The 57504-nt window shown below is 70.5% G+C and carries 50 protein-coding genes, 1 tRNA gene and 1 other RNA gene (2 of these 52 only partly in view); 33 read left to right on the top strand and 19 right to left on the bottom strand.

Annotated elements, in window-relative coordinates:
• Positions 1-531: the end of a bifunctional 3'-5' exonuclease/DNA polymerase gene (locus EDF50_RS02960; protein ID WP_123517971.1), read on the top strand. Its footprint begins 1143 nt before the window's first position; the window shows 531 of its 1674 coding nt (coding positions 1144-1674); its start codon lies off the left edge, out of view; it ends in the stop codon at positions 529-531.
• A 196-nt stretch (positions 532-727) separates the two neighbouring features.
• The gene (locus EDF50_RS02955; protein ID WP_199738553.1) at positions 728-1231 is read left to right on the top strand and encodes a DUF3145 domain-containing protein; all 504 of its coding nucleotides are present in this window, start codon (positions 728-730) and stop codon (positions 1229-1231) included.
• 106 nt (positions 1232-1337) lie between these two features.
• Here EDF50_RS02955 and EDF50_RS02950 read toward each other — a convergent pair whose 3' ends face one another.
• From EDF50_RS02950 to aceE, 6 genes are all read right to left on the bottom strand, one after another.
• Positions 1338-2576, bottom strand: coding sequence for a beta-ketoacyl synthase (locus EDF50_RS02950; protein WP_123517968.1), 1239 nt, complete (start codon positions 2574-2576; stop codon positions 1338-1340).
• Between the two features lie 157 nt (positions 2577-2733).
• Positions 2734-2982, bottom strand: coding sequence for an acyl carrier protein (locus EDF50_RS02945; RefSeq protein ID WP_043592609.1), 249 nt, complete (start codon positions 2980-2982; stop codon positions 2734-2736).
• Between the two features lie 82 nt (positions 2983-3064).
• Positions 3065-4075 carry a beta-ketoacyl-ACP synthase III gene (locus EDF50_RS02940; RefSeq protein WP_123517966.1) on the bottom strand — a complete coding sequence of 337 codons (1011 nt, stop codon included), beginning with the start codon at positions 4073-4075 and terminating at the stop codon, positions 3065-3067.
• Positions 4072-4992, bottom strand: coding sequence for an ACP S-malonyltransferase (locus EDF50_RS02935; protein ID WP_123517964.1), 921 nt, complete (start codon positions 4990-4992; stop codon positions 4072-4074). Before EDF50_RS02935 ends, EDF50_RS02940 begins: the two co-directional genes overlap by 4 nt.
• A 106-nt stretch (positions 4993-5098) precedes the next feature.
• Positions 5099-6310: a CdaR family transcriptional regulator gene (locus EDF50_RS02930; protein WP_123518415.1), complete on the bottom strand. Its 1212-nt coding sequence runs from the start codon at positions 6308-6310 to the stop codon at positions 5099-5101.
• Positions 6311-6332: 22 nt separating this feature from the next.
• Positions 6333-9077, bottom strand: a complete 2745-nt coding sequence (aceE, locus tag EDF50_RS02925; protein WP_123517963.1) for a pyruvate dehydrogenase (acetyl-transferring), homodimeric type — start codon at positions 9075-9077, stop codon at positions 6333-6335.
• Positions 9078-9341: 264 nt separating this feature from the next.
• On the opposite strand from aceE, the gene EDF50_RS02920 reads away from it, so the two are divergent.
• Both EDF50_RS02920 and EDF50_RS02915 read left to right on the top strand, forming a co-directional pair.
• On the top strand, positions 9342-9815 hold the full coding sequence (locus tag EDF50_RS02920; RefSeq protein ID WP_123517961.1) for a peroxiredoxin: 474 nt from the start codon (positions 9342-9344) through the stop codon (positions 9813-9815).
• A gap of 83 nt (positions 9816-9898) precedes the next feature.
• A tRNA-Val gene (locus tag EDF50_RS02915) sits at positions 9899-9971 on the top strand.
• Between the two features lie 31 nt (positions 9972-10002).
• Here the strand turns inward: EDF50_RS02915 and EDF50_RS02910 are convergent.
• Positions 10003-11232, bottom strand: coding sequence for an ROK family protein (locus EDF50_RS02910; RefSeq protein ID WP_123517960.1), 1230 nt, complete (start codon positions 11230-11232; stop codon positions 10003-10005).
• 114 nt (positions 11233-11346) lie between these two features.
• On the opposite strand from EDF50_RS02910, the gene EDF50_RS02905 reads away from it, so the two are divergent.
• From EDF50_RS02905 to EDF50_RS02875, 7 genes are all read left to right on the top strand, one after another.
• Positions 11347-12261 carry a LacI family DNA-binding transcriptional regulator gene (locus EDF50_RS02905; RefSeq protein WP_148076742.1) on the top strand — a complete coding sequence of 305 codons (915 nt, stop codon included), beginning with the start codon at positions 11347-11349 and terminating at the stop codon, positions 12259-12261.
• A gap of 200 nt (positions 12262-12461) precedes the next feature.
• Positions 12462-13757 (top strand): ABC transporter substrate-binding protein, encoded by a 1296-nt coding sequence (locus EDF50_RS02900; protein WP_123517958.1) that lies wholly within the window; start codon positions 12462-12464, stop codon positions 13755-13757.
• Positions 13754-14722 carry a carbohydrate ABC transporter permease gene (locus tag EDF50_RS02895; RefSeq protein WP_123517957.1) on the top strand — a complete coding sequence of 323 codons (969 nt, stop codon included), beginning with the start codon at positions 13754-13756 and terminating at the stop codon, positions 14720-14722. Before EDF50_RS02900 ends, EDF50_RS02895 begins: the two co-directional genes overlap by 4 nt.
• Positions 14719-15576: a carbohydrate ABC transporter permease gene (locus tag EDF50_RS02890; RefSeq protein ID WP_233570277.1), complete on the top strand. Its 858-nt coding sequence runs from the start codon at positions 14719-14721 to the stop codon at positions 15574-15576. The genes EDF50_RS02895 and EDF50_RS02890 overlap by 4 nt, the downstream gene beginning before the upstream one ends.
• Complete coding sequence (locus EDF50_RS02885; protein ID WP_233570276.1) at positions 15573-18071, top strand: glycoside hydrolase family 2 protein; 2499 nt, start codon at positions 15573-15575, stop codon at positions 18069-18071. The genes EDF50_RS02890 and EDF50_RS02885 overlap by 4 nt, the downstream gene beginning before the upstream one ends.
• Positions 18072-18073: 2 nt before the next feature.
• A complete protein-coding gene (locus EDF50_RS02880) occupies positions 18074-18316 on the top strand; it encodes a hypothetical protein (protein ID WP_123517955.1) in 243 nt (80 codons plus the stop codon).
• A 59-nt stretch (positions 18317-18375) separates the two neighbouring features.
• Complete coding sequence (locus tag EDF50_RS02875) at positions 18376-21270, top strand: carbohydrate binding domain-containing protein (protein WP_123517953.1); 2895 nt, start codon at positions 18376-18378, stop codon at positions 21268-21270.
• A gap of 180 nt (positions 21271-21450) precedes the next feature.
• On the opposite strand, the gene EDF50_RS02870 is transcribed toward EDF50_RS02875, so the two are convergent.
• The gene (locus EDF50_RS02870; protein ID WP_123517952.1) at positions 21451-22485 is read right to left on the bottom strand and encodes a hypothetical protein; all 1035 of its coding nucleotides are present in this window, start codon (positions 22483-22485) and stop codon (positions 21451-21453) included.
• Positions 22485-22847, bottom strand: coding sequence for a PadR family transcriptional regulator (locus EDF50_RS02865; protein ID WP_123517950.1), 363 nt, complete (start codon positions 22845-22847; stop codon positions 22485-22487). The genes EDF50_RS02870 and EDF50_RS02865 overlap by 1 nt, the downstream gene beginning before the upstream one ends.
• 184 nt (positions 22848-23031) lie before the next feature.
• Here EDF50_RS02865 and EDF50_RS02860 point away from each other — a divergent pair, with 184 nt between their 5' ends.
• Positions 23032-23331 carry a hypothetical protein gene (locus EDF50_RS02860; protein WP_123517948.1) on the top strand — a complete coding sequence of 100 codons (300 nt, stop codon included), beginning with the start codon at positions 23032-23034 and terminating at the stop codon, positions 23329-23331.
• 413 nt (positions 23332-23744) lie between these two features.
• A complete protein-coding gene (locus EDF50_RS02855) occupies positions 23745-24158 on the top strand; it encodes an ATP-dependent DNA ligase (RefSeq protein WP_199738550.1) in 414 nt (137 codons plus the stop codon).
• A 136-nt stretch (positions 24159-24294) separates the two neighbouring features.
• Here the strand turns inward: EDF50_RS02855 and EDF50_RS02850 are convergent, their stop codons facing one another.
• Positions 24295-24576 carry a GlsB/YeaQ/YmgE family stress response membrane protein gene (locus EDF50_RS02850; RefSeq protein ID WP_123518413.1) on the bottom strand — a complete coding sequence of 94 codons (282 nt, stop codon included), beginning with the start codon at positions 24574-24576 and terminating at the stop codon, positions 24295-24297.
• Between the two features lie 119 nt (positions 24577-24695).
• On the opposite strand from EDF50_RS02850, the gene EDF50_RS02845 reads away from it, so the two are divergent.
• Positions 24696-25364 (top strand): response regulator transcription factor, encoded by a 669-nt coding sequence (locus tag EDF50_RS02845; RefSeq protein WP_123518412.1) that lies wholly within the window; start codon positions 24696-24698, stop codon positions 25362-25364.
• A gap of 17 nt (positions 25365-25381) precedes the next feature.
• Here the strand turns inward: EDF50_RS02845 and EDF50_RS17015 are convergent, their stop codons facing one another.
• Positions 25382-25507: a hypothetical protein gene (locus tag EDF50_RS17015; protein WP_255410026.1), complete on the bottom strand. Its 126-nt coding sequence runs from the start codon at positions 25505-25507 to the stop codon at positions 25382-25384.
• Positions 25508-25682: 175 nt separating this feature from the next.
• Between EDF50_RS17015 and EDF50_RS02840 the strand changes: the two genes are divergently transcribed.
• The 5 genes from EDF50_RS02840 (at position 25683) to EDF50_RS02820 (ending at position 29790) form a co-directional block, all read left to right on the top strand.
• Positions 25683-26639: an alpha/beta hydrolase fold domain-containing protein gene (locus EDF50_RS02840; RefSeq protein WP_233570275.1), complete on the top strand. Its 957-nt coding sequence runs from the start codon at positions 25683-25685 to the stop codon at positions 26637-26639.
• Between the two features lie 75 nt (positions 26640-26714).
• The gene (locus tag EDF50_RS02835; RefSeq protein ID WP_123517944.1) at positions 26715-27572 is read left to right on the top strand and encodes an NAD(P)H-binding protein; all 858 of its coding nucleotides are present in this window, start codon (positions 26715-26717) and stop codon (positions 27570-27572) included.
• Positions 27573-27673: 101 nt separating this feature from the next.
• Positions 27674-28396 carry a histidine phosphatase family protein gene (locus EDF50_RS02830; RefSeq protein WP_123517943.1) on the top strand — a complete coding sequence of 241 codons (723 nt, stop codon included), beginning with the start codon at positions 27674-27676 and terminating at the stop codon, positions 28394-28396.
• Between the two features lie 33 nt (positions 28397-28429).
• Positions 28430-28981, top strand: coding sequence for a DUF3090 domain-containing protein (locus EDF50_RS02825; RefSeq protein WP_123517941.1), 552 nt, complete (start codon positions 28430-28432; stop codon positions 28979-28981).
• A complete protein-coding gene (locus EDF50_RS02820; RefSeq protein ID WP_123517939.1) occupies positions 28981-29790 on the top strand; it encodes an SCO1664 family protein in 810 nt (269 codons plus the stop codon). The genes EDF50_RS02825 and EDF50_RS02820 overlap by 1 nt, the downstream gene beginning before the upstream one ends.
• Here EDF50_RS02820 and EDF50_RS02815 read toward each other — a convergent pair.
• Both EDF50_RS02815 and EDF50_RS02810 read right to left on the bottom strand, forming a co-directional pair.
• Positions 29759-31756: a VWA domain-containing protein gene (locus EDF50_RS02815; protein WP_123517937.1), complete on the bottom strand. Its 1998-nt coding sequence runs from the start codon at positions 31754-31756 to the stop codon at positions 29759-29761. The genes EDF50_RS02820 and EDF50_RS02815 overlap by 32 nt on opposite strands.
• Positions 31757-31764: 8 nt before the next feature.
• Positions 31765-33150, bottom strand: a complete 1386-nt coding sequence (locus EDF50_RS02810; RefSeq protein ID WP_123517935.1) for a magnesium chelatase — start codon at positions 33148-33150, stop codon at positions 31765-31767.
• A 135-nt stretch (positions 33151-33285) separates the two neighbouring features.
• On the opposite strand from EDF50_RS02810, the gene EDF50_RS02805 reads away from it, so the two are divergent.
• Complete coding sequence (locus tag EDF50_RS02805; protein WP_123517934.1) at positions 33286-34572, top strand: Nramp family divalent metal transporter; 1287 nt, start codon at positions 33286-33288, stop codon at positions 34570-34572.
• Positions 34573-34648: 76 nt separating this feature from the next.
• Here the strand turns inward: EDF50_RS02805 and cls are convergent, their stop codons facing one another.
• Positions 34649-36118 carry a cardiolipin synthase gene (gene cls / locus EDF50_RS02800; RefSeq protein WP_123517932.1) on the bottom strand — a complete coding sequence of 490 codons (1470 nt, stop codon included), beginning with the start codon at positions 36116-36118 and terminating at the stop codon, positions 34649-34651.
• Positions 36119-36246: 128 nt separating this feature from the next.
• On the opposite strand from cls, the gene EDF50_RS02795 reads away from it, so the two are divergent.
• From EDF50_RS02795 to rnpB, 6 genes are all read left to right on the top strand, one after another.
• On the top strand, positions 36247-37386 hold the full coding sequence (locus EDF50_RS02795) for an FAD-dependent oxidoreductase (RefSeq protein WP_123517931.1): 1140 nt from the start codon (positions 36247-36249) through the stop codon (positions 37384-37386).
• 106 nt (positions 37387-37492) lie between these two features.
• Positions 37493-37834 carry an alpha/beta fold hydrolase gene (locus tag EDF50_RS02790; protein WP_123517929.1) on the top strand — a complete coding sequence of 114 codons (342 nt, stop codon included), beginning with the start codon at positions 37493-37495 and terminating at the stop codon, positions 37832-37834.
• A 115-nt stretch (positions 37835-37949) separates the two neighbouring features.
• Positions 37950-39374, top strand: a complete 1425-nt coding sequence (locus EDF50_RS16545; protein WP_158612610.1) for a hypothetical protein — start codon at positions 37950-37952, stop codon at positions 39372-39374.
• A gap of 9 nt (positions 39375-39383) precedes the next feature.
• Entirely contained in the window at positions 39384-40199 is an 816-nt protein-coding gene (locus tag EDF50_RS02780) for a Nif3-like dinuclear metal center hexameric protein (RefSeq protein ID WP_123517927.1), read from the top strand.
• Between the two features lie 112 nt (positions 40200-40311).
• Positions 40312-41055, top strand: coding sequence for a zinc ribbon domain-containing protein (locus tag EDF50_RS02775; protein WP_233570274.1), 744 nt, complete (start codon positions 40312-40314; stop codon positions 41053-41055).
• Positions 41056-41126: 71 nt separating this feature from the next.
• Positions 41127-41507, top strand: an RNA gene (gene rnpB / locus EDF50_RS02770) — RNase P RNA component class A.
• A 77-nt stretch (positions 41508-41584) separates the two neighbouring features.
• On the opposite strand, the gene ppgK is transcribed toward rnpB, so the two are convergent.
• Positions 41585-42346, bottom strand: coding sequence for a polyphosphate--glucose phosphotransferase (gene ppgK / locus EDF50_RS02765; RefSeq protein ID WP_123517925.1), 762 nt, complete (start codon positions 42344-42346; stop codon positions 41585-41587).
• Between the two features lie 13 nt (positions 42347-42359).
• The gene (gene map / locus EDF50_RS02760; protein WP_123518410.1) at positions 42360-43223 is read right to left on the bottom strand and encodes a type I methionyl aminopeptidase; all 864 of its coding nucleotides are present in this window, start codon (positions 43221-43223) and stop codon (positions 42360-42362) included.
• 156 nt (positions 43224-43379) lie between these two features.
• Between map and EDF50_RS02755 the strand changes: the two genes are divergently transcribed.
• Complete coding sequence (locus EDF50_RS02755) at positions 43380-44864, top strand: peptidoglycan DD-metalloendopeptidase family protein (protein ID WP_148076741.1); 1485 nt, start codon at positions 43380-43382, stop codon at positions 44862-44864.
• A gap of 87 nt (positions 44865-44951) precedes the next feature.
• Complete coding sequence (locus EDF50_RS02750) at positions 44952-45125, top strand: SPOR domain-containing protein (RefSeq protein WP_123517922.1); 174 nt, start codon at positions 44952-44954, stop codon at positions 45123-45125.
• Between the two features lie 47 nt (positions 45126-45172).
• Here EDF50_RS02750 and EDF50_RS02745 read toward each other — a convergent pair whose 3' ends face one another.
• The gene (locus tag EDF50_RS02745) at positions 45173-46942 is read right to left on the bottom strand and encodes an NAD+ synthase (protein WP_123518409.1); all 1770 of its coding nucleotides are present in this window, start codon (positions 46940-46942) and stop codon (positions 45173-45175) included.
• Between the two features lie 37 nt (positions 46943-46979).
• Here EDF50_RS02745 and EDF50_RS02740 point away from each other — a divergent pair, with 37 nt between their 5' ends.
• Together EDF50_RS02740 and EDF50_RS02735 are read left to right on the top strand one after the other, a co-directional pair.
• A complete protein-coding gene (locus tag EDF50_RS02740; RefSeq protein WP_123517920.1) occupies positions 46980-48317 on the top strand; it encodes a glutamine synthetase family protein in 1338 nt (445 codons plus the stop codon).
• A gap of 21 nt (positions 48318-48338) precedes the next feature.
• Entirely contained in the window at positions 48339-51284 is a 2946-nt protein-coding gene (locus tag EDF50_RS02735) for a bifunctional [glutamine synthetase] adenylyltransferase/[glutamine synthetase]-adenylyl-L-tyrosine phosphorylase (RefSeq protein WP_123517919.1), read from the top strand.
• Between the two features lie 224 nt (positions 51285-51508).
• On the opposite strand, the gene EDF50_RS17010 is transcribed toward EDF50_RS02735, so the two are convergent.
• A complete protein-coding gene (locus EDF50_RS17010; protein ID WP_255410025.1) occupies positions 51509-51634 on the bottom strand; it encodes a hypothetical protein in 126 nt (41 codons plus the stop codon).
• Between the two features lie 155 nt (positions 51635-51789).
• Here EDF50_RS17010 and EDF50_RS02730 point away from each other — a divergent pair, with 155 nt between their 5' ends.
• The 3 genes from EDF50_RS02730 to EDF50_RS02720 are packed head-to-tail and all read left to right on the top strand — an operon-like array spanning position 51790 to position 56450.
• Complete coding sequence (locus EDF50_RS02730; RefSeq protein ID WP_123518408.1) at positions 51790-53376, top strand: glycosyltransferase; 1587 nt, start codon at positions 51790-51792, stop codon at positions 53374-53376.
• A complete protein-coding gene (locus EDF50_RS02725) occupies positions 53369-54964 on the top strand; it encodes a glycoside hydrolase family 26 protein (RefSeq protein ID WP_233570273.1) in 1596 nt (531 codons plus the stop codon). Before EDF50_RS02730 ends, EDF50_RS02725 begins: the two co-directional genes overlap by 8 nt.
• A 55-nt stretch (positions 54965-55019) precedes the next feature.
• On the top strand, positions 55020-56450 hold the full coding sequence (locus EDF50_RS02720; protein WP_123517915.1) for a UDP-glucose/GDP-mannose dehydrogenase family protein: 1431 nt from the start codon (positions 55020-55022) through the stop codon (positions 56448-56450).
• A 194-nt stretch (positions 56451-56644) separates the two neighbouring features.
• On the opposite strand, the gene glnA is transcribed toward EDF50_RS02720, so the two are convergent.
• Positions 56645-57504: the 3' portion of a type I glutamate--ammonia ligase gene (gene glnA / locus EDF50_RS02715; protein WP_123517913.1), read on the bottom strand. The gene runs 565 nt beyond the window's last position; only the last 860 of its 1425 coding nucleotides appear in the window; its start codon lies off the right edge, out of view — the gene reads right to left on this strand; its stop codon occupies positions 56645-56647.

The following is a 57504-nucleotide window of genomic DNA, read 5'->3' as shown; positions in this document are numbered from 1 at the left end:
AGCGGACGGCTCGTCCCGCGGCTCGCCCGGCGTTTTCCCGACGCCATGGCGCTCGTCGAGACGGCGGCCCGCACGGGCGAGGTCGGCGGAGTCGTCGACACGTTGCTCGGGCGCAGCTCGCCCCGACCGTCCGATGATCCCGGCGCGGACGACGCCGGCGTGGGCGACGCCGGGGCGGGTGCCCTGCCGCCCGAGATGGGCGTCCGACCTGCCGATCGCGATGCCCGCGCCTGGGGTCGCTTCACGCGCAACTTCGTGGTGCAGGGCACGGCCGCCGAGTGGGCACTCTGCTGGATGGGCGCCTTGCGACGCCGTCTCCAGGCCCGGTGGGGGACCGACGCCCGGGCACCCCACTTCGTCTTCTTCTTGCACGACGAGGTGGTCGTGCATGCGCCCGCCGACGTCGCCGACGAGGTCGCCGTGCTGGTCGCCGCGAGCGCGGTCGAAGCCGGCCGCCTGCTCTTCGGCGACTCGCCAGTGGCCTTCCCGGTGACCGTCGCCGTCGTCGACGACTACTCGCAGGCCAAGTGACCGGGCGGGCCGAGGCGTACCGGCCGCGATTGGCAGGTGTTACACAGTTGTGATTTCTCAGGCGGGTCGGTCATAATTCACAGAACGGGCCTCGGCCCGCGTCTCACCGGGCTCCGGCTCGAACAATCGAAGAACGCACACGAATCACGTCTGACAGGTCGATGGGGAAGTCGCACCTGAACCAGATGGAGGAATCGTGGCTGCTGCAACCGCTCGGGGAGTGCTCTACGTGCACTCGTCCCCTCGTGCACTGTGCCCACACGTCGAGTGGGCCGTCGGTCGTGCCCTCGGGCACGGCGTGAACTTCGCCTGGGTCGATCAGCCCGTGCTGCCCGGTGCCCAGCGCACCGAGTTCTCGTGGCAGGGTGACGAGGGCTCCGGTGCCCGCATCGCCTCGGCCCTGCGGGGCTGGGAGCACTTGCGGTACGAGGTGACCGAAGACCCTGGTGAGACCCACGACGGCGGTCGCTGGATGCACTCGCCCGATCTCGGTGTCTTCTTCGCCCAGACCGACACGGCCGGCAACACCGTCATCCCCGAGGACCGCATCCGCTACGCCATGGAGATCGCCGGCTCGAACACCCTCGAGCTCCACCGCGAGCTGCGCCTGGCCCTCGGCCAGGCCTGGGACGACGAGCTCGAGCCGTTCCGGTACAGCGGCGAGGGCAACCCCGTCGTCTGGCTGCACAAGGTCGGTTGACCCCCTGCAGCCCGGGCGACGCGCATCTCGGGCGCACCCGCTGACGACGCAGGAGGCGCGGGTGGCGTGATCACGCCACCCGCGCCTCCTGCGCTGCTCGCTCCGGTCAGACCGAGCGGAAGCCGATGACGGCGTTGTGGCCGCCGAAGCCGAACGAGTTGCTGATCGCGACGATCTCGCCCGCGGGCAGCGGACGGGGTTCGCCGACGACGACGTCCATGTCGATCTCGTCGTCCATCTGCGTGACGTTGATGGTCTGCGGAGCGACACGTTCGTGCAGCGCCTTGACCGTGAACAGCGCCTCGATGCCGCCGGCACCGCCGAGCAGGTGGCCCGTGGCCGCCTTGGTCGCCGAGACGATCAGCTTCGAGGTGTGGTCGCCGAAGACGCGCTTGATGGCGTGGTACTCGGCGATGTCGCCGACCGGGGTGCTCGTCGCGTGCGCGTTGACGTGGACGACCTGGTCACGCTCGACGCCGGCGTTCTCGAGCGTCGCGATGACGGCCCGGGCGGCCCCGGTGCCCTCGGGGTCGGGGGCGGTGATGTGGTACGAGTCGCTCGTGACCGCACCGCCGATCAGTTCGGCGTAGATGCGGGCCCCACGGGCCAGGGCGTGCTCCTCGGTCTCGAGGACGAGGGCGGCACCACCCTCGGCGAGGACGAAGCCGTCCCGCGTGACGTCGTAGGGACGCGAGGCGGTGGCCGGGTCGTCGTTGCGCTTCGAGAGGGCCTGCATGGCGGCGAAGGAGGCCATGGGCATCGGGTGGATCGCCGCCTCGGATCCGCCGGCGACGGCGATGTCGGCGAGGCCCGACTGGAGGTGCTCATAGGCCATGGCGATCGACTCGGTGCTGGAGGCGCAGGCCGAGACGACCGTGCGGGCGCCGGCACGAGCCCCGAGGCTCATCGAGATGGCCGCGGCGGGGCCGTTCGGCATGAGCATGGGCACGGTCATCGGCAGCACGCGGCGCGGGCCCTTCTCCCGCAGGGTGTCCCAACCGTCGAGCAGGGTCCACACACCACCGATGCCGGTGGCCCAGTCGACGATGAAGCGCTCGGGGACGACCTCGGGCGAGCCGGCGTCGGCCCAGGCCTCGCGGGCTGCGGTGAGCGCGAACTGGCTCGACGGGTCGAGGCGCTTGACCTCGCGGCGGTCGAGCACGTCGGCCGAGGGGGTGCGTGCCTGGCCGGCGAAGGTGACGGGCAGCTCGTACTTGGCGACCCAGTCCTGCTCGAGCGTGGTGATGCCCGACTGGCCGTCGAGCAGGTTCTGCCAGCTCTCGGTGGCGGTGCCACCGAGCGGGCTCGTGGCGCCGAGTCCGGTGACGACGATCTTCTTGGTCATTGACGTTCCTTCTGGGAGGGCCGGTCGGGGTGCTGTGCCGATGTGCGACGACGCCGTGACCCGGGCTGCAGCGGAAGCTGGTGGCGTGGGATCGACGGCGTCGAGGGCACAGCGGCGGGGCCCGGTCGCCGAGAGGGGCGACCGGGCAGCCGACGTCTTAGTTCTGCGCCTTGTGGATGTACGTGACGGCGTCGCCGACGGTCTTGAGGTTCTTGACCTCTTCGTCGGGGATCTTGACGTCGAACTTCTCTTCGGCGTTGACGACGATGGTCATCATGGAGATCGAGTCGATGTCGAGGTCGTCGGTGAACGACTTGTCCATCTCGACGGTGTCGGTGGCGATCCCGGTCTCGTCGTTGACGAGCTCGGCGAGGCCGGCGAGGACTTCTTCGGTGGACAGTGCCATGGTGTTGTCTCCTTGAGGGGGGTGTCGTTGTGACCGGGGTAAAGCCTATACAGCCGCCCCCGGTCGGGCGGGCAGCGGCGCGCTAGGGCAGCACGACCACCTGGGCGCCGAACACGAGTCCGGCACCGAAACCGATCTGCAGCGCGAGGCCGCCACTCAGCTCCGGGTGTTCGTCGAGCAGTCGGTGGGTCGCGAGCGGGATGCTCGCGGCCGAGGTGTTGCCGGTGGTCGCGATGTCGCGACCGATCACGACGGACTCGGGCAGGCCGAGCTGCTTGGCGAACTCGTCGATGATGCGCATGTTGGCCTGGTGCGGCACGAAGGCGGAGAGCTGGTCGGCGGTGACGCCCGCGCGCTCCAGGGCCTCTTTGGCGACCTTCGCCATCTCCCAGACCGCCCAGCGGAAGACCGTCTGACCTTCTTGGCGCAGGGTCGGCCAGGGGACCTCGCCCGCACCCTCGCGGTACTCGGTCATGGTGTTGGTCATGCCGATGGCGTCCCACTTCGAGCCGTCCGAGCCCCAGACGGTCGGGCCGATGCCGGCGCTGTCGGACGGGCCGACGACGGCGGCGCCGGCCCCGTCGGCGAGCAGGAACGAGATCGTGCGGTCGGTCGGGTCGATGACGTCGCTGAGCTTCTCGGCGCCGACGACCAGGACGTACTCGGCGAGGCCCGACTTGACGAACGAGTCGGCCTGCGCGATGCCGTAGGTGAACCCGGCGCAGGCGGCCGAGATGTCGTACGCGGCGGCAGGGTTCGCCCCGACGCGCTCGGCGAGGAGCGACGCGACCGAGGGGGTCACGACGCCTGCGCCGATGGTCGACACGAGGACGGCGCCGATCTGGTCGGGGCGGATGCCCGACTTCGCGATGGCCTCGGTGGCGGCGGTCTCGGCGAGGTCGACGACCTTGACGTCCTTGCCGGCACGGCGACGGGTGATCACACCCGTGCGCTGCTGGATCCACTCGTCGCTCGAGTTGATGGGCTCGACGATGTCGGCGTTGGGCACGACGTTCTCGCCGCGGGCGGCGCCGAGCGCGTAGATGCGGGTGAACCGGGCACCGGTGGTCTGGTTGAGCTGGGGGGTGGTCATGCTGCTCCCTCGATGAGGTCGACGGCGGCCTGCAGGTCGTCGGGTGTCTTGACGGCGACCGAGGGGACGCCCCTCAGTGCGCGCTTGGCGAGGCCGGTGAGGGCTCCGGCCGGGGCGAGTTCGACGATGCCCGTCACGCCGGCGTCGGCGAAGGACCGCATGGTCGCATCCCATCGGACGGGCGAGGACACCTGGCCGACCAGCAGGTCGACGAACCGGGCACCCGAGTCGACGGTGGTGCCGTCGTGGTTGGTCCAGAGGGTGAGTGACGGGTCCGAGGCCGGGACACCGTCGGCAGCAGCGCGCAGGCGCTCGACGGCCGGCTGCATGAACCGGGTGTGGAAGGCGCCGGCGACCTGCAGGGGTACGACGCGGCTCTTGGCCGGCGGGTCGGCCGCGAGCTCGGCGAGGGCGGCGGTCTCACCCGCGACCACGATCTGGCCACCACCGTTGTAGTTTGCGGGGGAGAGACCGAGCGCGTCGAGGCGGGCGAGCAGTTCGGTCTCGTCGCCGCCGAGGACGGCGCTCATCCCGGTCTCGACGAGGGCCGCCGCGTCGGCCATGGCTCGGCCACGCTCGGCGACGAGAGTCAGGGCGTCGACGTCGGTCAGGACGCCGCTGACGGCCGCGGCGGTGAACTCACCGACGGAGTGGCCCGCGACGCCGGCGACGGCTGACGGGTCGACGCGGGCGAAGAGGGCGCGCGCCGTGAGGATGCCGGCGGCGACGATGAGGGGCTGGGCCACGGCGGTGTCTCGGATCGTGTCCGCGTCCGACGTGGTGCCGTGGGCGACGAGGTCGGTGCGGGCCGCGTCCCCGAGCGACGCCAACAGGGCGCGCTGCTCCGGGTCGGCGAGCCAGGGTTCGAGGAAACCAGGAGTTTGGGAGCCCTGACCGGGCGCTACGACAACGATCACTGGTCCATCATGCCAACGAGTCGGGGGTCTGCGGTGTAGCAACTCGACCAAAGATGTGCGCCGACGTTGTCGAACCACACAGCGGGAGCGGGGGGCAGGTCGACTGTCACTTGCGTCGGGTGGTCGACCCGTCGGGGTCGGCGATCGATCCGAGCACGAGCGCTGACTGCAGGATGAGCGCCTCGCGGGCTCCGGTCGCGTCCCAGCCGATCACGTCGGTGACACGCTTGAGGCGGTAGCGCACGGTGTTCGGGTGCACGAAGAGCTCCCGAGCCGTGGCCTCGAGCGAGCGACCGTTGTCGAGGTAGCACCAGAGGGTGGTCAAGAGCTCGGTGGAGTGGGTCTTGAGCGGTTTGTAGATGCGGTTGACGAGTGTCGACCGGGCCACGGGATCTCCGGCGAGAGCCCGTTCCGGCAGGAGGTCGTCGGCCAGCACGGGGCGTGGGGCGTTGCGCCAGGCCCGGGCGACGGCGAAGCCGGCGAGGGCCGCCTTGGCGCTCTTCGAGGCGTCGACGAGGCTCGGCACCTCGTGGCCGAGCACGAGGTGCCCCTCGCCGAATCCGGGTTCGAGGGCGCGGGCGATGTCGGTGAAACTGGGATGCGTCGAGGAGGCGCTGCTCTCGTCGAGCGGGTCGGCCCGGCCGATGACGAGCACCAGACGACTGCCCTGGACGCCGATCAGCACGTCTGCCTCGCGGTGCCGCGCCGTGCGGCGGAGCATGTCGACGTCGAGCATGCGAGGAGCCGTGCCGACGAGGACGGCGACCTCGCCGTGACCGTGCCAGCCGAGGGCGGCGATGCGGCTGGGCAGCTCGTCGTCGTATTCGCCGCTCAGGATCGAGTCGACGACCAGTGCCTCGAGCCGGGCGTCCCAGAGACCGCGGGCTTCGGCGGCTCGGGCGTACACGTCGGCCGAGGCGAACGCGATCTCGCGCGAGTAGAGCAGGATCGCCTCACGCAGCGAGTCGTCGCCGTCCTTGACGCGTTCTTCGACGACCTCGACGGTGATGCGGATGAGCTGCAGCGTCTGGGTCAGGCTCACCGAGCGGAGCAGTTCACGGGGAGCCGAACCGAACACGTCGGCCGCGATCCACGGAGTGGAACGGGGGTCGGCGAACCAGCTGATGAACGAGGTGATGCCGGCCTGGGCGACGAGCCCGACCGCCGAGCGGCGCCCCGGGGGCATGTCTCCGTACCACGGCAGCGTCTCTTCGAGGCGCTTGATGGTCGCGGTGGACAACTCACCCGAGACCGTCCGCAGCCACGCGAGCGTGCGCTCTTTGGTGGCTGCGGACGGCTGCAGGGGTGACGTGGGCACCCGCTCGGCGCTCACGGGGTCGTCAGACCTCCCCGCCGGCGGTGCCGCTGGTGCCGGCGGTGACGTCGTGCAGTCGGTACCGGTCGATGGCCTGCTGGACGACGCTCGGGTCGACCTCGCCACGGCGGGCCAGGGCCTGCAGGGTACGGACGACGACCGAGGGGCCGTCGATCTTGAAGAACCGGCGAGCGGCGGCACGGGTGTCGCTGAAGCCGAAGCCGTCGGCACCGAGTGTCAGGTAGTCACCGGGCACGTATTCGCGGATCTGATCGGGCACGGCCGCCATGAAGTCGCTGGTGGCGATGAACGGACCCTCGGCACCCTGGAGCTTCTCGGTGACGTACGGCGTCTTCGGCTCGTCGTTCGGATTCAGGAAGTTGTGCTCTTCGGCGGCGAGGCCGTCGCGTCGCAGTTCGTTCCAGCTGGTGACGCTCCAGACGTCGGCCGCGACGTTCCAGTCGTCGGCGAGCAACTGCTGGGCCTCGAGGGCCCACGGCACACCGACGCCCGAGGCGAGCAACTGGGCGCGGGGGCCGAGGTTCTCGGCTTCTTTAAGCTTGTAGATGCCGCGGACGACACCGTCGACGTCGAGCCCCTCGGGCTCGACGGGCTGGGCCATCGGCTCGTTGTAGACGGTGATGTAATACATGACGTTCGGGTCTGGGTGCGACGCGTTGCCGTGTTCGTCCGTGCCGTACATGCGGTCCATGCCCGACTTGACGATGTGCCCGAGCTCGTAACCGTACGCGGGGTCGTACGAGACGACCGCGGGGTTCGTGGAGGCGAGCAGCAACGAGTGGCCGTCGGCGTGCTGCAGGCCTTCACCGGTGAGCGTCGTGCGACCGGCGGTGGCCCCGATGATGAATCCGCGAGCCATCTGGTCTCCCGCGGCCCACATCGCGTCACCGGTGCGCTGGAACCCGAACATCGAGTAGAAGACGTAGACCGGGATGAGCGGCTCGCCCTGAGTCGAATACGAGGTGCCGACGGCGGTGAAGGCCGCGAACGCACCGGCCTCGTTGATGCCGACGTGGATGATCTGACCCTGCGGGCTCTCTTTGTAGGCGAGCAGCAGTTCGCGGTCGACCGACGTGTAGTGCTGGCCGTTGGGGTTGTAGATCTTGGACGTCGGGAAGTAGGCGTCCATGCCGAAGGTCCGGGCCTCGTCGGGGATGATCGGCACGATGCGGTGCCCGAAGTCGGGCGAGCGCAGCAGGTCTTTCAGTAGGCGCGCGAAGGCCATCGTCGTGGCGACCTCCTGTTTGCCCGATCCCTTCTTGACGACGTCGTAGGTCTTCGCCTCGGGCACGGCGATCTGCGTGTACTTGGTGCGACGTTCGGGGACGTAGCCGCCGAGCGCGCGACGACGCTCTTGCATGTACTGGATCGCGTCGTCGTCCTGGCCGGGGTGGTAATACGGCGGCAGGTACGGGTTCTCGTCGAGCTGGGCGTCGCTGATCGGGATGCGGAGCTCGTCACGGAACTGCTTGAGATTGTCGAGCGTGAGCTTCTTCATCTGGTGGGTCGCGTTGCGGCCCTCGAACGACGGGCCGAGGCCATAGCCCTTGACCGTCTTCGCCAGGATGACCGTGGGCTGGCCTTTGTGCTCGGTCGCGGCCTTGAACGCGGCGTAGACCTTGCGGTAGTCGTGGCCACCGCGTTTGAGGTTCCAGATGTCGTCGTCCGAGTAGTCCGCGACGAGTTCGAGGGCGCGGGGGTCGCGGCCGAAGAAGTTGTCGCGGACGTAGCCGCCGCTCTCGGCCTTGTAGGTCTGGAAGTCGCCGTCGGGCGTGGTGTTCATCAGGTTGAGCAGCGCACCGCTCGAGTCGTTGGCGAGCAGGCTGTCCCACTCGCGACCCCAGACGACCTTGATGACGTTCCAGCCGGCGCCGCGGAAGAACGACTCGAGTTCTTGGATGATCTTGCCGTTGCCGCGGACGGGGCCGTCGAGGCGCTGGAGGTTGCAGTTGACGATGAAGTTGAGGTTGTCGAGGCCTTCGTTGGCCGCCACCTGCAGCTGACCGCGGCTCTCGACCTCGTCCATCTCGCCGTCGCCGAGGAACGCCCAGACCTGCTGGTCGCTGGCGTCCTTGATGCCCCGGTTGGTAAGGTACTTCGCGACCTGTGCCTGGTAGATGGCGTTGATCGGCCCGAGACCCATCGACACGGTCGGGAACTGCCAGAACTCGGGCATGAGGCGAGGGTGCGGGTACGAGCTGAGCCCGCCCGACGCGTGGGACTTCTCTTGACGGAAGCCGTCGAGTTGGTCGGTGCCGAGACGCCCCTCGAGATAGGCGCGGGCGTACATGCCGGGGGAGGCGTGGCCCTGGAAGAACACCTGGTCACCACCGCCGGAGTGGTCCTGACCGCGGAAGAAGTGGTTGTTGCCGACCTCGTAGAGTGCGGCCGACGACGCGTAGGTCGAGATGTGCCCGCCCACCGAGATGCCGGGACGCTGGGCGCGGTGCACCGTGATCGCGGCGTTCCAGCGGACCCACTTGCGGTAGCGACGTTCGAGTTCTTCGTCGCCCGGGAACTCGGGCTCGTCCTCGGGGGCGATGGTGTTGACGTAATCCGTCTTGGGGACCATCGGCACGCCCAGGTGCAGCTCACTCGACCGGGTGAGCAGGCTCTTCATGATCTCGCGGGCACGTTCGTGACCCTGCGCCTTCACGAGAGCGTCGAGCGACTCGCGCCACTCCGCGGTCTCTTCGGGATCGCGATCGGCCTTGTCGACCGTGTACGGGTCCTGATCGTTAACCGTCACCCTTGACCTCAATCATCTGTGTGGAGCGGCCTCCTCTTGGAAGGCCACCGCGTGGAGTGGACAAACAGATGTCAGGCCCGTCGTGCCCGGGTTCCGAGACGTACTCCGCCTGACCCGACCACTCTAGTTGCCCCGGCCGACGCAGGCTCGGCACGCGCTGGGAACGCTCGGCGACGCCGCCGCTTGAAATCCGACGCGTGAGGCGTAGGATCGGCGATCGTGTCAGTCGCCGACCGCCCGGGTCGACGCGAAAGGAACGCACCCATGGCTCTGGAGAACGCCATCCAGGCTCCCGACTTCGACCTGCCGAACCAGTTCGGCGAGCGAGTGCGGTTGAGCGACTTCCGGGGCGTCAAGCCCGTGGCCCTGGTGTTCTTCCCCCTGGCGTTCAGCAGCACCTGCACGAAAGAGCTCTGCACGCTGCGCGACAACCTCGCGATGTTCCAGGACCACCGCGTCGAGCTGCTGGTCGTCTCGGTCGACTCGAAGGCGACGTTGCGCGCGTTCGCCGAGGAGAAGGGCTACGACTTCACCCTGCTGGCCGACTTCTGGCCCCACGGCGAGGTCTCGAAGGAGTACGGAGTCTTCCTCGAGAACAAAGGCTTCGCGACGCGCACCACGTTCCTGATCGACGTCGACGGCGTCATTCGCGAGCACTTCGGCACCGAGCCCGGTCAGGAGCGTTCGCTCGCCGACTACCGGGCCGCCCTCGACCTGCTCGTCCCCGTCACGGTCTGACGACCGGGGCAACCCTCGGGAGGCGCGGGTCGGCTCGCGCACCCGCTAGCCTGGAGTCGCTCGCCCGGCTCGCACCGGCGCGAGGGCCTTTAGCTCAGTTGGTAGAGCGCCACGTTTACACCGTGGATGTCATCGGTTCGAGCCCGGTAGGGCCCACGACGTGCCCGACGGCCGGTCGCGCGCCGGGTCAGGTCGGCTGGACGAGCCGCGGGCCGTGTCCCGGAGAGACCGAACTCTGCAAGACCAGGGCTGCTGCTCCGATCGCGGCGGAGTCTCTCGGGTTCGTGGCCAACTCGACGCGGACGTCATGGGATTGCCGGGCGAAGGCGCTCTCCATGAGACGTTCTCGGACGGCTCGGGCGTACACGGAACCCGCGACCGCGATGCTCGGACCGGCGAGCACGAGCCGGTCGACGTCGAGCACGTTGACGAACGACACGACGGCGGCGGCGAGATAGCGCGCGGACGTGGCGATCAAGCTCTCGGCGACAGGGTGCCCGCCCACGGCAGCGCGAGCCAGACGGTCGAAGTCCTGGGCCACGGTGTGCTCCTCGAAGGCGAGTCCGAGGCCGGTCAGGCGCCCTGACTTCTCGCGTGCCCGGAGCAGGACGGCGGCAGGCGCCGCATAGCGTTCCACGCATCCTCGGTTGCCACAGAAACAGGGCTCGCCGTCGAGGTCGACGGACATGTGCCCGAGCTCGCCGGCGTTCGAGCTCGCACCGCGGTAGAGGGCCCCGTCGATGATGATGCCCGCACCCAGGCCCGTGCCCATGTAGATGCCGGCGAAGGTCTCGGTCCGGGGGACACGACGCGTCCAGAACTCGCCCACGGCTGCGGCTGCGGCGTCGTTGTCGATGAGGACGGGCACGTCGAGGCGTTCCGACAGCCGGTCACGGAGCGAGAAACCCTCCCACCTCCGGAGCGTCGGGGAGCGGAGGATGGCACCGTGGTCGGCCGAGAGCGGGCCGGGTGCGACCACGGCGACACCCGCGATCGACGCTCGCGAGATACCGGCTGCGTCGACGAAGGCGTCGAACTGTGCCACGAGGCGATCGGTCACGTCGTCCGGCGAGTCGAGCGACGCGCCGTCGACGAGCTGCCGGGCGACGATCCCCCCTCCCGCACCCGTCGCCACGAAGGTCATCGACTCGAAACCGAGCTGGACACCCACCGCGTAGAGGGCGCCCGGATTGATCTCGACGAGGGTGCGCGGCTTGCCGCCGCCGGAGGCGACGCGTCCGCCCTCGCGGACGATGCCCTCGGCGAGCAGCTTGCGGACGATGTTCGAGATGCTCGGCTGGGTGAGGCCGGTCGTCGCGGTCAGCTCCACCCTGCTGATCGGGCCGGACGAGCGGATGACGTCGACGACGAGTGCGCGACTGCCCGGCCCGGACGCGGAGGATTCGGGTCTGGCCACGTCGTCCTCCCCACCTCGGGCGTGCCCTGGTCTCGTTCCGGCCCGCGTCGATGACACGATAGCGGTCACGAGACAGCGCACGGCACCGTGATCCGGGCCGAGGAGGACGAGGCGATGCGAGACGCGACCCTGACCGAGAGCGACCGTTCGTCGCGCCTCCCGCGGCCCATCGGCCTGACGCTGGTGCGTCCCAGCGAGATCTACGGGGCCGAGCCGTACTTCCACGAGCTCACCGCGGGCCTCGACCGTGTCGTGCGACCGCGGGGGCACGCGGTCCTGCTGCGGGTCCTTCCCGATCGGGACGCCGAACTCGAGTTGTGCCGACGGTGGTCGGCCGAGGGCGTCGTGGACGCCGTGGTCCTCGTCGACCTCAGCGTGGACGACCCCCGGGTGTCCCTGGTCTCCGAGCTGGGATTGCCCGCGATCTCGGTGTCGTCGCCGACGATCTCGAACGGGCTCCCCGCCGTCTGGACGAACGACGACGTCGCCGTCCAGGAGGCGGTGGAGGCGTTGGCGTCGCTGGGTCACGTCCGCCTCGCCCACGTCAGCGGACCGCTGCGCCTCGCCCACTCAGTCGCTCGCCGGGACACCTTCGTGTCGGTCTGCGACGATCGCGGGCTGACCGCGGCGACGGTGACGGGCGACTACTCGTTCGAGTCGGGCGAGCGAGCCCTCGCGGCACTGCTCGACGGGCCGGTCGACTCTGACGACCAGGCCGTCGAGGGCGCCCCGGCTGGTCCGACCGCGGTGGTCTTCGACAACGATCTGATGGCGCTGGGCGGGCTCGCCGAGGCTCGACGCCTCGGTCTGAACGTGCCCGGTGACCTCTCGATCGTCGCGTGGGACGACTCGGCCCAGTGCCAGCTCTCCGAGCCGGCGCTCTCCGCCCTCAGCCACGACGTCCAGCGCATCGGCGAGATGGTGGGCGAGACGGTGTTGGCCGTGCTCGACGGTGAGAGGCCGCCCACCCTCGAGGCACCGCCCATCGTCTTCGTGCCCCGAGCGACGACCGGCCCGCCCGTCCACTGACGTCTCGAGGACGAGCGTCTTGTCGTTCCCTTCGTCGATCTTTGTCAGTCGGCAGTGCATAAATTAATAATCAAAGTCTTGACACGACTTGGTGTGGCGGGCGAAGCTGAGGCACCTGACCAGCTCGCACCCGCCGAGACCGGTCGGACGGAACGGCCGAGGCACCTCGCCGGCACCCACGAACGAAGGAGTTCGCACGCATGAAGAAGACAGCACTCATGGGCATGGCGATGGTCTCGCTGACCGCGATCGGTCTCAGCGGCTGCTCGTCGGCGTCCAACGACGACGGCGATCCCTCGGGTGAGATCACCGTGCTCACCAACCGCACCGACCTCGTCGACACGACCTTCGCCGACTACGCGAAGACGTTCGAGGACAAGTACCCGGGCACGAGCGTGACCTTCGAGGCGCTGACCGACTACGAGGGCGACGTCAAGATCCGCCTGAACTCGAAGGACTACGGCGACGCGCTGCTCATCCCCAGCTCGAACGTCACGAAGGACCAGTACGCGAGCTTCTTCGAGCCCCTCGGCACGGTCGACGAGATGAGCGAGAAGTACCGCTTCGTCGACGCGGGCGCCTACGACGGACAGGTCTACGGCATCTCGACCTTCGGCTCGGCCATGGGCATGGTCGTCAACAAGAAGGTCTGGGCCGACGCGGGCGTCACCGAGGCCCCGACCACGCAGGAGGAGTACCTCACCGACCTGCAGGCGATCCGCGACAAGACCGACGCCGACCCCTACTACACGAACTACGCCGACGGCTGGCCGCTGGCGACCATCGAGGGCAACCTCGGTGCCACCCAGGGCCCTGACGTCCGCATGGAGATGGCCGAGGACGACGCGCCCTGGACCGAGGGCACCGACCAGTACAAGATCGACGACCTGCTCTTCCAGACCGTCGAGGCCGGCCTCAGCGAAGCCGACCCGACCACGACCAACTGGGAGGAGTCCAAGAACCTCCTCGCTCAGGGCAAGATCGGCTCGATGGTCCTCGGCTCCTGGGCCGTCAGCCAGATGCAGGACGCCGCCGAGGCCGCTGGCGCCTCCCGCGACGACATCGGCTTCTGGCCGATGCCCTGGCAGGTGGACGGCCGGTTCACCTCGGTGACGGCCAGCGACAAGGTCCTCGGCGTCAGCAAGAACAGCGACAACAAGGCGACCGCGAAGGCCTGGGTCGAGTGGTTCACGAACGAGTCCGGCTACGCCGAGAGCCAGGGAGCCATCAGCCCCGTCATGAGCGACCCCGAGCCCGACACCCTCTCGGACTTCACTGCCCTCGACGTCCAGTACCTCGAGCTGGCCCCGGACCCTGTCGGCAAGGAGGCGCTGCTCACGGACATCGCCAACGAGGCGGAGATCGACATCTTCGGCAACGCCTACCGCCAGAAGTTGATCGACACCGCCCGTGGCGCCGCCGACGGCGACGAGGACTCGTTCTTCTCCGACCTCAACGACCGCTGGGCCGCAGCGCAGGAGAAGGTCTCCGAATGACCCAGCTCGCCTCGCCTCCCGAGGTCGCGGCGACCGTCACCGACGACGGCCGGCGCCGGGGCACCCGCCCCGGCGCCGGCCCGGCCGGGCGCGTGGGCCGTCGCGGCCTGCGCGTCACCCCGTGGCTCTTCCTCGTCGTGCCGCTGGCGTTCCTCATCGTCCTGACCTACGTGCCGGTCGCGAACCTGCTCTGGTACAGCGTCACCGACTGGGACGGCCTGTCGCCGGTCAAGGAGTTCGTCGGCCCCGAGAACTTCGTCGAGATCTTCACCCGGCCCGAGATCTTCCAGGTCTTCTTCGTCAGCCTCTTCTACCTGGCCGGCGCCATCGCCCAGCTCGTCCTGGCCCTGTACTTCGCGACCCTCCTCAGCTTCAAGACCCGCTTCTCGAACCTGTTCAAGGGCATCATCTTCTTCCCGTACCTCATCAACGGGGTCGCGATCGGCCTCGTCTTCCTCTACTTCTTCCGCCCCGGCGGCACCCTCGACGCCCTCGCCGCCCTCGTCGGCGTCGAGAACACCCCGCAGTGGCTCGGCGACCCCGGCGTCGTCAACACCTCGCTCGCCGCGACGAGCGTCTGGCGCTACATGGGCCTGAACTTCGTGCTCTTCCTGGGCGCGATCCAGTCGGTCCCGTCCGAGCAGTACGAGGCGGCCGACCTCGACGGCGCGACGTCGTGGCACAAGTTCCTCTACATCATCGTGCCCAGCATCCGGCGAATCCTCGGCCTGTCGTTCATCCTCGCGATCGCCGGTGCCCTCTCGGCGTTCGAGATGCCGTACATCATGACCGGAGGCGCCAACGGGTCGGAGACGTTCGTCATCCAGACCGTCGACACCGCGTTCCGCTTCTCCAAGGTGGGCCTCGCCTCCGCCATGGCCGTGGTCCTGCTCGTCATCGTGCTCGTCATCACGGCGGTGCAGCGGCTGCTGTTCCCCGACGAGAAGAAGGAGGACGCCTCGTGACCACCACCGCGTCGCTGAACCGTTCGCGCACGCTCGCCCGCACCGGGACGACCGTGAAGTACGTCAGCCTCGTGCTCGCGTGCCTCGCGGCCCTCGTCCCGCTCGTCACCATCGTCATGCTCGCGTTCAAGACGGACGAGGAGTACCGGACCACGACCCCGCTCACCCCGCCCGGCAACTGGCTCAACCTCGACAACTTCGTCACCGCCTTCACCCAGGGCGGCATGCTGACGGGCTTCGTCAACACGGGGATCATCCTCGTCGTGTCCGTCGTCGGGACCATCCTGATCGGCACGATGGCCGCCTACGCCATCGACCGGTTCCGCTTCCGCGGCCGGAAGCTCGTGCTCGGGGGGTTCCTGCTCGCGACCCTCGTGCCGTCGGTCACGACGCAGGTCGCGACCTTCCAGGTGATCAGCGCCCTCGACCTCTTCAACACCCGGGGCGCGGCGATCCTCCTCTTCATGGGGACCGACATCGTCGCGATCTACATCTTCCTGCAGTTCATGCAGTCGATCCCCGTCTCGCTCGACGAGGCCGCGATGCTCGACGGCGCGAGCCGCTTCACCGTCTACTGGCGGATCGTCCTGCCGCTGCTCAAGCCGGCGATCGCGACGGTGGTGATCATCAAGGGCATCGCGGTCTACAACGAGTTCTACATCCCGTTCCTCTACATGCCCTCGCAGGACCTCGGCGTCATCTCGACCTCGCTATTCCGCTTCATGGGCCCCTTCGGCGCGCAATGGGAGGTCATCGCGGCCGGGACGCTGCTCGTGATCGTCCCCACCCTCATCGCCTTCCTCTTCCTCCAGCGATACATCTACAACGGCCTCACGGCAGGAGCCACCAAGTGACCACCATCCTCCCCACCACCGCCACCGAGACCCGCCGCCCGCTGCACGACGGCTGGTCCGTCCGCTCGACCCGCGGTCCGGTGCCCGCCGAGATCGTCGCCGCGAGCGTCCCCGCGACGGTGCCCGGCCTCGTCCACACCGACCTCCTCGCCGCCGGCCTCATCCCCGACCCCTACCTCGATCGGAACGAGCAGAAGGTCACCTGGATCGGCGAGAGCGACTGGGAGTACCGCACCACGTTCGCGTGGAGCCCCGACGGCCACGACCGCCACGACCTCGTCTTCGAGGGCCTCGACACCGTCGCCACGGTCACCCTCAACGGCACCGAGCTGGCACGCACCGTCAACCAGCACCGCACCTACCGCCTCCCGGCCGACGGGGCGCTCGTCGACGGCGACAACGACCTCGTCGTCCACTTCGCCTCGCCCGTCGCCTACGCCGACCAGGCCAGCCTCGACATCGGCTACCGGCCGCACACCTACTTCCACCCCTTCAACGCCATCCGCAAGGCGGCCTGCAACTTCGGCTGGGACTGGGGCCTCGACGCCGCCTCCTCGGGCATCGTCAAGCCCGTCACCCTGCACTCCTGGTCGGGCGCCCGCGTCGAGAGCGTCCGCCCCGTCGTGACGACCGACGGAGGCGCGGGTCACGTCCGCGCCCACGTCACGCTCGAGAGGGCGGCCGGCTCCGACGCCGCGGTGATCGTCTCCGGCTCCGTGACGAGCCCAGACGGAGTCGAGGCAGCCACGGCCGGCGTCGACGTCGCCCCGGGGGCGACCGAGGCCGTCGTCGACCTCGACGTCGCCGACGTGGCACTCTGGTGGCCCCGCGGCCACGGCGACGCCGTCCTCTACGACCTCGCCGTCGACCTCGTCGTCGACGACCGGCCCGCCGCCGCCTGGTCGACTCGCATCGGCTTCCGCACGGTCGTCGTCGAGCTCGAGCCCGACTCCGAGGGCACCAGCTTCCGGGTCGTCGTCAACGGGCAGCCCGTCTGGACCAGGGGCGCGAACTGGATCCCCGACGACGCTTTCGTCACCCGCGTCACCCGCGACCGTGTCGCCGCCCGCCTCGACCAGGCCGAGTTCGCGAACATGAACCTGCTGCGCGTCTGGGGCGGCGGCTACTACGAGTCCGACGACTTCTACGAGCTGTGCGACGAACGCGGCATCATGACCTGGCAGGACTTCCTCTTCGCCTGCGCCTCTTACGCCGAGGAGGAACCGCTCCGCAGCGAGGTCGAGGCCGAGGTCCGCGACAACGTGACGCGCCTGATGTCCCACCCGAGCCTCGTGCTCTGGAACGGCAACAACGAGAACATCTGGGGCTTCGAGGAGTGGGGCTGGGAGAAGCGCCTCCAGGGTCGCACCTGGGGCCTCGGCTACTACCTCGACCTGCTGCCGCGCCTCGTCGCCGAGCTCGACCCCGAGCGGTCCTACACGCCGGGCAGCCCCTGGTCGGGCGACCCCGAACGCCCGGCGAACGAGATCGAGCACGGCTCGGTGCACCTCTGGGAGCTGTGGAACCGCGTCGACTACCCGCACTACCGCGACACCGTCCCCCGCTTCGTCGCCGAGTTCGGCTGGCAGGGCCCCGCGACATGGTCCACCATCCAGCAGTCGATCTCCGACTCGCCCCTGACGCCCGAGTCGCCCGGCATGATCTGGCACCAGAAGGCGACCGACGGCAACGACAAGCTGACCGACGGCCTCGTCGCGCACCTCCCGCTGCCCGACGACACCGAGGACTGGCACTGGGCCATGTCGCTGAACCAGGCGAACGCCGTCGCCTTCGCCATCGAGCACTGGCGGTCGTGGAGCCCCACCACCATGGGCTCCATCGTCTGGCAGCTGAACGACTGCTGGCCCGTCACCTCGTGGGCCGCCGTCGACGGCTACGGCCGCGCCAAGCCGCTGCTCTACGCCCTCAAGCACGTCTACGCCGACCGCCTCGTCACGATCCAGCCGCGCGGAGACGACCTCGTCGCCGCCGTCTCGAACGACTCGCCCGAGGCGTGGGAGGCGCAGGTCGCCCTCCAAAGGCTCTCGTACGAGGGCGAGGTGCTCGCCTCCGCGACGGTCGACCTGGTGCTCGACGCCCGCACCACCACCACGGTCGCGATCCCCGCCGAGATCACCGCCTTCGGCGACCCGGCCCGCGAGCTGATCGTCGCCACGGTCGGCGCCGAGCGAGGACTGTGGTTCCCGGTCGAACAGCGCGACTCGGCCCTGACCGCCGCCGAGCTGACGACGACCGTCACCGCGGTCGACGGCGGCTACGACGTCGTGGTGACCAGCGCCTCCTTGGCTCGCGACGTGACGCTGCTCGTCGACAAGGTCGACGTGCACGCCGTCGTCGACGACATGATGGTCACCCTGCTGCCCGGGGAGTCCGTGACGTTCCGCGTGACCACCGAGGCCGACCTCAGCCCCGACCAGCTGACCTCGGCGAGCGTGCTGCGCACGTCGAACCAGCTCGTCGTCGACTGGGCCTGACGATGTCGAGGCTCGCCCTGGCCGCCCTCCCGGCCGGCGGCGAGCTGCCGGGTGCCGGCATCGGGTCGGCCGGCCCCGTCGATCTCGTCGCGGGCACGGTGAGCCCGAAGAACCTGCCCGCCCTCGCCGGCTTCGATCTGCGCCGAGCCGCCGCTCCCTTGCTAGGAGCCGCCGCATTCGTCCACCGCCCCGACATGGTCGACCCGAACACGGTCGGCACACGGCGGCTGGTCGGCACCACCTGACACCGGGCGGCCCGACCGGGCGCCCTGATCACCGCACGGCCGAAGGAGCCTGAGCACCGATGACGACACCGACCGCTACCAACGACCACGACCACGACCACGACCATCTGTCCCGCACGACCCCGAGACCGGTACGGACGAGGTCGATCCGAGTGTGCGCCGTGGTCGCCACGGGCGTCCTGCTCGGCTCGCTCGCACCCCTGACACCACACCAGGCGGAGACCGCGTCCGCCGCGCCCCGCGCCGACTGGACGACCCAGAACACCGAGTTCGTCACCCGGGACGCGTCGCGCCTCCGACTCGGGGGCGAGACCTTCCGGGCCAGCGGGGCCAACATCTACTGGCTCGGCCTCGACGAGAACGTCGGAGGGGTCGACTACCCGACTTTCTTCCGGATCAAGGACACCCTCGACTCGGCCCACCGCGCCGGCATCACCGTCGTCCGCTCGCACATGGGCACCTCCACGGCACAGGACGACGCGAACACGCTGGCGCTGATGCCGAGCCTGGGCGAGTACGACGACGACGCCTTCGCCACGATCGACTTCGCCGTCGCGTACGCCGGATCGCTCGGCATCCGGCTGATCCTGCCGCTCACCGACGAGTGGGAGTACTACCACGGCGGCCACCGCGACTTCACGACGCCCCTGGGCCTCGAGTCCGCGGACTTCTACACCGACCCGAGGGCCATCGACGCCTACCAGGACTACGTCGACCACGTCGTCGGGCGCACCAACGCGCTGACCGGCGTCCCCTACGCCGAGGACCCGACCATCATGGCCTGGGAACTCGGCAACGAACTCGAGGGCATGACCCTCCCGTGGATCGACGAACAGGTCGCCCACATCAAGCGGCAGGCCCCGTCGCAGCTCGTCGCCGCCGGCCGACGGTTCGACATCGACCCCGACACCCTCGCGGCGACCGCGCTCGACATCGTCGACGTCCACTACTACCCGCCGACGGCCGCCCGCGTCTCAGCCGATGCCGCGACCGTCACCGCCGCCGGGAAGGTCTACATCGCCGGCGAGTACGCCTCGACGGCGGCGACGCCCACGCTGTTGAGCCCGCTCGCCCAGGACCAGGCCGTCTCCGGGATGTTCGCCTGGTCGCTGTTCGGTCACGACGACCGAGCCGGCCTCGTGCCCCACGACGACGGCTTCACCTTCCACCTGCCCGGAGGGACGCCGTCCGAAGAGTCCCGGGCCGAGGCGATCCGCCAGTACGCCCGCGACATCGGCGTCGTGTTGCCCGCACTGCCTCTCGAGGCTCCGCTCGTGACGAGCGTGCAGCGAGCCCAGGGCATCTCGACCATCACCTGGCGCGGGACGGCAGGCGCCACCGGCTACGTCGTCGAGCGACAGGTCGCCGACCAGCCGTGGACGACCGTCACCGAGGAGGCGCTGGGCGCGTCGGCCGGGACCGTCACCGACATCGAGTCCCCGGCCGGCGCCTCCTACCGGGTGCGGGCGCTCGACGGCACGGGGACGACCGGACCCGCGTCCGACGTCGTCCACCCGGACGGTGGCGACGTGCTCGTGGACCCCGTGCAGGACTGGCGCCTCTCGTCCGCACACGACGGCGTGACGGTCGCGGCCGACCCCGACGGAGGCTCCGTGATCGCGACGGACGGTGCATCCGGCACGGTGGCCTGGCAACGTGCCGGGCTCACCCGTGCCGAGTTCCAGGTCGACGAGCCGGCCGCCGCCCGCGTCGAGACCAGCGTGGACGGCAGTAGCTGGGTGCCCGCCGCCACGGTCGTCACCGACGATGGATCGGCCGTGGCCGACGGCCTCGTCGGCGACCACGTCCGCATCGTGCTGAGCGGGGACGCGCACCTCACGCGGGCCACCCTGCGGTCCGCGGCCGTCGACCCCACCACGGCGCCCGGGGCGTTCTCGCTCCAGGCGCCCCTCGACCAGACGACGGGCACCACCTCGACACCGGACTTCGCGTGGACGGCCGCGGCGGACGCCGCTTACTACCGCTTCGCGCTCACGGACCCCGAGGGCACGGTCGCGGCCTCGGCCGACGGTCTGACCGGCACGTCGTACCGGCCCGACGTCACGCTCGTGCCCGGCACGACCTACCGGTGGTCGGTCGAGGCCGTGAACGGTGTCGGCACCACGACGTCGGTGCCCACGACGGCGTCCTTCGCCACGCGGCCGCTCCCGACGGAGGCGCTCGTGGTGGAGGACTTCGAGGAGTACGCCGACGACGCCGCCGTCGCCAGCACCTACGTGCGCAACACGGGTGGGGGAGCCGTCACGCCGACCCTCGGCGAGAACCCGTCCACGGGCTCGCAGGCGGGGCAGTTCGCCTACGACCTCGCCGGCCCCGGCTACGCGGGCGTCGTCCGCACCCTCGCCGAGGCGCAGGACTGGTGGGGCTACACCGGCCTCTCGCTCTCGCTGCGTGCCCCGGCCGGAGTCGACGTCACCGTGCAGATCGTGGCCGGAGGGTCGTACTTCGAGACCACCCTCGCGGTCGAGGGGGAGGGCTGGCAGCAGATCGACGTGCCCTTCAGCGCGTTCGCGCCGCCCGCCTGGGCGGGCGACGCCGCCCTCGACCCGTCGAGCGTGACGCAGCTCGCCTTCTACCTCGGCGGCGACGGCGCAGGCGAGCTGCTCGTGGACGACGTCGTCACGACGGTCGACCCTGCCGCGGTCCTGCCTGTCGATCCGGGCGCGCCCGGAACGCCCGGCGGCGGTGACGGACCGGCCGCAGGTCCGGGGTCCGGTGCAGGAGGCGCGGTGCCCGTCAGCGGGACCGGCACCGTCCCGGCCTCTGCCACCACCGCCTCCACGGGTCTCGCCTTCACCGGCTCGGCCTCGACCACGGCGCTCGCCCTGGCCGCCCTGGCATCGGTTCTCGCCGGTGCCGTCGCACTCCGAGCCGCACGACGACGTCGGCTCGCATCGACGACCACCTCGGTGGTCGAGCGGGGAGAAGCATGACCACACGGTCGAAGCGCCCCTCAGTGGGCAGCGGGTTGTCGACCAGGCCGAGTCGGAGTGGAAGGACGGGGCGCCTGTAGGCCTGGAGCCCCTTGTCCTCGAGACTCGGCGGTCTGTCGCCTCCGCGTCTCGGACCACGGGTCGTCGTCGACGGATCTGCTGGGCGGCAGGTCGACGTCGTCAGGCCGTACCCGGCGCGCCATGAGCTCGCTCTTCCGGCGTGGTGCGACGGGGCGACGCGAGTGCCGCGATCGACAAGGCGACCCAGACGACGACCGAGAACGTCGCCATGCCGAGGGTCGACGGGTCTCCACCGAGGGAGACCGCCCAGTTCGTCAGGACGCTCGCCATCCAGGGAGCGACCGACAGGACGATCGTTCCCCCGAGGCGGTGGCCTGCCAGTCGAGCACCGACGGCAGCGGAGAGTGCGATGACGATCAGGATGCCGGTCACGCCCGGAGAGAGCAGTCCACCGGCCCACAGATACCGGTTGAAGAAGTCGTACCAGCTCGGGAGTCCCTCGGCCGACGGCACCGACACCCGGTCCACCCGGTGCATGACCAGCAGCGCCCCCGCGAGGGTGACGAACCAGGCCGCCGAGGCGGCGGCGGTCGTTCTGTTCCGGCGCTGCGTCCCTGCGGCGGCGATGATGCCGAGACCGGCGAGGAGAACGAACGTGACGCGATCGGGACTCGGGTGGACCACGACGTAGTCGGGCGAGCTGCCCGTCTGCGACGCAATCAGCACGACGGCGAGGAGCGACGCTCCCAGCGTGCTGACGCGGGCGGCCGTGCTCCGGTTCATCAGGACGAGGACGGCCGACGAGACCCAGAGTGCTGTCACGAGGACGCCGGCGCTGGCGAAGGGGCCGAAGGGGTCGAGCGAGGAGGCCTGTGCCCGCGGGTTCCATGGCATCCAGTCCTGCACGATGAAGTAGACCAGCGACCACGCGACGCCGGTGGCCAGGGCGAAGCTCGCGGCCTGCTCTCGTGCCTCGGCCGGGAAGACGGCGGTGACGCGGGCGGCGAGCCCGTTCGCGGCGAGGTCGAGCATCTCTGCCCGGCGAGGGCGCTCTCGCCCCTCCGCTTCGGCCACGTCGAGCAAAGTCCCCACGATGGCCTCCTCGTTCGATCGTCGCCAGCGTCCCGGGTACCACCGGAGGACGCGCCGGTAGCGTTCTTCCAAGTGACGGAGGTCCAAGCCGGCGTCGCTCATCAGGCGCTCCTCAGCTGGGCCTGGCCCGCGATCCCTCGTGGTCGCCATTCGGCGATGCGGGCTCGAGCCGCTGCGGCGTTCGCCTCCAGTCGAGTCGCGGCCGATCGAAGGGCCTCGATGCCTTCAGCGGTGACGTCGAAGTAGCGACGGTTCCTGCCGTCGACCACCTCGTCGCCCGCCACGGCGACCAGGCCCTGTTCCGCGAGCCGATCGAGAGCGGCGTAAAGGGTGCCGACCTTGAGTCGCACCCGGCCGCCGGAGAGCTCCGCGGCGTCGGCGATGAGTGCGTACCCGTGTTTGCGTCCGCCGGCGAGCGATGTGAGCACGAGCATGGTGGGCTCGCGCATCTCCGTCTGATTCATGCCGCCAGTATATTCAAGCAATCAGAACATGCAAGCGGGAATCGTCCTGGATGCCTAGCGTGGAGTCATGAACCCGAGGCCGCGCCTTGTGGCAGCCCTGGCCCTCCTCCTCGTGGCAGGAACGACGGGGTGCGCTTCCGGCGGGTCGCCGCCCGGGGACGGCCCCTGTGTGCCTCGCCTCGAAGTGAGCCCGGCGAAGGCCGCCCCTGGTGAGACCGTCACCATCTCCTCGGACGACTCGTGCGCGACAGCTCCGCCGTCCGGCGGGTGGAGGGTCGGGGCGGGACACGTCGGAGACGGCGACCCGATCGCGACCGTCAGCACGACGGAGACCTTCGACGGATACTTCCGTGCCACGCTGGCCTTGGCGGTCGACTTCCCGACCGGCGAGAGCTACGTGGCTGTCATCGACTGGGATGTCGGCGACTGCGACGACACCGCGAGCTGCGCCGGCCCGAGCGATACGTTCCAGGTCGCAGAGTAGCCCGGGAGGGCAGCCTCCCCAGGTGTCGGGTGGGGTGTGACCACGCCGGCGGCGCCTTAGCGACTGCCGGGGCTTATGTCCATACCTGGTGTGGATCGATCCGCGGGCGGACCCTAGAAGGGTCTCGAGGCGGGTTCAGGTCCTCGAGGCATGCGGTCCGCCCCATTCGGGTGTGGTGAGACCTGCCGGTGGCAGGGTCCTCTTCGGGTGAGGACCCTGCCGCCCCTCTGCGCCCGCAGGTCTACTCTCGGTGTCTGAGGAGAGCCGAGCGGTCGCGTCGTGGATGCGAGTCGGTCACGGGACGTGGCGACGCAGGCAGGCTGGCGCGGTGCGACGCGAGATTCGCACATCCACCCCGCGGCCCAGACCCTGCTGCCAGCACCGTTTCGACCCGATCCCGCACGGAGTGCTCCATGGGATACATCGTCTACGACGGCGACATCCTCGAATTCAAGGTCGAGGACCGCCTACTCGCACACCTCCAGATCGTCATCGTCAACAAGTTCCGACAGAACGAGTCCTTCATGTTCTCGTGGAAGGAACCCATCGAGACCGGCGACGGCCGGTCGACGGTCTGGCTCTCGCCGCACATCGGCCTGCGTTTCAAGTTCGCCGGCAGTCGCTCCGTCGAGATCAACCCGACCTGGCTCGCGGCACTGTACGCCAGTGCCGCCTCCGGCAGGGGGCTCTACCCCGAAGCCGAACCCGACCGTGACCCGACGACAGAGCTCCCCGGCACGAGTGGCGGACACGTCGACTGGGCCACCGACCGTCCGGAATCACCGACGAGCCGAGCAGCGAGACCTCCCGGCGCCGCCCAGCCCTGAGACGGCAGGTGTCGACGACGAAGAACTCGTCCACGGGCAGCATCGCCCGGCACGATCGAGGGGCCGATCAGGGGGCCGTCGTCACCGGTGTGACCCGGGGCGGCCGTGGCACAGCCACCCCGGCGGCGACCGAGGGTCAGCGGCGAGCGGTGCCGCGGCGGCCCGAGACGGTCACCCAGATCACCAGGACGACGATCGCGCCGATGATCGACCCGATGATGCCGGCGGGCTGGAAGAAGCCGTCCGTCGGGTCGTGCTGGAACAACAGGAAGCCGAGGAACCCGCCGACGAAGGAGCCGATGATGCCGAGCAGGATCGTCATGGCGATCGAGAGGCTCTGGCGGCCCGGGACGACCGCTCGCGCGATGAACCCTGCGATGAGGCCGACGACGAGCAAGCTGATGATGAGACCGATCATGGTGTTCTCCTTCCGGGAGAGGTGGGCGACGGGCACCGTCGGTGCCGCGGCGTCGCATGACTCAGCAGACGACCCCTGGAGGTGTGGCGGCACACCCCTCGGGGTGGGATGGTGTCGTCATGCCCCTCGCCCCACCCCGATCGATCACCGTCGCGCTCGTCGATGACTACGACGTCGTGCTCGCCGGTCTCGCCCACATGTTCGATCGGTACCGCGACCGCATCGTCGTCGCCGAGATCGACGCCACGACGGCGTTGTCCGATCGGGTCGACGTCGTCCTCTACGACTCCTTCGCCCAGCCCGAGTCCGATCACCACGAGCTCGCCGAACTCGTCGCCAACCCGGCGGCCGGCAAGGTGGTCGTCTACACCTGGAACTTCCACCCCGAGCTCGTCGAGTCGGCGCTCGCCCAGGGCGTGCACGGGTACCTGTCCAAGACCCTCGCGGCACGCGAGCTCGTCGAAGCGCTCGAGGCGGTCCATCGCGGAGAACAGGTCGTCAGCGAGGTGCGGGGGCGAACGCCGAGCGCGCCGGGACTCGACTGGCCGGGCCGCCGTGAGGGCATCACCGACCGGGAGTCGGAGATCCTGGCCCTCATCACCCAGGGCAAGAGCAACGCCGAGGTCGCGGCGCTGACCTACCTGAGCCCGAACACGGTCAAGTCGTACATCCGGTCGGTCTACCGGCGGATCGGCGCCACGAGCAGGACCCAGGCCGTGCTGTGGGGGGTCCAGAACGGCTTCCGCCCGGACCACCACCGGATCGACCACTGGCTCGGCGGCCCCTGAGGCGTGACCACCGCCTCCTACCGCTCGCTGCGGGTCGCGAGCACGGCCCGGGCGGCCATGCCGATGACGGCGCTGTACGTGGGGTAGGCGAAGCGCACGTCGGCCAGGGTGGCGACGTCGTAGTCCTTCTCCGAGATGCCCATGTGCTGTCTGCCCTTCGTGCGCTCTGTCGCTCGGGTGCACTCAACCAGGCGCACATGCACGGGGGCCCGGCCGCCGCCCGTGGCGACGAGACGTCCCGTGCCGTCGTCGGGGCCGTCCACGGGGGTCGGGGTCGCTTCGGGGCTCACCACGCCGGGCGCGAGTAGCGTCGCGGCCGTGAAGCCGAGCCCGTCCCGTGAACCCGCCCGCGCCTCCTCGGGGGTCCGCGTGCCCCTGGCCGCGAGGCTCGTCCTGCCCGGCGCGCTCGTCCCCGTCTTCTTGCGGGCGACGCACGCGAACCGCACCTTCGTCACCGCCGCGGGCGCCCAGCGGCGCATCCGACAGCGCGCGCTGCGACCCGCTCCGTTCGGCCCGCCGGCGACCCTGCGCGACGACGTCCGCGTCGACGTCGCGCAGCGCGGCGGCTGGCCGGTCTACTCGATCACCCGGCGTGACGGCGCCTCGCACGGCACCGTCGTCTCCGCGCACGGCGGTGGCTGGGTGGGCGAGATCGTCTCGCAGCACTGGCATCTCGCCGCGCAGCTCGCCGCCGAGGTGGGCGCGACCGTCGTCCTGCCGATCTACCCGCTGGTACCCTTCGGCACCGCCGAGGAGGCGCGGGTCGGCATCGTCGACCTGGTCGCCTCGGCCGACGGCCCCGTCGCCCTGGCCGGGGACTCGGCCGGCGGTCAGATCGTGCTCTCGGCGGCCCTGTCGCTGCGCGACGCGGGTGTCGTCCTGGCGAACACGGTGCTGATCGCCCCGGCGCTCGACCTCACCTGGAGCAACCCGCGCATCCCCGAGGTGCAACCCAGCGACCCGTGGCTCGGGACGCCAGGCGGTCGCGTGCTCGCCGAGCACTGGCGTGGCTCGCTCGACCTCCGGCACCCCACGGTCAGCCCGCTCTTCGGTGACCTGACGGGGCTGGGAGCGGTGACGGTGTTCACGGGCACGCGGGACGTCCTCAACCCCGACGCGCACCTCCTGCGCGAGAAGGCAGCCCGGGCCGGCGTCGTCCTCGAGTGGCACGAGGGCCAGGGCGACGTGCACGCGTACCCGCTGCTGCCGACGCGCTCGGGCCGGGAGGCGCGGGCCGCGATCGTGCGGACCCTCCGGCGGTCGTTCGGTCGCTGAGGCGGGGAGGCCGCCGAACGGGAAGACGGGGCTCGCCCTCGTCGTTGTCTCCGGCACGCAACCGAAAGGAACACCATGTCCACGATCGTCACCGCCGCCTCCGGTCAGCTCGGCCACCTCGTCGTCGAGGCCCTGCTCGCCCGAGGAGCCGCCCCCGAGAGCGTCGTCGCCACGTCGCGCGACGTGGCGAAGCTGACCGACCTCGACGAGCGCGGCGTGCGCACGGCCGAGCTCGACTACACGCGGCCCGACACCGCCGCGGCCGTCATCGGTGCCGGAGACGTGGTGGTGCTCATCTCGAGCGACGCCGTGGGGCAGCGCGTGGCGCAGCACGCCGCCGTCGTCGACGCCGCGAAGGCCGCCGGGGCCGCCCGCGTCGTCTACACCAGCGCCCCGAAGGCCACGACCTCGGCCCTCGTGCTTGCGCCCGAGCACAAGGCGACCGAAGAGCACCTGGCCGCGTCGGGCGTGCCCGCGACCGTCCTGCGCAACGGCTGGTACACCGAGAACTACGCCGGAGAGGTCGCCACGGCTCGCGAGTCGGGCGTCGTCTCCGCGAGCGTGGGCGACGGTCGCGTCGCGAGCGCTAGCCGGCGCGACTACGCCGAGGCCGCGGCGGTGGCCGCCCTCGACGACTCGACCGCGGGACGGACCTTCGAGCTGTCGGGCGACCACGCCTGGAACTGGGACGAGCTGGCCGGGGCCGTCGCGGGCATCACCGGCACGCCCGTCCGCTACGAGTCGCTCACGCCCGACCAGCACGCCGAGCGCCTGCGCGGCGCCGGCCTCGACGAGGGCACGGTCGGCTTCGTCGTCGCCCTCGACGGCAACATCCGCGACGGACTCCTCGCCGAGACGAGCGGTGAGCTCCGGGCGCTGATCGGCCGGCCGACCACGCCGCTGGCCGAGGGCCTCGCGGCGGCGTCCGCCTAGTCGCCCACGACGCGGGGACGGCGAGGAGGCGCGGCGCGGGGGCCCACGGGTCCGCGCCTCCTCGGCGGGGTCGTCGCGGTCCCGGTGTCTAGGCTCGGGTCATGGCCACACTCCTCCTCGTCCGGCACGGACGCACCACCGCCAACGCGAGCGGCGTGCTCGCCGGACGGACGGCCGGCGTCCGGCTCGACGACGTCGGTCGCGAGCAGGCCCGGCGCACGGCCGAGCGCCTCGCCGTCGTGCCGCTCGTCGGCGTCGTGTCGAGCCCGCTCGAACGGTGCCGCCAGACGGCGCGGGCGATCCTCGACCGCCAGACGGGCGCGCCGGCGACGCCGATCGACCGTGGCATCACCGAATGCGACTACGGCGACTGGCAGGGTCGACCGCTCAAGGAACTCTCGGGGGAACCCCTCTGGTCGGTCGTGCAGAACCAGCCCTCGGCCGCGGTCTTCCCCGGCGGCGAGTCGCTGCAGACCATGCAGTCGAGAGCGGTCGCCGCGGTCCGTCGACACGACGCGGCGTTCGAGGCCGAGCACGGCCCGGGCGCCGTCTGGGTCGCCGTCAGCCACGGCGACCTCATCAAGTCGATCCTGGCGGACGCCTACGGCATGCACCTCGACCTCTTCCAGCGCATCACCGTCGGGCCCGCCTCGGTGTCGATCGTGCGCTACGGACCGAACCGACCCGACGTCGTCGCGACGAACACCGACTCGGGTGACCTCTCGTGGCTGCGGCAGGCCGCTCCGGCAGCCGACGCGGCCGTCGGGGGAGGCGCGGGTCCGACCGGTGCCGACGGTGACGCCCGGCAGTCTGTCGCGACCTGAGCGCCCGCGTCTGGCCGCTCGTAGACTCGACGCATGCCCTCCATCGTCCATGCCTTCGACTGGCCGGATCGCGTCGTCGTCGGCACCGTCGGCCGCCCCGGCGCCCGCGCGTTCTACCTCCAGGCCCGTGACGGGGCCCGCGTCACCAGCGTCGGTCTCGAGAAGATGCAGTCGGCCGCCCTCGCCGAGAAGATCGACGAGATCCTCGACCGGGTGATGGCCGCCGACGGCAACCCGGTCAGCGTGCCGACCGGCATCCCCGTCGAGCTCGTCGACAACGAGCCCCTCGACCAACCCGTCGAGCCCGAGTTCCGAGCCGGAGCGCTCAGCCTCGGGTGGGATCCTTCGACCGCCCAGGTCGTGATCGAGGCGTTCCCGCTGATCGAGGTCGACGACGACGCCGAGGTCGACGGTGCCGAGCTCGAGCCCGACGAGGTCCTCGTCGTCCGTATCCCCGTCGGCACGGCGCGGGCCTTCGCGGCACGTACCCTCGAGATCGTCGGCGCCGGTCGGCCGCTCTGCCCCTTCTGCGGGCAGCCGATCGACCCAGAGGGTCACGTCTGCGTCCTCTCCGGCGATCTCTGATGTCCTCGGCGCCGGCTGATGACGCGCCGGCCGACGTGCCCGGGTCCGTCCCCGTTCCGCGGGACGACGTCGAACTCGAGCTCACGGGCCGCATCCGGACGGCGTCGAACGCGTCCTTCCTGGCCCGCCTCGGCGACCTGTCGGTCATCTACAAGCCCGTCGCCGGCGAGCGCCCGCTCTGGGACTTCCCCGACGGACGGCTCGCCGACCGTGAGGTGGCTGCCTACCTCGTCTCGGAAGTCCTGGGCTGGGACGTCGTCCCGCGCACCTGGCTGCGGGACGGCCCCCTGGGTGAGGGGATGGTCCAACTCTGGCAGGACGTCGACCCCGAGCTGGACGCGGTCGACCTCGTCCCCGTCGACGAACTTCCCGACGACGGGTGGCGTCTCGTCCTCGAGGGGGACGGCGACGACGGGCCCGTGGCCTTGATCCACGAGGACACCGAGGCCCTCCGACGCATGGCCGTCTTCGACGTCGTGGTCAACAACGCCGACCGCAAGGGCGCCCATGTGCTGGCGCTGCCCGACGGGCGACGGCATGGCGTCGACCATGGACTCACCTTCCACGCCGAGCACAAGCTGCGCACGGTGCTCTGGGGCTGGATCGGCGAAGAGTTGACCGCGGACGAGGTCGGCGGGATCGGTCGCGTACGGTCCGCGCTCTCGGGTCCGTTGGGCTCCGCGCTGGCCCCACTCCTCACACCCGACGAGCTCGAGGCGTTGGACGCCCGCTGCGCCGGCCTGCTCGCCTCGCCCGTCTTCCCCGAGCCGCGAGGGCCTATGCCGGCGGTTCCGTGGCCCGTGTTCTGACGTACGACCCGACCACCGCCGCACCGAGTTCGTCCAGGTCGGGAGCGACGACGGAACCGTCGACGCGTCGCGCCATGCCGTCGACGAACCGTGCCAGACCGGGGTCGTCGCCGAGTCGGAAGAACGTCGTGTGCGCGCCGAGGCGGCGGGCGACGTCGAGCTGCTCCACCGCCCGCAGGATCGTCACGGGGTGCGGCGGGTAGTCGAAGAAGACCTCGCCGCCGGGCTCGAGATGCGAGGTCGGCTCGCCGTCCGTGACGATCAGCAGGACGGGCTGCGCGGTCGGGTGCTTGCGGAAGTGCCGGTTCGCCAGCAGCAGAGCGTGGTGCAGGTTCGTGCCCTTGTCCCATTTCGCGTCCAGGGCGACGAGCTGCTCGATCGGCATGACCTCGGCGTGGCGACCGAAGCCGATGAGCTGCAGGTCGTCGCCTCGGAAGCGCGACGTGATCAGGGTGTGCAGGGCGAGGGCCGTGCGCTTCATCGGAACCCAGCGGTCCTCCATCGCCATCGAGAACGACGTGTCGACGAGCAGGGCGACGCAGGCCTGCGTCCGGGTGTCGGTCTCGTGCACCTCGACGTCGCCGATCTCGATGCGCACCCCGGCGTCCGTCCGGGCCCCCTCGGCCGCGGTCCGGGTGACGGCGTTGGTGATCGTCCGCGTCACGTCCCACGGCTCGGTGTCGCCGAACGCCCACTCACGACTCGCGCCGGAGCGGTCGCCGAGCGCTCCCGCGGAGCGCAGCTCGCGCCTCCCGGCTCGTCCGGACAGCTTGGTGGCGACGTCGCGCAGGAGGTCCTTGCCGAGCTGACGCATGGCCCGCGGTGTGAGCGCAAGCGTGCCGTCGGCCCGACGTCGGAGGGCTCCCGAGTCGCGCAGCGCCTTCTCGAGTCGTCGCAGCGCGGCGACGTCGACGGCGGCCTGCTCGCCCAACTGGCGCCTGAGGGCGTCGACGTCGACGTCGTCGAGCGTCGACCCGCGGGACTGCTGGGCCAGTTGTTCGGCGAGGGCGTCGAGGTCGGCGAGGTCCTGGAAGACCCCGGTACCGTCACCGAGCCCGAGGCCCTGCTCACCGTCCATGCCCTCGGAGCCGCCCCAGTCCTGCCCCGGTCGCAACGAGCGCAGGGTGCCGTCGAGTTGTTCGAGCGACTGCATCAGGTCGGGGGAGCCGAAGGCCTGCTGGGCCAACGCATCGAGTTCGGTTCGTTGCTCGGCCGACATCGAGTTGCGGAGGCGCTGGGCGGCTGCGGCGCGGGCGGCCAGGGCGTCGATCAGCTCGTCGACGTCGCCCGGTCGCTCGGGGAACGACGACCCGTGCTTCGCCATGAAGTCGTCGAACTGCTCGGGGGTGTCGTCGCCGCGGGCGTGGGCGTCGAGCAGGTCGTTCAGGTCGCGCAGCATCTCGGCGACGGCCTCGCGGTCGGCGTCGGTCGCGTTCTCGAGGGCGCCCTTCATGCCGGCGAAGCGTTGGTCGAGCATCTCGCGACCGAGGAGGTCCTTGATCTGCTCGTAGGCCTGTCGGGCCTCGCCGCTCTGCCACCGGTAGCTAGACAGCTCGGCGACGGCACCGGCCGGGGACGACGGGAGGCTGTCGAGCTGCAGCTGGGCCAGGGCGCGATCGCCGTCGTCGAGGTCGACGTCGCGGGCGAGCTGTGCCCGTTCGGAGCGGAGCGCTCGGTCCAGCAGCTCGCGGACCTCCTGCAGCGTGCCGTCGAGGTGGTGGTCGCGGGTCAGGGCCCTGCGGCGTTCGGCGACCTGACGCGCGAGGTCGTCGAGACCGATCTGGTCCCTCCCCCCGCGGCGCAGGAACTCCCGGAGTGCGGCCTCGGCGCTCGTGCCCGCCATGACGTCGCGACCGACGGCGTCGAGCGCCTCGGAGAGGTCGGCAGGAGGCGCGAGGGGGTCGGGGCCGTCGGCGTACCTCTGGTAGCGCGCGGCCCGGTGCAACCGTCGGTTCGCCCTAGCCACGTCGCACCTCAGAACCCGTAGGCCGCTTCACCGTCGCCGCTCTCCTTGCTCACGCGTCGGGACAAGAAAAGACCTTCGAGGGCCAACTCGATCGCCCCGGCACGCCCGCCGTCCGACGTGGCACCGAGTCGCTCGGCCACCCGGTCGTAGAGGTCGTCCTCACCGAGCGAGGGCAGACCGGCCAGGAAGTCCCGGGCGGTCACCTGCTCACCGGTGGTCACCATGACGCCCGACTCGAGCGCGTCGACGAGCGCGTCGAAGTCCACCCCCCGGAAGTGAGCCCGGACGGTCTCGGCGGTGGCCGTCCTCAGCAGGTGTTCGAGGACCTCCTCGGCCCGGTCCTCCTCGCCGGACTCGAACTCGATCTTGCCGCCGAGCACGTCGACGGCCGTCTCGAGGTCGATCGGACGTGCGACGGCTTCGTTCTCGCCCTGGCGGGTGGCGCGGTGCAGGGCGGCCGCCGCGATCGTCTCGGCCCCGGCGATCGCGAACCGGGCGCTGACGCCACTGCGCTGGTCGACCGAGGGCGATTCGCGCAGGGCACGCGTGAAGCGGGCCAGGATCTCGACGAGGTGGTCCGGCACCTCGGCCACGAGGTCGGCTTCCTGCCGGACGACGGCGATCTCGTCGGCCAGCTCGGTCGGGTAGTGCGTCCGGATCTCGGCACCGAAGCGGTCTTTCAGGGGGGTGATGATCCGCCCGCGGTTCGTGTAATCCTCGGGGTTGGCGCTGGCGACGACGAGCACGTCCAACGGCAGTCGGAGGACGTATCCGCGGATCTGGATGTCGCGCTCCTCCATCACGTTCAGCATCGCGACCTGGATGCGTTCGGCGAGGTCTGGCAGTTCGTTGACGGCCACGATGCCGCGGTGGCCCCGGGGGATCAGCCCGAAGTGGATCGTCTCGGGGTCGCCCAGGCTCCGGCCCTCGGCCACGCGCATCGGGTCGACGTCGCCGATCAGGTCGGCGACGCTCGTGTCGGGCGTCGCGAGCTTCTCGACGTAGCGCTCGTCGCGGCCGCGCCAGGTGACGGGCAGCTCGTCGCCGAGCTCGGCCGCACGTCGACGGCTCTCGCTCGTGATGGGTTCGAACGGGTGCTCGCCGAGTTCGGATCCCTCGATGACGGGGGACCACTCGTCGAGGAGCCCGGCGAGGGTCCGGAGCAGGCGGGTCTTGCCCTGGCCGCGTTCACCGAGCAGGACGATGTCGTGACCGGCGATCAGCGCCCGTTCGAGTTGGGGGATGACGGTCGACTCGAAGCCGTGGAGTCCCGGCCACGGGTCTCGGCCCTCGCGGAGGGCGTCCAGCAGGTTGTCACGGATCTCGGTGCGGAGGGGCTTGGGGACGTGGCCCGAGCGCCTGAGGTCGCCGACGGTTCTCGCGGAGGGAGGCATCACCCCGGTGACGCTACGCTCCCGATCCGGACCTGGCGAGGGGCGCCTCCTGCGAGCTTGCCGAGACGTCACGATTCGACGACATCCGTCGCGTGACGGTGGTCGCGTCGCCTCGGAGCCGGTTGACTGGGGCGCATGCCTGCCGACGAAGACGTCCTCCGGACACCCGACCTCACGACCCCCGTCTCGACCAGGAGGTGGCGGATCGTCGGCCCGGGGCTGGTGGTCGCGGCCACCGGCATCGGTGCCGGCGACCTGGTCGCCACCCTCGTGGCGGGCTCCCGGTTCGGGTACGCCCTCGCCTGGACGGTCGTCGTCGGCGTCGTCATCAAGATCGCGCTCGTCGAGGGCGCCGGGCGGTGGTCGCTCGCGACCGGTCGCACGATCTTCGAGGGGTGGCGATCACTCGGACGGTGGACGAGCGTGTACTTCGGCGTCTACATCGTCGTCTGGGGTTTCGTCTACGGCGCGGCCGCCATGAGCTCGTCGGCCCTGCCCCTGCAGGCGCTCTTCCCGGGCGTCGACCTCAAGGTCTTCGCCATCGGTGCGGGGGTGCTCGGCGGTGTCATGGTCTGGTTCGGCAAGTACTCGTTCTTCGAGAAGGTCATCGCCTTCTTCGTGGGCGTCATGTTCGTCACCGTCGTCGGTTCGGCGATCGTCACGCTGCCCAACCTCGGCGAACTCGCGGCCGGTCTCGTGCCGACGATCCCCGAGAACGGGCTCGTCGTCGCCCTCAGCGTGACCGGCGGAGTCGGTGGCACCATCACCCTGGCGGCCTACGGCTACTGGCTGCGCGAGAAGGGCTGGCACAGCCCGGGCTGGATGAAGGTCATGCGGCTCGACAACGGCGTGGCCTACGTCGTCAGCGGCGTGTTCGTCTTCTCCATGCTCGTCGTCGGTGCCGAACTGCTGTACTCGGGCGGCATCGCCCTGGCCGACGGCGAGGGCGGTCTCGTGCAGCTGGCCGCCGTCCTCGGCGAGCGCTACGGCACGTTCATGACCTGGTTCTTCCTGATCGGGTTCTTCGCGACCTCGTTCTCGTCGATCCTCGGGGTGTGGAACGGCGTCTCGCTGATGTTCGCGGACTTCGTGGGCACCCTTCGAGGGCTCGACTCCGACGACCCGCGTCGCCGCATCGGCGGTCTGTACTACCGCGTGTTCGTCGTCTGGCTGACGGTGCCTCCGATGGCGATCCTCTTCCTGGACCGGCCGATCGGGTTGATCGTCCTCTACGGGGTGCTCGGGGCCCTCTTCATGCCCTTCCTCGCGATCACGCTGCTCTGGCTGCTTAACTCGTCGCGCACGCCCGCCGAGTGGCGTAGCCGGTGGCTCAGCAACTCGCTCATGACGATCTGCGCCGTGCTCTTCGTCGTGCTCGGAGTGCAGCAGCTGCTGACCGAGGTCGGCAAGCTCTTCGCCTGACCCGCCTGACCCGCGCGTGACACGCCGCCGGCGGGGCGGACCGGCGGAGCCCGCCGTCGATCAGTTCGCGGGCGACCTACTGCACCGCCGCCGTGAGGCGCGCGACGTTGTCGAGCACCTGCAGGGGAGCGGGCCGCGTGAGCCAGCCGGCCAGCGTGATCTCGTGCGACTTCTCGCGGTAGTCCGCCTCGATCTCGCGCACCTGGTCGACGAAGCCCGCCCCACGCACCATGAGCGACACCTCGAAGTTCAGGCTGAAGGAGCGCATGTCCATGTTGCTCGAGCCGATCACCGCCACGTCGTCGTCGACCGTGAAGTGCTTCGAGTGCAGGACGATTGGCTTCTCGTAGAGGAAGATGCGGACGCCGGCCCGCAGCAGCGTCTCGTAGTACGACCGCTGGGCGTGGTACACGAGGAACTGGTCGGCGACCTCGCAGGCGAACAGCTGCACGTCGACGCCTCGCTCGGCGGCCGTGGTGATGGCGTAGAGCATCGAGTCGTCGGGCACGAAGTAGGGGCTCGCGATGATCAGGCGTTCCTGCGCACCGTAGACCAGGGCGTTGAAGAGCCGCAGGTTGTTCTCGCCGTCGAACCCGGGCCCGCTCGGCACGACCTGGCACTCGTAGGCGTCGTCGCCCGTGCGGCGTTCGACGAGCGGTTCGGCCTCGGCGTCGGTGGGCAGTTCGTCGGTCTCGCTGTACCAGTCGGTGATGAAGAGGGCGTTGAGGCCGATGGCGGCGGGCCCGTCGACGCGCACCATGAGGTCCTTCCACTGCAGGCCGCGCCGGATGTTGCCGCGCTTGTTGTAACTGGGGTCGGTCATGTTCTGCGACCCGGTGAACGCGACGTCGCCGTCGACGACGACGATCTTGCGGTGGTTGCGCAGGTCGGGCCTGCGCCACATGCCCTTGGTGGGATGGAACGGCAGCATCTCCTCGAAACGGATGCCGTTGTCGCGGAGCCAGGTGCGCGTGACCCGACCCTGGGGGTTGCGGATGGTCGCCCAGTGGTCGTAGAGCACGCGGACCTTGACCCCGCGTTCGTGGGCCCGCGTGAGGGCGTCGAAGAAGAGGAAGGTCGACTCGTCGCGCGTGAAGATGTAGAACTCGACGTGGACGTACCGCTCGGCCGCGTCGACCGCCTCGGTCATGGCCGCGATCGAGCCGGCGTAGTCCGGCAGCAGTCGGGCCGTGTTGCCCGGGATCAAGGGCATGGCGCCGAGCGTGCGGTTCAGCTGGACGACCGTGCCGAACCATGGCGGCTGGGTGTCGGTCGGCACGCGGTTGTCGAGGCCCTGCGTGTTCTCGAGGATCAGCGAGTTGATCTCGCGCTGCTTGTCCCGTCGGTCCTTCGGCAACTTCGTGCTGCCGAGCAGGCCGTAGAGCACGCTGCCCGGGATCGGGGCGACGAAGATCGCCATCAGCCAGGCCATGGCCGAACTCGGGCGCCGGTTCCGCGGCACGACCGCCACCGACACGATCCTGATGAGGATGTCGACCACCAGGATCACGGTGGGGAAGGCCTTGAGGAGCTTGCGCCAGGTCATCCGCCGATCATCGCAGGTCGGCGCGCCCCGCGACCGCCCCCGTTCACGCCGCTGGCACGGCGGCGCCCCGGGCGTCTCCGAGCCGAAGGGGCGGGCCGGGGCCGCACCGCGCCTCCTATGCTCAGGGGATGTCGTCCGGTCACCCGCGTCCGTCCCGCACCGACGTCGACCTGGTCGTCGTCGGCGGCGGTGCCATGGGCCTCGCGACCGCGTGGCAGGCCGCGGCGCGCGGGCACGAGGTCGTGCTCGTCGAGCGGTTCGAGCAGGGGCACCATCGGGGCGCCTCCCACGGCGCGACCCGCAACCTCAACGTCGCCTACGACGACGCCGACTACGTCGCCCTCGTGCAGGAGGCGCGGGTGCGGTGGGACGCGCTGGCGGACGAGACCGGCATGCCGTTGCTCGATCTCGTGGGGGTCGTGAACCACGGTCGCCCGTCGATGCTCCGGCGTATGAGGGCGTTGCACGTCGATGCCGGCGTCCCGAGCGAACTCGTCGACGCCGCCGAGGCGGGGGAGCGGTGGCGAGGCATCCGCTTCGACACCGAGGTGTTGCACGTGCCCGGCAGCGGTCGCATCCGTGCCGCGGACGCCCTGACGGCACTCGCCCGGGCGGCCACGGTCCACGGGGCGCGGCTGCTCTGGTCGACGAAGGTCACGGGGCTGCACGTGGAGGGCCCCGAGCGCGCGCGCGTGGTCACCCCGGACGCCGAGTACACCGCCCGGCGCGTGGTGGTGACGGCGGGCGCCTGGACCGAGGACGTCGTCTGCGGCCTCGTCCGTCTGCCTCGACTCACCGTGACGCAGGAGCAACCGGCACACTTCGCCGTGACCGACCCCGGGGCCGTGTGGCCGAGCTTCAACCACCGACCCGAACCGGGTCGGCCCGCCGAGTCGTGGTGGCCGAGCGTCGTCTACGGCATGCTCACGCCGGGTGAGGGCGTGAAGGCGGGCTGGCACGGAGCCGGCCCCGTCGTGCATCCCGACCGCCGGTCGTTCGAGCCCGACCCCGGACAACTCGAGCAGCTGCGGCGATACGCCCGCGAGTGGCTGCCCGGCGTCGACGCCGAGACCGCGGATCCGATCAGCTGCACGTACACGACGACCGACGACGAGGACTTCGTGCTCGACCGGGTCGGCCCCGTCGTGGTGGGGGCGGGCTTCTCCGGACACGGGTTCAAGTTCACGCCCCTCGTCGGGTCGATCCTGGTCGACCTCGTCGAGGGTGGAGAAGCCCCGGCGAGGTTCCGACGACTGGGCCGACCGTGACCCGTCGGGCCGCGACGACGCGGGGCACCGTGGCGGGCCTGCCGTTCGTCCGCCGGGGGAGGGGCACACCCACGATCCTGTTGCCCGGGATCGGGCCGCCGGGGCCATGCGCGGTCAGACGACCACCGGTGTCCCGGCCTCGTGGGCCCTCCGGGGCCTCGGGCGCCTGGCACACCTCTTCGTCGTCGGCGACCGGCACGAGGACCTCGTCGTGACGCTGGACGCCGAGGACTCGTTCGACGTGGGTGCCCGCCTCGGTGCGGTCGCGGCGCCGACGCTCGTCGTGGCCGGCGGGGCCGACGGTTTCTACCCCCTCGACCTCGTGGTGCGCACCGTGGCCGGCCTGCCGGACGCGACGCTCGCCGTGCACCCTCGGTCGGGCCACCTCGGGCTGGGCTCCCGGGGAGTCTCGCGCGAGGTGCTCGCCCACCTCACCCGCACCTCCTGACCTGTCGGCCGTCACGGTCAGCGCAAGTTCGGACGGGCATCCCGGAACGAGGAATGTGCCGGTCGGACCGGCGAGTCCCCCCGGCACGAGACCGTTCGTCACCTACCATCCGAGCATGGCCGACAACGTGCAGACCGCGAGCGTCGGGGGCATCGCACCCCTCGACGACGACGTCACGTTCCACCGGCGCCGTGTGACGTTCGTCGCACCCCTCGACGACACCGTCCCCGAGCCCTCCGCTCGCCCGGACCAGCAGGAGCACCACCCCGTGAACCAGACCCTCGCACCCGAGACCGCCGTCGACCGGTTCGACGATCAGATCGAGACACCGCAGATCGGGGCCCACCCGCTCGATTCGGCGCCCGAGGTCGAGTCCGCGCCCGTGGCGCCGTCGCCCCGCGCCCCCCGCCCCGTCTCGGTCCCCTCGCATCGTGCCGACGTCGTCCTCGACGACGTCGTGCCCACCGACGCCTTCGAGGCCCGCCCCGCGAGCGTCGCCCGCCACTCGGTCGACACCTCGGCCATCACGCTGCCGGTGCTCGCCGTGTCGGTGCCCGGCGACCTGCCGCAGCCCCCCGAGCGGCTCACGCTCGACGACGAGGTCCTCGCCCGACTGGTCGAGAAGCGCCTGGAAGACACCGCGACGATCGACCTGATGGCCGTCGTCCAGGCCCAGCTCGCCCTGCGCACGGTCGAGGCGGCGCGTTTCGCCTCGTGGGAGGACGAGATCACCCGCGTCGGCACCGACGAGGCGGCCCGCGCGCTCGAGGCCACGCGCCTCCGGTTCACCGGCGTCCTGCCGGTCGTGACGCCGGCAGCGCTGCGCGAGCCCCGACCCGTCGTCGAGGCGGGCCACGCACCCGCCGCACCCGTCAGCGATCTCGACGTCGCGCGCACCTCGGTCGCCGCCTCGACCCCTCCGGGGGTCGTCGGCACGTCGACCGGTCCCGAGGCCCTCGTCGCCCATCCGGGCGGCTCGGGCGGTACTCCCGACGAACAGGCGATGACGGACAACCAGGCCGCAGCCGATCAGGAGGCGCTGGTCGCGCCGACCGCGTCGTCTCCCGACGCGCAGGCCGTCGCCTCCGCCCCCGTCCCGCCCCTGCGGGCTCGTCCCGTCGCCCTCGTGGTCGCCGCCACGGCCGCCCTGGTGGTCCTCGCGGCCGTCGTGCTGGCCTTCCTCCCGGCCCTCGCCGTCGCCTCGGCCGTCCTCGCGACCGTCGCCGTCCCGGTCACGACCGGTCTCGTCGGTCTGGCCGCCCTGTCCTCGGTCTCGATCCGTCCCGACGACGCTTCGCGAGTCGCCCGCCGCGGTCCGATCGGCGTCGTGGCCGGTGTCGTGGCCGGCACCGTCGTGGGGTTCGGACTGCTCCTGAGCGATCTCGGTCCGTTCGCCTGGCAGGGCTTCCTCGTCCGCGCCGTCGGCCTCACCGGCCTGTCGACGTCGGTCTCGGTCGTCGTCGCGCTGCTCGGCGCCGCGGTCGTGGCGTTCATCGTCGCGGTCATGATCACGGGGTTCCGCTCGACGGCTCGCGACTAAGCTGTCGAGGTGTCCACCCTCGCTTCGGTCAACTCCGTCATCGAACGCCTCTGGCCGCTCTCCGGCGCCTCGTCGTGGGATTCTCCCGGCCTCGTCGTGGGCGACCCCGACCAGCCCGTGACCCACGTGCACCTGGCCGTCGACGCCGTGCTCGACACCGTCGACGAGGCCGTCGGCATGGGCGCGGACCTGCTGCTCGTCCACCACCCTCTGCTGTTCCACGGCGTCTCGACGGTCGCCGAAGACACCACCAAGGGCGCCGTCGTCGCACGGCTCGTCCGGGCCGGGTGCGGCCTCGTCGCCGCCCACACCAACGCCGACGTCGTCGAGACGGGCACGTCCCGCGTCCTCGCCCACCAGCTGGGCCTCCTCGAGCAGCGCCCGATCACCTCGGGCACCACCGAGGGCACGGGCCTCGGCATCGTCGGGCGTCTGCCGCACGCGATGACCCTCGTCGCCCTCGCCCGCCAGCTCGGCGACGTGCTGCCCCCGACCGCGTCGGGCGTCCGCGTGGCCGGTGACGCCGATCGCGTCGTCGAGACGGTCGCCCTCTGCGCGGGCGCCGGCGACTCGCTGCTGACCGACCCGGCGGTGCTCGCGGCCGACGTCTACCTGACGAGCGACCTGCGTCACCATCCTGCGTCCGACGCCCGTGACCTCATGCGCCTGGGCCGCGGTCCCGCCCTCGTCGACGTGTCGCACTGGGCCGCCGAGTGGCTCTGGCTCGACACGGCGGCCGCGCAGTTGCGCCGTGAGCTGCACGACGTCGAGGTCACCCTGAGCGATCTGCGCACCGACCCGTGGGACTTCGCCGTCGTGCAGTGAGCCCCTCGCGCCGTCCCCCGCGACGGCGCCGGGTCGCGACGCGTGAGACCACGCGACCCGCGCCCCCTCATCGCCCCGTTCCCGCTTTCCCCCGACCCCGAGAAGAGTCCCCATGCCCCTCATGAAAGCCAGCTACGAGCACCAGGCGCTGTTGCTCGACCTGCAGCAGCTCGACACCGCGCTGCGGCAGATCGCGCACAAAGGTGCCAACCTGCCCGAGATCGCCGTGCTCGCGTCGCTCGAGGGAGACGGTTCGCGCCTGCGCAGCCGCCTCGCGACCGAGCAAGGCGCCTGGGAGGACGCGCAGAGCGAGCTCAAACGCATCGAGTCCGACGTCGCCGTCGTCGAGGCGCGCGTCGCCCGGGACGAACAGCGCATCGCGTCGTCGTCGTCCACCAAGGACGTCGCGGCCCTCGAGGGTGAGCTCGCGGCTCTCGCCAAGCGCCGCTCCGACCTCGAGGACCTCGAACTCGAGGTGATGGAGCGCGTCGAGAGCCTGGGCGCGGTCGCCGCCGTCACGCGAGGCGAGCTGGACCAGCTCGAGACCCGGCGCGTCGACGCCGAGACCGGACGCGACGCGACGCTGTCCGAGCTCGAGGCCGACCGGGCCGAGGTCGTCGCGAACCGCGAGACCATCGCGGCGACGGTGCCGGCCGACCTGCTGGCACTCTACGAACGACAGCGTGACCGCTACGGCGTCGGCGCGTCCCTGCTGCGCGGTGGCGTGTCGAGCGCGAGCGGCGTCGCCCTCACGGGCAGCGACCTGGCCGCGGTGCGTGCCGCGGCCGAGGACGACGTCGTCCTCTGCCCCGACAGCAACGCCGTCCTCGTCCGCACGTACGAGTCCGGCATCTGACCCCGGGCCGTGCCTCGGACGTCCCGCGGCACCACCGACGGGCGCCGCACCACTAGGCTCGGGGACGCGAATGGGTCGACAAGACGGTCGCGTCGGCGGGTGCCAACCCGCCGCCGAGGAACGTCCGGGCTCCACAGAGCAGGGCGGTGGGTAACACCCACCCGGGGCAACCCGCGAGAAAGTGCAACAGAGAGCAGACCGCCACGGGTCGCACCTCCGGGTGCGGCGCGGGGTAAGGGTGAAACGGCGGTGTAAGAGACCACCAGCGGCTCGGGTGACCGGCCGGCTATGTAAACCTCGCCCGGAGCAAGGTCAAAGAGGGGACGACGAGGCTGCTCGCCGAGTCCCCGGGTAGACCGCTAGAGAGCTGCGGCAACGTAGTTCCGAGAGAGATGGCCGTCCATGGTGCCTCGGCACCGGGACAGAACCCGGCGTACCAGTCGGCCCATTCGCCTCACGCGAGAAAGACCCCGGACCAGGAGGCGCGCCTCCTGGTCCGGGGTCTTCCTCACGTCGGTCGTGTCTCGTCTCAGAACGCCGGGTTCGAGTCGGCCGCCAGGGCGGCGGCGCCCATGATGCCGGCGTTGTTGCGGAGCTTCGCCGGCACGATCTCGGCCCGCAGGTCGAGCAGCGGCAGGAACTCCTCGTGGTGCTTGGACACGCCGCCCCCGACGATGATCAGGCGGGGGTAGAGGAGCGCCTCGAGGTGCGAGTAGTACTTCTGCAGGCGCTTGGCCCAGTGCTTCCAGCTGAGGTCGTCGCGCTCCTTGGCGGCGTAGGACGCCTTGGTCTCGTAGTCCTTGCCCCCGATCTCGAGGTGCCCGAGCTCGGCGTTGACGATGAGGACGCCGTCGTTGATCAAGGCGGTGCCGATGCCCGTGCCGAGCGTCGTCATGACGACGAGGCCCTTGACGTCCTTCGCGGCACCGAAGCGTGTCTCGGCGTAGCCGGCCGCGTCGGCGTCGTTCACGAAGTGGATGTCGCGTCCGAGGGTCGTCTCGAAGAGCTTCTCGGCTTCGAAGTCGATCCATTTCTTCGACACGTTCGCGGCCGAGAGGGTCTTGCCGTCCATGATGGCGGCCGGGAAACAGACGCCGACCGGCACCGACGCGTCGTCGAGGCCGAGCTCATCGACGATCTGCTTGACGACCGCGACGATCGCGTCGGGCTCGCCGCCCTCGGGAGTGCTCTTCTTGATGCGGTCCGAGAGCAGTTCGCCGCTCTCGAGGTCGACGATCGCCCCCTTGATGCCGGTGCCGCCGATGTCGATTCCCACTGCGGTGCGTGCCATTTGGGGTCCTTTCTCAGGAGAGCGTGAGGATGTCGGCACCACGTTCGGTGACGACCAGGGTGTGCTCGAACTGGGCCGTGAGGCTCTTGTCGCGGGTGGTGACGGTCCAGTCGTCGTCCCAGACGTCGGCGTCGATGCCGCCGAGGGTGAGCATGGGCTCGATGGTGAACACCATGCCGACCTCGATGACGTCGTCGTACTGCGGCGCGTCGTAGTGGGGGATGATCAGGCCCGAGTGGAAGGCCCGGCCGACGCCGTGGCCCGTGTAGTCGCGCACGACGCCGAGACCGAAGCGCTTGGCGTAGGACTCGATGGCGCGGCCGATCACGTTGACCTGACGCCCCGGGGCGACGGCCTTGATGCCGCGTCTCAAGGCCTCACGGGTGCGGTCGACCAGTTCGACGGTCGCGGGCGCGCCCTCGCCGACCACGAAGGTGCGGTTGAGGTCGCCGTGGACGCCGTCCTTGTAGGCGGTGATGTCGACGTTGATCAGGTCGCCGTCCTGCAGGACGGTGTCGTCGGGGATGCCGTGGCAGATGACCTCGTTGACCGAGGTGCAGACCGACTTGGGGTAGCCGCGATACCCCAGGGTCGACGGGTAGGCACGGTGGGCGACCACGAATTCGTGGGCCACCCGGTCGAGCTCGTCGGTCGTGACGCCGGGCCGGAGCGCGGCTTCGACGGCGTCGATGGCCTGCGAGGCGATGCGGCCGCTCTCGCGGATCAGTTCGACGGTCTCGGCGTCGTAGACGTCGCCGCCGGTGTACTCGGCGGGGGCGGCCTTGCCGACGTACTCGGGTCGGGCGATCGACGGGGGGACCGGACGCTGCGACGAGATCCGGCCCGGGGTCAAGAATCCGTGAGAGTCCCGGGGCATGTGCACCAGCTTAGGGGGCGGTGCCTCCGCGGGCCGCCGTCGGCCCCGTCGAGGGCAGGGGCCCCCGTCGAGGGCAGGGGCCCCCATCGGGGGGATTCCTCGACACGGGGTACATCTGGCAGTCTCCCCCGGGGGACAACGAGGACGAGGGACGACGTGGGACGCAACAGGATCAGGAGGGCCGTGGTCGCCGTGGTGGCGACGTTGGCGCTCGTCGGTGGCACGGTGGCGGCGACCTCGCCCGCGGAAGCGGCGAACGGCGCGATGATCGTGCCGGCGACGGGACGCATCACCGGCACCGTCGGAAGCCACTGTGGCGCGAACGACACGCATTCGGGCACCGACATCGCCCGGTTGTCGGGCGGGCAGGTGGTGGCGGCCGCCGCGGGCACGGTGGTCTCGGTGACCCAGTCGACGGCCACCACGGGCTACGGCACCCAGGTGGTCCTCCAGCACGCCGCGGGATACACGACCCGCTACGCCCACCTCGTCGTGAACTCGACCACCGTGACCCCGGGTCAGAGCGTGAGGCAGGGCCAGGCCCTCGGCTCGATGGGGTCGACCGGCGCGTCGTCCGGGGTCCACCTGCACTTCGAGGTCCGCGTCGGCGGAGCCGTCCAAGACGGCCTCAACTCGTACTTCACCTGCGGCCGGAACGTCACACTCGGCACCCCCGTCGGGTGGAGTTTCCCGGGCCTCGGCGACGGACTCGCCGACCGTGACGGAGACAAGATCCCGAACGCCGCGGACTCCTGCCCCGACACGGCGGGCTTCGGGCTCTACGCCGGCTGCGGTCTGCCGAGGACGGCCAACTCGACGGACTTCGACGGCAACGGTCGTGCCGACGTCTTCTACGGCAACCCGAACGGACAATGGTGGGCCTCGGACGGCGGCACGTCCAACTGGCGGACGCTCGCGTCCGGCAACGTCGAGACGAGTCTCTTCCAGTTCGCCGACTTCGATGGCGACCGCCGCAGCGACGTCTTCTGGCCGTCGGCCGACGGTTCGTGGCGCATCTCCTCCGGCGGGGTCTCGTCCTGGGTTCGCATCAACGGTGCCCGCGAGGCACCGGGTCACGAACTGCAGCTGGGCGACTTCGACGGGGACGGACGCGCCGACGTCTTCTGGGCCAACTCCGCCAAGCAGACGTGGCAGGTCTCGTACGGCGGGACCTCTGCCTGGGTCACCACCGCCTCCGACGTGCCGAACACCGACATCCGCATCGCCGACCTGGACGGCGACGGCCGGGACGACGTCTTCTGGGCACATCCGACGGGCGCCTGGTGGGCGGCGTCGTCGGCCAAGACGCCGTGGCGCACCATGGCTTCCGCGGGCGTCCCGATGGCCGAGATGGACCTGGCCGACCTCGACGGTGACCGTCGTGCCGACGTCTTCTGGGCGAACCGCGCGGACGGCAGGTGGTACGTGTCGAGCGGCGGCGTGGCCTCGTGGCTGAGCCGGGTCTTCGCGGGCGACCCACCCGAGCGGCTCCAGCTGGGCGATCTCGACGGAGACGGGCGTGCGGACGTGCACTACGCAGACCTCAAGGCCGGTGTCTGGCTGTCGTCGTCGGGTGCGGTGTCGTCCTGGCAGCGACTCGCCTTCGCGGGCGTCGACCCGCGCCTCCTCGTGGTGCGCTGAGCCGCGCCGGTCGGTGATCACCGCCCCTCGGGCGGCCGACCGTGCCGTGGGACCACCGCTCGCGTCGCCGCGCAGTAGCCTGCACCCATGACGACAGAGTTCTGGTTCAACACGAAGACGCACGAGGTCGAAGAGGGCAAGGTCTCGCCGGCCGTCGACCGTGCGGGGCCTTACGCCACGCGCGACGAGGCGGCGAAGGCGATCGAGACGATCAAGGCCCGCAACGCCGCTCTCGACGCCGAAGAGGCCGCCGACGCCTGATCGGCTGCGGTGTCCCGTCGGCTGACCGCCGTCGGGACGCCCGGGCCTCAGACCGTCGTCGGTCGGTACGTGATCGGCAGGCGGCGGTCGCGGCCGAAGGCCATTCCCGAGATCTTCGGACCGATCGCGCCCTGTCGGCGTTTCCACTCGGACCGGTCGACCAGTCTCGTGATCTCGGCCACCGTGTCGGCGTCGTAGCCGAGTGCCACGACGTCGGCCGCCCCGAGCGCGTTCGTCACGTAGCCCTCGAGGATGCCGTCGAGCACCTCGTACGGCGGCAACGAGTCCTCGTCCTTCTGGTCGGGGCGCAGCTCGGCCGAGGGCGGCTTGGTGATCGAGTTCTCGGGGATCGGCGCCGTCTCGCCGATCGACTCGGCGTTGGCGTTCCGCCACCGGGCGAGTTCCCAGACCATCGTCTTCGGCACGTCCTTGATCGGTGCGAAACCGCCCACGGAGTCGCCGTAGATCGTCGAGTAGCCCACGGCCAGCTCGGTCTTGTTGCCGGTGGTCAGCACGAGGTGGCCGTGCAGGTTCGACAGTCCCATCAGCACGAGGGCCCGGGCGCGGGCCTGGACGTTCTCGGCCGCGAGGCCCGTCAGGTGCAACTGCTCCTCGAACGGCGCGACGAGGTCGGCGATCGGCTCGGTCGAGTACTGCACGCCGATCCGCTCGGCGACGTCGTCGGCGTCGCTGCGGCTGTGCTCGCTCGACCAGCGGCTCGGCATCGAGACGCCGTACACGGCGTCGGCCCCGATCGCGTCCGCGGCGACGGCCGCGCAGACAGCCGAGTCGATGCCGCCCGAGAGGCCCAGGATCACGCTGCGGAACCCGTTCTTCCGCACGTAGTCGCGGGTTCCGACCACGAGGGCGTTCCACAGCTGCTCTCGGTCGTCGGGAAGCTCGGCGACGTCCCGTGCGACCGCGGGCGAGGAGGCACGGGCCTGCCCGACCGCGGAGCCGTCGGACGGGGCGCCGGTCGCGTCGAGCTCGACGCGACGGATGCCCTCGGGCAGCTCGGTGTCGGTCGCCGGCTCGGGGTCGAGGTCGACGACCAGCAGGTGCTCGTCGAACTGCGGTGCCCGGGCGAGGATCGTCCCGCTGCCGTCGACGACGACGCTGTCGCCGTCGAAGACGAGGTCGTCCTGACCACCGACGATGTTGACGTAGGCCACCAGGGTGTCGTTCTCGACCGCCCGGCGGGTCACGAGCGGGAGGCGCACCTCGTCCTTGTCGCGGACGAACGGGCTCGCGTTGATCACCACGAGCAGCCCGGCGTCCGCGTGCAGCACGCGCTCGACCGGCCCACCGTCGCGCCAGAGGTCCTCGCAGATGACGAGGGCGACGTCGACCCCCGCCACGCGGACGACGAGCAGCTCGTCGCCGGGGATGAACACGCGGTACTCGTCGAAGACCGAGTAGTTCGGCAGGTGGTATTTGGCGGTGGTCGTCACGACACGCCCGCCCTGCAGGACGCTGGCGCAGTTCTTCGCGATGGCCGTGGGGGCGTTGCTCGTGCCCAGCAGCCGGGGCTCGAACGGGCCGTCGGCGTGGCCCACCACGACGGGCAGGTCGCCCAGCCCTTCGGCCGCGAGGGTCTCGGCCAGCACCTCGACGGCGTGCCGACTGGCCTGCAAGAAGCTCGGCCGACTGGCGAGGTCTTCGATCGGGTAGCCCGTGACGCTCATCTCGCCTGCGGCGAGGAGGTCGGCGCCGGCGGCGTGGGCCCGGCGGGCCGCCTCGACGATCTGGGCGGAGTTGCCGGCGAGGTCGCCGACGACGGGGTTGGTCTGCGCGAGCGCCAAGCGGAGTCGGGGCATGTCCACTACCGTAGTGGCGGAGCAGAAAGGCCGTGGCATGGACAAACAGAGGGACTTCGTCCTCCGCACGATCGAAGAGCGCGGCATCAAGTTCATCCGCCTCTGGTTCACCGACGTGATCGGCACGCTCAAGTCCGTCGCCATCGCCCCGGCCGAGGTCGAGGGGGCCTTCGCCGAAGGCATCGGCTTCGACGGCTCGGCCATCGAGGGACTGACCCGGTCGTACGAGGCCGACGTGCTCGCCCAGCCCGACCCGACGACGTTCCAGATCCTGCCCTGGCGGGGCGAGGTCGACCCGACCGCCCGCATGTTCTGCGACATCACGACGCCCGACGGGCAGCCCGCCGTGGCCGACCCGCGCAACGTGCTCAAGCGCACCCTCGCCCGGGCCGGCGAGCGTGGCTTCACCTTCTACACCCACCCCGAGGTCGAGTTCTACCTCCTCAAGAGCGCCCAGCTCGGTGCCGACGGCCCCCAGCCGGTCGACTCGGCCGGTTACTTCGACAACGTGCCGGGCGGCACCGCCCACGACTTCCGGCGCCGCTCGGTCCGCATGCTCGAAGACCTCGGGATCTCGGTCGAGTTCAGCCACCACGAGGCGGGCCCTGGTCAGAACGAGATCGACCTCCGGTACGCCGACGCGTTGACGACGGCCGACAACATCATGACCTTCCGCACGGTCATCAAAGAGGTCGCCATCGAGCAGGGCGTCTTCGCCTCGTTCATGCCGAAGCCCTTCAGCCAGCACCCCGGCTCGGGTATGCACACCCACATGTCGCTCTTCGAGGGGGATTCCAACGCCTTCTACGAGGCGGGGGCCGAGTACCAGCTGTCGACCATCGGTCGTCAGTTCATCGCGGGCCTGCTCAAGCACGCACCCGAGATCACGGCCGTGACGAACCAGTTCGTCAACAGCTACAAGCGCCTCTGGGGCGGCGACGAGGCCCCGAGCTTCGTCACGTGGGGCCACAACAACCGCTCCGCCCTCGTCCGCGTCCCGCTCTACAAGCCGAACAAGGGCAACTCGAGCCGCGTCGAGTACCGCGCCATCGACTCGGCTGCGAACCCGTACCTGGCCTTCTCGTTGATGCTCGCGGCGGGCCTCAAGGGCATCGAAGAGGGCTACGAGCTGCCGGCCGAGGCCGAAGACAACGTCTGGGGTCTGAGCGACGCCGAGCGTCGTGCCCTGGGTTACCGTCAGCTGCCCGCCAGCCTGGACCACGCCCTGTCGATCATGGAGAGCAGCGAGCTCGTGGCCGAGACCCTGGGCGAACAGGTCTTCAACTACGTCCTGCTCAACAAGCGTCAAGAGTGGAAGGAATACCGGGCACAGGTCACCCCGTTCGAGCTGCGCTCGAACCTCGAGATCCTCTAGCCGTCCGGTCGACGCGCCCTCATGCCCCGATCCGCGACCGGTCTCTCCGAGCTGGCGCGGCTCGGGTTCTCCGACCTCGGTGCCGGGCGAGACCGGCTGGATCGCCTCGTCGCCGAGGTGCCACAGGTCCGCGACCTGGTCCCGTGGTTCGCCACGGTCGCCGACCCGGACGCGGCCCTCGTGCACCTCGAGCGGTCGGTCGAGCGTGATCGTGCCGGCGTGGTCGAGTTGCTCGACGGCGAGGCCGGGCCGCGCCTCCTGAGGGTCCTCGGTGCATCCGAGGGACTCGCGGACTTCGTCGCGCGTCGCCCCGTCGAAGCGTCCGTCCTGCTCGAGCCCTTGGACGAGCCGCCGTCGGCTGCGACGTATCGCGACGACGTCCGTCGGGCGGCGACAGGGCTGACCGGTGACGAGGCTCGTGTCGCACTGCGGGTCCGGTACCGACGCCACCTGCTGCAGCTGGCGTCGTACGACCTCGAGGCCGACGACCCCGTCGAGGTCCTGCCCCGAGTCGCGGCTGCCCTGGCCGACCTGGCGGGCGCCGCCCTCGACGCGGCCGTCGACGTGGCGAGACGCGAGGTCCCGTTCCCCGCCGTCGACGTCGAGCGCACCCGGCTCGCCGTCATCGGCATGGGCAAGGCCGGAGCACGCGAGCTGAACTACCTCAGCGACGTCGACGTGGTCTACGTCGCCGAGGGGGTCGACGGGCTCGAGAACGGTCGCGCCGTCGAGATCGGCACTCGCCTCGCGATGCACGCCGCCCGGGCGATCTCCGACCTCGCCGCCGAACCCGACCTCTGGGAGGTCGACGCGAACCTGCGGCCCGAGGGCAAGGACGGCGCCCTCGTCCGGACGCTGGAGTCGCACGTCGCCTACTACGAGCGCTGGGCGAAGGGGTGGGAGTTCCAGGCCCTGCTGAAGGCCCGCCCCCTGGCCGGCGACGTCGACCTCGGCGAGCGCTACGTGGCCGCCGTCGCTCCGTTCGTGTGGTCGGCCGCCTCGCGCGAGAACTTCGTCGAGTCGGTCCAGGCGATGCGTGAACGGGTCACGGCCCTGATCCCCGCCGACGAGGTGGACCGGCAGCTCAAACTCGGTCCCGGCGGGCTCCGAGACATCGAGTTCACCATCCAGCTGCTGCAGCTGGTCCACGGGCAGGCCGACGAACGGGTGCACCAGCGCTCGACCCTGGACGCCCTCGGCGCGCTGGCGGCACGCGGATACGTCGGGCGCGCCGAGGCCGCCGAGTTCGACCGCGACTACCGGGTGCTGCGCCTGCTCGAGCACCGCATCCAATTGACACGGCTCCGGCGCACGCACCTCATGCCGACCGACGAGAACGCCCTCCGGGTCCTCGCCCGAGGCACCGGTCTCGCGGCGGGGGCGGCCCGACTCGTCGACCTGTGGCAGGGGGTGAAGCGGCGGGTCCGCACGCTGCACGTGCGACTGTTCTACCGCCCGCTCCTCTCGGCCGTCGCGGCCCGCCCCGAAGAGGACCTCGCGCTCAGCTCCGACCAGGCCACCGCACGGCTCGCGGCCATCGGCTTCGCCGACCCGAAGGGCGCGCTCGGGCATATCGCGGCCCTGACGGCCGGTGTCTCACGCCGGGCCAGCATCCAACGCCACCTGCTGCCCGCGATGCTGCAGTGGTTCGCCGACGGCACCGACCCCGACCTGGGCCTGCTCGCGTTCCGGCGGCTCAGCGACGGGCTGGGGGAGTCGTACTGGTTCCTCCGCATGCTGCGGGACTCCTCCGGGGCGGCCCACCGTCTGACGACCGTCCTGTCGTCCTCGACCTTCGCGGCCGACCTCCTCGAGCGCATCCCCGAGGCGGCGGCCTGGCTCGAGAACGACGCCGAGCTCCGGGCCCGCCCCCTCGCGAGCCTGCTCGACGAGACGGCCGCCACACTCGCACGACATCGCTCGTCCGACGCGGCGGCGACCGTCCTGCGCCAGGCGAGACGCCGCGAGATCCTGCGGCTGGCCGTCGGGGGCATCCTCGGCATCCTCGACATCGACGCCCTCGCCCGGGGGCTCACCGCGGTGACCACGGCGTCGGTGACCGGGGCGCTGGCCCTCGCCCGCCGGGACGCCGGCGACCTCGAGTTCGCCGTGATCGCGATGGGTCGCTACGGGGGAGAAGAGCTGGGGTTCGGCTCGGACGCCGACGTGCTCTACGTCTACCGGGCTCCCGAGGGCGACGAGACGGCGCACCGTCGGGCCCTCGCCGTGGCCGCCGAGATGAGCCGGCTCACGTCGGATGCGCTCGTGCCCTTCGACCTCGACACCGGACTGCGACCCGAGGGGAAGAACGGGCCGGTGGTCCGGTCCTTGTCGTCGTACCGCGCCTACTACGCCCGCTGGTCGCTGACGTGGGAGGCCCAGTCTCTGTTGCGGGCCCGGCCCGTGGCCGGCGACGGGGCACTCCTCGACGACTTCATGGTCGTCGCCGACTCGGTTCGCTACCCCACGGAGCTGACCGAGCAACAGATCCGTGAGGTGAAGCGGATCAAGGCACGCGTGGAGTCCGAGCGGCTGCCCAAGGGTGCCGAACCCTCGCGCCACCTCAAACTGGGCCGGGGTTCGCTCAGCGACGTCGAGTGGTTCGTGCAGCTGCTGCAGCTGCGACACGGGGTCCACGTGCCGGGCCTCCGGACCCCGTCCACCCTGGACGCCCTCGCTGCCGCCGTGGAGGCGGGACTGGTGGCCACCGACGACGCGCAGCGGCTGCACGACGCCTGGATCATGGCCTCGAGGGCACGCTCGGCGGTCACCCTCTGGACCTCTCGCACGCAGGACGTCCTGCCACGTGACCGGCGTCAGCTCGAGGGGGTGGCGCGGTTGATGGAGTACCCCCCGGGGTCGGCGACGAGCCTGGAAGAGGACTACCTCGCCGTCACGCGTCGGTCTCGGGCCGTCTTCGAGCGCGAGTTCTACGGCGTCGACGAGGCCCCCGAACCTCTCGGCTGAGGTCGGCCGCGCAGGACGACACGCCCGGGATGCCCCGCGCCGACCGATTGTGGCCGATTGATCCGACGCCGTCCGGATGTACCCCGTAAGTGGCCTCTGTACCCCTGCTCGCGTGTCCAGTGCATTTCGGGCAGATGACCCCCGTAGGGGGTCGCGGCGTGGGAAGGGCGGAATCGACGAACGGTGCCCATAGGGCAACGAGACCGGATGCGGCGATGTATGGGTCACTGACCAGGTATTTCGTCAGGCAGGCCACCGATGCCGTCGACCGAAGCTTCGTCGCGTCCGAACCGGGCCGTTCGCTCGTCAGCGGTCGGCACGCGTGTCAGCACTTTGGTCGACAGCACCATGCAGGACTCCATGTACCCCTGCGACCCACGCAGCACCCCCGCGCTCGGGGGATGCTTGTGAGGCACTCGTAGGTGACTGAGAATTCCCTCAACCCGATAGACCAATTCCCCAGCGTTGCGGAAGTCGATCCCTTCTCACACCTCAGGTGGCCATCGTGTTGACCTTCATCCTGCAACTCCGATCCATGGCGGGCGGATACCCGGAGATCTATCTCTTCGCCGCCTACAGCGCCCTCATCTGGGTGCTCTGGATCATCAAAGTCCTGCTCTCCCGCCGCTACCGTCCGTTCACCGGCGAGTTCCGCGGCACCACCAGCGTCGTCGTCCCCGTCGTGGACGAGCCGCTCGATCTCTTCCGCGACGTCATCGGCCGTATGGTCGAACAGGGCCCCGGCGAGATCATCGTCGTCATCAACGGCAAACCGAACCCCGAGCTCGCGGCCGTCTGCGACGAGTTCGGCCCACTCGTCCGATGGGTGCACACGCCGATCCCGGGCAAGCGCAACGCCGTCATGATCGGCACCGAGCTGAGCCGCGGCGACATCACCGTCCTCGTCGACTCCGACACGGTCTGGACTCCCGGCACGCTCTCCGAGTTGTTGCGGCCCTTCGCCCAGGAGAACGTCGGGGGAGTGACCACCCGTCAGCGCATCCTCGAACCCGAGCGGAGCTGGATCACCCGCTGGGCCGACTGGCTCGAGAACTCGCGGGCGCTCTACTCGATGCCCGCGCAGAGCGTCCTCGGGCAGATCGGCTGCCTGCCGGGCCGCACGATCGCCTTCCGTCGCGAGATCCTCGTGCGGGTGATGGACAAGTTCATGACCGAGAAGTTCATGGGTGTCTTCCTCGAGGTCAGCGACGATCGCACCCTGACGAACCTCACGCTCAAAGAGGGTTATCGGACGGTGTACCAGCACACGAGCCTCGTCTACACGGACGCTCCGCTGCAGGTGAAGAAGCTCTACAAGCAGCAACTGCGCTGGGCCCGCGGCAGCCAGTACAACACCCTGCGCATGATGCCGTGGATGATCGGTCACGCCCCGTTGCTCGCGTTCTTCTTCGCGATGGACATCGTGCTGCCCTTCATGCTGATGGGCGTCATCGGCGGCTGGATCTACCGGGGCATCACCGGCCAGGGCGTCAACCTGTACCGCGGCATCCTCGAGGAGTACGGCGTGCAGACGGGCCTGATCAGCATCGTCGTCCTGATGGTCCTCTCGTCGGTGCTGAGCATGGCGATCCGTCAGATGCGTCACCTCGCCGAGAAGCCGTCCGACTTCTTCCGCCTGCCGGTGTTCATCATCGTGTCGACGTTCTTCCTCATGCCCATCCGGGTCATCGGCTTCTTCCGCATGGGTCACGCCAGCGGCTGGGGAACCCGGGCCGGGGCCTACGCAGGAGGCGCGGCGAACGACGAGCTGCAGGACGCGATCGACGAGGTGGCCGAGGAGGCCCCGATCGACGCCCTCGAACGCCAGTTCCGTGACGGGGTCGACCCCGGCGTCGACACCCTCTTCGACTTCGGCTCGTCCACCGACGACACGGACGACCGCGGTGCCGTGCTGGTCAAGAGCCGCAAGGCGGCGCTGGCCGCCGAAGCGGAGGAGTCGAACGCGCCGGCACCGGTCGCCGCCGTGGCGACCGCCACCGCGCCTCCACGTCGCCGCCTCAACCCCAAAGCCGGTTTCCCGTACCTGATCGGCGCCGCGATCATCGCCCTGGAGGTCTTCTTCATTGTCTGACTCGACGCAGGACTTCGTCACCCCCGTCCACATGCAGTCGGGTGCCTGGTGGGCGACCTCGCACGGCAACGCCCGCCGCACGGCGCTCGGTGCCACCGCCGTGGTCGTGCTGCTCGCCATGATCTCGTGGCTCATCTGGGTCTCACCGTCCGACAACATCGTGCGCAGCGCCGTCACCGAGGTCACGGGCGTCGACCCGTCGATCAACGTCTCGTCGCTCAAGGCCGACCGGTCGGCGCTGCTCGACCAGCTGGTCTCCGCCAAGAAGCAGCTCGCCGAGAGCAAGGCGGCCCTGGCCGACGTGCAGCAGCAGGCCTGGACGTCCGAAGGGCAGCTGACCGCGGCGCAGGCGAAGCTCACGTCCGCCGAGTCGGCCCTGGCCCAGGCGCAGTCCGCCGCGGACGCGGGCCAGGAGGCGGGCTCGGGCTCGGGTGCGGCAGGCATCGCGGCCGGTGGGCGAGGCGCAGGGAGCGGTGCACCCGGCGGCTCCGGGTCGGGAGGCACCGGCTCGAACGGTTCGACCGGTGGGGGCGCCACGGGCCCCGTCACGGTCCAGACGCCGTCCCTCGCGTCGATCATCGACCCCGAGTCGCGGTACTTCGGGCTCTTCACGGATCAGGCGCCGTTCAACTGGGCGACCTACGACGCCCAGGAGGCGGCGGTCGGTTCCGAGGCGAACATGGTCGGATACTTCCAGGGCTTCGACCAGGAGTTCCGCGCCGACGCCGTCCGGTCGTCCTGGTCCCGGGGCAAGTTGCCGGTGTTGACCTGGGAGTCGCAGCCGATCAAGGCCGGCAACAACGAGTCGGAACAGCCCGACTACAGCCTGAAGAAGATCATCGACGGCAGCTTCGACTCCTACCTGACCACGTACGCCGACGACATCGTCGCGAACGGCATGCCCCTGGGACTTCGGTTCGATCACGAGATGAACGGCACCTGGTACCCCTGGAGCACGGACTACGGCAACAGCAAGGGCGCCGTGAACGGCAACGGACCCCAGGACTTCGTCAAGGCCTGGCAGCACGTCCACGACCTCTTCGAGCGTGAGGGGGCGAACGACCTGGTGGCCTGGGTCTGGGCACCCACGCGCGTCGACCGTCTCGCCACCGGCAAGACCGGCGGGAGCAACCACACGACCCAGGAGTTCCTCGCGAGCCTCTACCCGGGTGCCGACTACGTCGACATCGTGGGCATGTCGGGCTACTACCGCCCGCCGTACGACGACAAGTCGAAGCCGACCTTCGACAGCACCTTCGGAGCCACGCTGAAGCAGATCCGGGCCATCGCACCGGGCAAGAACATCCTGCTCGCCGAGATCGGCGCGAGCGAGACGGGTGGGTCGTCGGATCCGACGGCCACGAGCGAGAAGGCCCAGTGGTTCGACTCGTTGTTCACCGCACTGGCCGACCCGGCCAACGCGGACATCATCGGCTTCTCGTACTTCGACCTCGTGGCCACGACGGTCGTCGACGGCGTGCGCTCGACCAACGACTGGCGACTGACCTCGCGATCCGACAGCCTCGCCGCCTTCACGGCGGGGATCACCCGACGCGACGTCGGCTTCGACCTGCAGCCGTCGCCGTGACGGCCCCCACCCCCTTCCTCGTCTCCCGCCTCTCCCTCACACCCAGGAGCGCATCATGAAGAAAGACGCCACCACCCCCGAGTCCGCCGTCGTCGAGAAGGCAGCCGACGCCCCTTCCGTGAAGCCCCGCATCAGCGTCATCGGCACCGGCTACCTCGGCGCGACGCACGCCGCGGCCATGGCCGAGATGGGCTTCGACGTGATCGGGGTCGACACCGACCCCGCCAAGGTCGCCGCCCTGGCCGAGGGCCGGGTGCCGTTCTTCGAGCCCGGCCTGCCCGAGTTGATCGTGAAGCACGTGGGGTCCGGTCACCTCACCTTCACCACCGACCTCGCCGAGGCCGTCGCCCTGTCGGACGTGCACTTCATCTGCGTCGGCACGCCGCAGCGTCGGGGGAGCCACGCCGCGAACCTCTCGTACGTCGAGGAGGCGACCCGCAACGTCGCCGCCGCCCTGAGCCACGACGGCCTCATCGTGGGCAAGTCGACCGTCCCGGTCGGAACGGCGGCGCACCTGCGCGAGATCGTGGCAGGCGTCGTCCCCGCCGGTGTCTCGGCCGACCTCGTCTGGAACCCCGAGTTCCTCCGCGAGGGCCACGCCGTCGAGGACACCCTGCGTCCCGACCGCATCGTCTTCGGTGGGACCGACGTCCGCTCCGAGGCCCTGATGCGCGAGGTCTACGCGATGCCCATCGCCACGGGCACGCCGGTCATCTCGTGCGATCTGCCGACCGCCGAGCTGGTCAAGGTCAGCGCCAACGCGTTCCTGGCGACGAAGATCTCGTTCATCAACGCGATCAGCGAGTTGTGCGAGGCGGCCGGTGCCAACGTGTCGACCCTCGCCGATGCCCTCGGCTTCGACGACCGCATCGGCCGCAAGTTCCTCAACGCCGGTCTCGGCTTCGGTGGCGGTTGCCTGCCGAAGGACATCCGTGCCCTGATGTTCCGGGCCAACGAGCTCTCGGCCCACCGAGTGGTCGGGCTCATGCAGCAGGTCGACGAGATCAACATGGCCCAGCGTCAGCGCGTCATCGACCAGGCGATCGACGCCTGCGGCGGGTCGGTGCTCAATCGGCGCATCGCGGTGCTCGGGGCGGCGTTCAAGCCGCACACCGACGACGTGCGCGACTCGCCGGCCCTGAACGTCGCAGCAGCCCTGCATCTGCGCGGCGCCCAGGTGCTCGTGGTCGACCCCGAGGCGACGCAGACGGCCCAACGCAGCTTCCCGACGCTGTCGTTCGCCGACTCGGCCGCCGAGGCCGTGACGGACGCCGACGCGGTGCTGCTGCTCACCGAATGGCCCGAGTTCGTCGGCGCGGACGCGGCCGGACTCGCCGAGCTCGCCGCGAACCCCGTGGTGATCGACGCGCGCAACGTGCTCGACGCCGAGGTCTGGTCGGCCGCCGGATGGGAGGTCCGCCCGTTGGGTGGCCGTCGCACGCCGGCCCAGCGCCGCGTGCTGGCGCCGACCGCCGTACCCGCCTGACCGGATCGTCGGGCACGGGCTGACGGGCCGCCTCCTGCGGGAGGCGGCCCGTCCTGCGTGAGTGGCCTCGCGCCTCCTGGGCGCCGGCAGCCCCCGAGGAGGCGCGAGTCGCCTCGTCGAGGACGCCGCCCACCACACGCGAGAGGCCCGCACCCCCGAGGGATGCGGGCCTCTCGGCGTTCGTCGCCGACGGGTCAGACGCCGAAGTACAGCTCGAACTCGAAGGGGTGAGGGCGCTGCGCCATGGGCAGGATCTCTTTCTCGCGCTTGTACGCGATCCAGGTCTCGATGAGGTCCTCGGTGAAGACGTTGCCCTTGGTCAGGAACTCGTGGTCGGCCTCGAGCGCGTCGAGGGCGCCCTCGAGCGACGCCGGCACCTGCGGGATGTTCTTCGCTTCCTCGGGGGGCAGCTCGTAGAGGTCCTTGTCGACGGGCTCGTGCGGCTCGATGCGGTTCTGGATGCCGTCGAGGCCGGCCATCAGCTGGGCGGCGAACGCCAGGTAGGGGTTCGAGGCGGCGTCGGGAACGCGGAACTCGATGCGCTTGGCCTTCGGGTTCGTGCCCGTGATGGGGATGCGGATGGCCGCCGAGCGGTTGCCCGCCGAGTAGACCAGGTTGACGGGGGCCTCGAAGCCGGGGATCAGACGGTGGTACGAGTTGATCGACGGGTTCGTGAACGCCAGCACCGCGGGGGCGTGCTTCAGCAGGCCACCGATGTACCAGCGTGCGAGGTCGGAGAGCCCGCCGTAGCCGTTCTCGTCGTAGAAGAGGGGCTTGCCGTCGTTCCACAGCGACTGGTGGGTGTGCATGCCCGAGCCGTTGTCACCGAAGAGCGGCTTCGGCATGAAGGTCGCGACCTTGCCCCACTGCTCAGCGGTGTTCTTGACGATGTACTTGAACTTGAGGATGTCGTCCGCGGCGTGGACCATCGTGTCGAACTTGTAGTTGATCTCCTGCTGGCCACCCGTGCCCACCTCGTGGTGCGCACGCTCGAGCTCGAGACCCGAGTCGATCAGCTTGAGGCTGATGTCGTCGCGCAGGTCGGCCGTCTTGT

This window comes from Frigoribacterium sp. PhB24, assembly GCF_003755185.1.
In the GTDB taxonomy this organism is placed as follows: Bacteria; Actinomycetota; Actinomycetes; order Actinomycetales; family Microbacteriaceae; genus Frigoribacterium.
This window is presented reverse-complemented; position numbering and strand designations above follow the sequence as displayed.

Coding starts and splice junctions, on each gene's coding strand:
- EDF50_RS02950 (WP_123517968.1), bottom strand. CDS start 2,576: ATGACCAAGAAGATCGTCGTCACCGGACTCGGCGCCACGAGCCCGCTC.
- EDF50_RS02945 (WP_043592609.1), bottom strand. CDS start 2,982: ATGGCACTGTCCACCGAAGAAGTCCTCGCCGGCCTCGCCGAGCTCGTC.
- EDF50_RS02940 (WP_123517966.1), bottom strand. CDS start 4,075: ATGACCACCCCCCAGCTCAACCAGACCACCGGTGCCCGGTTCACCCGC.
- EDF50_RS02920 (WP_123517961.1), top strand. CDS start 9,342: ATGGCTCTGGAGAACGCCATCCAGGCTCCCGACTTCGACCTGCCGAAC.
- EDF50_RS02905 (WP_148076742.1), top strand. CDS start 11,347: ATGCGAGACGCGACCCTGACCGAGAGCGACCGTTCGTCGCGCCTCCCG.
- EDF50_RS02900 (WP_123517958.1), top strand. CDS start 12,462: ATGAAGAAGACAGCACTCATGGGCATGGCGATGGTCTCGCTGACCGCG.
- EDF50_RS02895 (WP_123517957.1), top strand. CDS start 13,754: ATGACCCAGCTCGCCTCGCCTCCCGAGGTCGCGGCGACCGTCACCGAC.
- EDF50_RS02880 (WP_123517955.1), top strand. CDS start 18,074: ATGTCGAGGCTCGCCCTGGCCGCCCTCCCGGCCGGCGGCGAGCTGCCG.
- EDF50_RS02875 (WP_123517953.1), top strand. CDS start 18,376: ATGACGACACCGACCGCTACCAACGACCACGACCACGACCACGACCAT.
- EDF50_RS02870 (WP_123517952.1), bottom strand. CDS start 22,485: ATGAGCGACGCCGGCTTGGACCTCCGTCACTTGGAAGAACGCTACCGG.
- EDF50_RS02865 (WP_123517950.1), bottom strand. CDS start 22,847: ATGAATCAGACGGAGATGCGCGAGCCCACCATGCTCGTGCTCACATCG.
- EDF50_RS02855 (WP_199738550.1), top strand. CDS start 23,745: ATGGGATACATCGTCTACGACGGCGACATCCTCGAATTCAAGGTCGAG.
- EDF50_RS02850 (WP_123518413.1), bottom strand. CDS start 24,576: ATGATCGGTCTCATCATCAGCTTGCTCGTCGTCGGCCTCATCGCAGGG.
- EDF50_RS02845 (WP_123518412.1), top strand. CDS start 24,696: ATGCCCCTCGCCCCACCCCGATCGATCACCGTCGCGCTCGTCGATGAC.
- EDF50_RS17015 (WP_255410026.1), bottom strand. CDS start 25,507: ATGGGCATCTCGGAGAAGGACTACGACGTCGCCACCCTGGCCGACGTG.
- EDF50_RS02835 (WP_123517944.1), top strand. CDS start 26,715: ATGTCCACGATCGTCACCGCCGCCTCCGGTCAGCTCGGCCACCTCGTC.
- EDF50_RS02830 (WP_123517943.1), top strand. CDS start 27,674: ATGGCCACACTCCTCCTCGTCCGGCACGGACGCACCACCGCCAACGCG.
- EDF50_RS02825 (WP_123517941.1), top strand. CDS start 28,430: ATGCCCTCCATCGTCCATGCCTTCGACTGGCCGGATCGCGTCGTCGTC.
- EDF50_RS02820 (WP_123517939.1), top strand. CDS start 28,981: ATGTCCTCGGCGCCGGCTGATGACGCGCCGGCCGACGTGCCCGGGTCC.
- EDF50_RS02810 (WP_123517935.1), bottom strand. CDS start 33,150: ATGCCTCCCTCCGCGAGAACCGTCGGCGACCTCAGGCGCTCGGGCCAC.
- EDF50_RS02805 (WP_123517934.1), top strand. CDS start 33,286: ATGCCTGCCGACGAAGACGTCCTCCGGACACCCGACCTCACGACCCCC.
- cls (WP_123517932.1), bottom strand. CDS start 36,118: ATGACCTGGCGCAAGCTCCTCAAGGCCTTCCCCACCGTGATCCTGGTG.
- EDF50_RS02795 (WP_123517931.1), top strand. CDS start 36,247: ATGTCGTCCGGTCACCCGCGTCCGTCCCGCACCGACGTCGACCTGGTC.
- EDF50_RS02790 (WP_123517929.1), top strand. CDS start 37,493: ATGCGCGGTCAGACGACCACCGGTGTCCCGGCCTCGTGGGCCCTCCGG.
- EDF50_RS16545 (WP_158612610.1), top strand. CDS start 37,950: ATGGCCGACAACGTGCAGACCGCGAGCGTCGGGGGCATCGCACCCCTC.
- EDF50_RS02775 (WP_233570274.1), top strand. CDS start 40,312: ATGCCCCTCATGAAAGCCAGCTACGAGCACCAGGCGCTGTTGCTCGAC.
- ppgK (WP_123517925.1), bottom strand. CDS start 42,346: ATGGCACGCACCGCAGTGGGAATCGACATCGGCGGCACCGGCATCAAG.
- map (WP_123518410.1), bottom strand. CDS start 43,223: ATGCCCCGGGACTCTCACGGATTCTTGACCCCGGGCCGGATCTCGTCG.
- EDF50_RS02750 (WP_123517922.1), top strand. CDS start 44,952: ATGACGACAGAGTTCTGGTTCAACACGAAGACGCACGAGGTCGAAGAG.
- EDF50_RS02745 (WP_123518409.1), bottom strand. CDS start 46,942: ATGCCCCGACTCCGCTTGGCGCTCGCGCAGACCAACCCCGTCGTCGGC.
- EDF50_RS02740 (WP_123517920.1), top strand. CDS start 46,980: ATGGACAAACAGAGGGACTTCGTCCTCCGCACGATCGAAGAGCGCGGC.
- EDF50_RS02735 (WP_123517919.1), top strand. CDS start 48,339: ATGCCCCGATCCGCGACCGGTCTCTCCGAGCTGGCGCGGCTCGGGTTC.
- EDF50_RS17010 (WP_255410025.1), bottom strand. CDS start 51,634: ATGGTGCTGTCGACCAAAGTGCTGACACGCGTGCCGACCGCTGACGAG.
- EDF50_RS02720 (WP_123517915.1), top strand. CDS start 55,020: ATGAAGAAAGACGCCACCACCCCCGAGTCCGCCGTCGTCGAGAAGGCA.